47 protein-coding genes and 2 riboswitches (2 of these 49 only partly in view) are annotated in these 57,671 nt (G+C 31.4%); of the genes, 6 read left to right on the top strand and 41 right to left on the bottom strand.

Features of this window, described 5'->3' with window-relative positions; translation table 11 throughout:
• The 11 genes from BUB36_RS02805 to BUB36_RS02760 all read right to left on the bottom strand — a co-directional run.
• Positions 1-1,198: the 5' portion of an aldehyde ferredoxin oxidoreductase family protein gene (locus tag BUB36_RS02805; RefSeq protein WP_073146867.1), read on the bottom strand. 623 nt of this gene lie to the left of the window's left edge; 1,198 of the gene's 1,821 nt are visible here — the first part of the coding sequence; the start codon lies at positions 1,196-1,198; its stop codon lies beyond the left edge, outside the window.
• A gap of 259 nt (positions 1,199-1,457) precedes the next feature.
• Positions 1,458-2,786 (bottom strand): sigma-54 interaction domain-containing protein, encoded by a 1,329-nt coding sequence (locus tag BUB36_RS02800; protein WP_330390389.1) that lies wholly within the window; start codon positions 2,784-2,786, stop codon positions 1,458-1,460.
• Between the two features lie 42 nt (positions 2,787-2,828).
• Positions 2,829-3,404: a GAF domain-containing protein gene (locus tag BUB36_RS20500; protein WP_330390388.1), complete on the bottom strand. Its 576-nt coding sequence runs from the start codon at positions 3,402-3,404 to the stop codon at positions 2,829-2,831.
• A gap of 400 nt (positions 3,405-3,804) precedes the next feature.
• Positions 3,805-4,239 (bottom strand): MOSC domain-containing protein, encoded by a 435-nt coding sequence (locus tag BUB36_RS02795; RefSeq protein WP_073146866.1) that lies wholly within the window; start codon positions 4,237-4,239, stop codon positions 3,805-3,807.
• Positions 4,239-4,721: a cyclic pyranopterin monophosphate synthase MoaC gene (gene moaC, locus BUB36_RS02790; protein ID WP_073146865.1), complete on the bottom strand. Its 483-nt coding sequence runs from the start codon at positions 4,719-4,721 to the stop codon at positions 4,239-4,241. Before moaC ends, BUB36_RS02795 begins: the two co-directional genes overlap by 1 nt.
• 1 nt (position 4,722) lies before the next feature.
• Positions 4,723-5,685, bottom strand: a complete 963-nt coding sequence (gene moaA, locus BUB36_RS02785) for a GTP 3',8-cyclase MoaA (protein WP_073146864.1) — start codon at positions 5,683-5,685, stop codon at positions 4,723-4,725.
• A 51-nt stretch (positions 5,686-5,736) separates the two neighbouring features.
• Positions 5,737-7,665: a molybdopterin biosynthesis protein gene (locus BUB36_RS02780; protein WP_073146863.1), complete on the bottom strand. Its 1,929-nt coding sequence runs from the start codon at positions 7,663-7,665 to the stop codon at positions 5,737-5,739.
• 101 nt (positions 7,666-7,766) lie between these two features.
• Positions 7,767-8,996 (bottom strand): molybdopterin molybdotransferase MoeA, encoded by a 1,230-nt coding sequence (locus BUB36_RS02775; protein WP_073146862.1) that lies wholly within the window; start codon positions 8,994-8,996, stop codon positions 7,767-7,769.
• Positions 8,997-9,043: 47 nt separating this feature from the next.
• Positions 9,044-9,748 carry an ATP-binding cassette domain-containing protein gene (locus tag BUB36_RS02770; protein ID WP_073146861.1) on the bottom strand — a complete coding sequence of 235 codons (705 nt, stop codon included), beginning with the start codon at positions 9,746-9,748 and terminating at the stop codon, positions 9,044-9,046.
• Between the two features lie 2 nt (positions 9,749-9,750).
• Positions 9,751-10,440 carry an ABC transporter permease gene (locus tag BUB36_RS02765; RefSeq protein WP_073146860.1) on the bottom strand — a complete coding sequence of 230 codons (690 nt, stop codon included), beginning with the start codon at positions 10,438-10,440 and terminating at the stop codon, positions 9,751-9,753.
• Between the two features lie 19 nt (positions 10,441-10,459).
• Positions 10,460-11,320, bottom strand: coding sequence for a substrate-binding domain-containing protein (locus BUB36_RS02760; protein ID WP_073146888.1), 861 nt, complete (start codon positions 11,318-11,320; stop codon positions 10,460-10,462).
• A gap of 221 nt (positions 11,321-11,541) precedes the next feature.
• Positions 11,542-11,660: riboswitch (molybdenum cofactor riboswitch) on the bottom strand.
• Positions 11,661-11,912: 252 nt separating this feature from the next.
• Here BUB36_RS02760 and mog point away from each other — a divergent pair.
• The gene (gene mog / locus BUB36_RS02755) at positions 11,913-12,404 is read left to right on the top strand and encodes a molybdopterin adenylyltransferase (RefSeq protein ID WP_073146859.1); all 492 of its coding nucleotides are present in this window, start codon (positions 11,913-11,915) and stop codon (positions 12,402-12,404) included.
• Positions 12,405-12,577: 173 nt separating this feature from the next.
• Here mog and hydF read toward each other — a convergent pair whose 3' ends face one another.
• The 11 genes from hydF to uvrC all read right to left on the bottom strand — a co-directional run bounded on the left by hydF (position 12,578) and on the right by uvrC (position 26,249).
• On the bottom strand, positions 12,578-13,804 hold the full coding sequence (hydF, locus tag BUB36_RS02750) for a [FeFe] hydrogenase H-cluster maturation GTPase HydF (RefSeq protein ID WP_073146858.1): 1,227 nt from the start codon (positions 13,802-13,804) through the stop codon (positions 12,578-12,580).
• The gene (hydE, locus tag BUB36_RS02745) at positions 13,805-15,115 is read right to left on the bottom strand and encodes a [FeFe] hydrogenase H-cluster radical SAM maturase HydE (protein ID WP_242655704.1); all 1,311 of its coding nucleotides are present in this window, start codon (positions 15,113-15,115) and stop codon (positions 13,805-13,807) included.
• Between the two features lie 131 nt (positions 15,116-15,246).
• On the bottom strand, positions 15,247-16,620 hold the full coding sequence (gene hydG, locus BUB36_RS02740; RefSeq protein ID WP_073146857.1) for a [FeFe] hydrogenase H-cluster radical SAM maturase HydG: 1,374 nt from the start codon (positions 16,618-16,620) through the stop codon (positions 15,247-15,249).
• A 167-nt stretch (positions 16,621-16,787) separates the two neighbouring features.
• Positions 16,788-17,033, bottom strand: a complete 246-nt coding sequence (locus tag BUB36_RS02735) for a TM1266 family iron-only hydrogenase system putative regulator (protein WP_073146856.1) — start codon at positions 17,031-17,033, stop codon at positions 16,788-16,790.
• A gap of 464 nt (positions 17,034-17,497) precedes the next feature.
• Positions 17,498-19,303 (bottom strand): NADH-dependent [FeFe] hydrogenase, group A6, encoded by a 1,806-nt coding sequence (locus BUB36_RS02730; RefSeq protein WP_073146855.1) that lies wholly within the window; start codon positions 19,301-19,303, stop codon positions 17,498-17,500.
• Positions 19,304-19,338: 35 nt separating this feature from the next.
• Positions 19,339-21,129, bottom strand: a complete 1,791-nt coding sequence (gene nuoF / locus BUB36_RS02725; RefSeq protein WP_073146854.1) for an NADH-quinone oxidoreductase subunit NuoF — start codon at positions 21,127-21,129, stop codon at positions 19,339-19,341.
• A 177-nt stretch (positions 21,130-21,306) separates the two neighbouring features.
• Positions 21,307-21,675, bottom strand: a complete 369-nt coding sequence (locus BUB36_RS02720; RefSeq protein WP_073146853.1) for a (2Fe-2S) ferredoxin domain-containing protein — start codon at positions 21,673-21,675, stop codon at positions 21,307-21,309.
• A 127-nt stretch (positions 21,676-21,802) separates the two neighbouring features.
• Positions 21,803-22,276 carry an NADH-quinone oxidoreductase subunit NuoE family protein gene (locus BUB36_RS02715; protein ID WP_073146852.1) on the bottom strand — a complete coding sequence of 158 codons (474 nt, stop codon included), beginning with the start codon at positions 22,274-22,276 and terminating at the stop codon, positions 21,803-21,805.
• Between the two features lie 269 nt (positions 22,277-22,545).
• A complete protein-coding gene (locus tag BUB36_RS02710; RefSeq protein ID WP_073146851.1) occupies positions 22,546-23,145 on the bottom strand; it encodes a molybdenum cofactor guanylyltransferase in 600 nt (199 codons plus the stop codon).
• A gap of 2 nt (positions 23,146-23,147) precedes the next feature.
• On the bottom strand, positions 23,148-24,068 hold the full coding sequence (gene hprK / locus BUB36_RS02705; protein ID WP_334292989.1) for an HPr(Ser) kinase/phosphatase: 921 nt from the start codon (positions 24,066-24,068) through the stop codon (positions 23,148-23,150).
• 315 nt (positions 24,069-24,383) lie between these two features.
• A complete protein-coding gene (uvrC, locus tag BUB36_RS02700) occupies positions 24,384-26,249 on the bottom strand; it encodes an excinuclease ABC subunit UvrC (protein WP_073146849.1) in 1,866 nt (621 codons plus the stop codon).
• 123 nt (positions 26,250-26,372) lie between these two features.
• Here uvrC and BUB36_RS02695 point away from each other — a divergent pair, with 123 nt between their 5' ends.
• Both BUB36_RS02695 and BUB36_RS02690 read left to right on the top strand, forming a co-directional pair.
• Positions 26,373-27,050: a hypothetical protein gene (locus BUB36_RS02695; RefSeq protein WP_073146848.1), complete on the top strand. Its 678-nt coding sequence runs from the start codon at positions 26,373-26,375 to the stop codon at positions 27,048-27,050.
• 507 nt (positions 27,051-27,557) lie between these two features.
• The gene (locus tag BUB36_RS02690; RefSeq protein ID WP_073146847.1) at positions 27,558-28,109 is read left to right on the top strand and encodes a stalk domain-containing protein; all 552 of its coding nucleotides are present in this window, start codon (positions 27,558-27,560) and stop codon (positions 28,107-28,109) included.
• 110 nt (positions 28,110-28,219) lie between these two features.
• Here the strand turns inward: BUB36_RS02690 and BUB36_RS02685 are convergent, their stop codons facing one another.
• From BUB36_RS02685 to uvrB, 10 genes are all read right to left on the bottom strand, one after another.
• Positions 28,220-29,677 (bottom strand): ABC transporter substrate-binding protein, encoded by a 1,458-nt coding sequence (locus BUB36_RS02685; RefSeq protein ID WP_073146846.1) that lies wholly within the window; start codon positions 29,675-29,677, stop codon positions 28,220-28,222.
• 130 nt (positions 29,678-29,807) lie between these two features.
• Positions 29,808-30,740: a sirohydrochlorin cobaltochelatase gene (locus BUB36_RS02680; RefSeq protein ID WP_242655703.1), complete on the bottom strand. Its 933-nt coding sequence runs from the start codon at positions 30,738-30,740 to the stop codon at positions 29,808-29,810.
• A 24-nt stretch (positions 30,741-30,764) separates the two neighbouring features.
• The gene (locus BUB36_RS02675; RefSeq protein ID WP_073146845.1) at positions 30,765-31,520 is read right to left on the bottom strand and encodes an ABC transporter ATP-binding protein; all 756 of its coding nucleotides are present in this window, start codon (positions 31,518-31,520) and stop codon (positions 30,765-30,767) included.
• Positions 31,521-31,543: 23 nt separating this feature from the next.
• Entirely contained in the window at positions 31,544-32,611 is a 1,068-nt protein-coding gene (locus BUB36_RS02670) for a FecCD family ABC transporter permease (RefSeq protein WP_073146844.1), read from the bottom strand.
• A gap of 169 nt (positions 32,612-32,780) precedes the next feature.
• A riboswitch (cobalamin riboswitch) is annotated at positions 32,781-33,026 on the bottom strand.
• A 66-nt stretch (positions 33,027-33,092) separates the two neighbouring features.
• The gene (gene ptsP, locus BUB36_RS02665) at positions 33,093-34,799 is read right to left on the bottom strand and encodes a phosphoenolpyruvate--protein phosphotransferase (protein ID WP_073146843.1); all 1,707 of its coding nucleotides are present in this window, start codon (positions 34,797-34,799) and stop codon (positions 33,093-33,095) included.
• Between the two features lie 11 nt (positions 34,800-34,810).
• Positions 34,811-35,074 carry an HPr family phosphocarrier protein gene (locus BUB36_RS02660; protein ID WP_073146842.1) on the bottom strand — a complete coding sequence of 88 codons (264 nt, stop codon included), beginning with the start codon at positions 35,072-35,074 and terminating at the stop codon, positions 34,811-34,813.
• A 142-nt stretch (positions 35,075-35,216) separates the two neighbouring features.
• Positions 35,217-36,059: a PTS sugar transporter subunit IIA gene (locus tag BUB36_RS02655; protein WP_073146841.1), complete on the bottom strand. Its 843-nt coding sequence runs from the start codon at positions 36,057-36,059 to the stop codon at positions 35,217-35,219.
• Positions 36,060-36,365: 306 nt separating this feature from the next.
• The gene (locus BUB36_RS02650) at positions 36,366-37,193 is read right to left on the bottom strand and encodes a PRD domain-containing protein (RefSeq protein WP_073146840.1); all 828 of its coding nucleotides are present in this window, start codon (positions 37,191-37,193) and stop codon (positions 36,366-36,368) included.
• A 323-nt stretch (positions 37,194-37,516) separates the two neighbouring features.
• Positions 37,517-40,333 (bottom strand): excinuclease ABC subunit UvrA, encoded by a 2,817-nt coding sequence (gene uvrA, locus BUB36_RS02645; RefSeq protein WP_073146839.1) that lies wholly within the window; start codon positions 40,331-40,333, stop codon positions 37,517-37,519.
• 73 nt (positions 40,334-40,406) lie between these two features.
• Positions 40,407-42,389, bottom strand: a complete 1,983-nt coding sequence (uvrB, locus tag BUB36_RS02640) for an excinuclease ABC subunit UvrB (protein ID WP_073146838.1) — start codon at positions 42,387-42,389, stop codon at positions 40,407-40,409.
• A 500-nt stretch (positions 42,390-42,889) separates the two neighbouring features.
• On the opposite strand from uvrB, the gene BUB36_RS02635 reads away from it, so the two are divergent.
• Positions 42,890-44,242: an aminotransferase class V-fold PLP-dependent enzyme gene (locus tag BUB36_RS02635; RefSeq protein ID WP_073146837.1), complete on the top strand. Its 1,353-nt coding sequence runs from the start codon at positions 42,890-42,892 to the stop codon at positions 44,240-44,242.
• Positions 44,243-44,577: 335 nt separating this feature from the next.
• Positions 44,578-45,054 carry a DsrE/DsrF/DrsH-like family protein gene (locus tag BUB36_RS02630; protein ID WP_073146836.1) on the top strand — a complete coding sequence of 159 codons (477 nt, stop codon included), beginning with the start codon at positions 44,578-44,580 and terminating at the stop codon, positions 45,052-45,054.
• Between the two features lie 126 nt (positions 45,055-45,180).
• Here the strand turns inward: BUB36_RS02630 and BUB36_RS02625 are convergent, their stop codons facing one another.
• The 7 genes from BUB36_RS02625 to BUB36_RS02595 all read right to left on the bottom strand — a co-directional run bounded on the left by BUB36_RS02625 (position 45,181) and on the right by BUB36_RS02595 (position 54,644).
• Positions 45,181-46,287, bottom strand: coding sequence for an AI-2E family transporter (locus tag BUB36_RS02625; protein ID WP_073146835.1), 1,107 nt, complete (start codon positions 46,285-46,287; stop codon positions 45,181-45,183).
• A 141-nt stretch (positions 46,288-46,428) separates the two neighbouring features.
• Positions 46,429-47,667: a hypothetical protein gene (locus BUB36_RS02620; protein WP_073146834.1), complete on the bottom strand. Its 1,239-nt coding sequence runs from the start codon at positions 47,665-47,667 to the stop codon at positions 46,429-46,431.
• A 59-nt stretch (positions 47,668-47,726) separates the two neighbouring features.
• A complete protein-coding gene (locus BUB36_RS02615; protein WP_073146833.1) occupies positions 47,727-48,941 on the bottom strand; it encodes a S41 family peptidase in 1,215 nt (404 codons plus the stop codon).
• Positions 48,942-49,116: 175 nt separating this feature from the next.
• Positions 49,117-50,250: a murein hydrolase activator EnvC family protein gene (locus BUB36_RS02610; protein ID WP_073146832.1), complete on the bottom strand. Its 1,134-nt coding sequence runs from the start codon at positions 50,248-50,250 to the stop codon at positions 49,117-49,119.
• Between the two features lie 176 nt (positions 50,251-50,426).
• Positions 50,427-51,326 (bottom strand): permease-like cell division protein FtsX, encoded by a 900-nt coding sequence (ftsX, locus tag BUB36_RS02605; protein WP_073146831.1) that lies wholly within the window; start codon positions 51,324-51,326, stop codon positions 50,427-50,429.
• Positions 51,316-52,002, bottom strand: a complete 687-nt coding sequence (ftsE, locus tag BUB36_RS02600; RefSeq protein ID WP_073146830.1) for a cell division ATP-binding protein FtsE — start codon at positions 52,000-52,002, stop codon at positions 51,316-51,318. The genes ftsX and ftsE overlap by 11 nt, the downstream gene beginning before the upstream one ends.
• A 224-nt stretch (positions 52,003-52,226) precedes the next feature.
• Positions 52,227-54,644: a Lon protease family protein gene (locus tag BUB36_RS02595; protein WP_073146829.1), complete on the bottom strand. Its 2,418-nt coding sequence runs from the start codon at positions 54,642-54,644 to the stop codon at positions 52,227-52,229.
• Between the two features lie 485 nt (positions 54,645-55,129).
• On the opposite strand from BUB36_RS02595, the gene BUB36_RS02590 reads away from it, so the two are divergent.
• A complete protein-coding gene (locus BUB36_RS02590) occupies positions 55,130-55,960 on the top strand; it encodes a methyl-accepting chemotaxis protein (RefSeq protein ID WP_084111615.1) in 831 nt (276 codons plus the stop codon).
• A gap of 265 nt (positions 55,961-56,225) precedes the next feature.
• Here the strand turns inward: BUB36_RS02590 and phoU are convergent, their stop codons facing one another.
• Positions 56,226-56,879 carry a phosphate signaling complex protein PhoU gene (phoU, locus tag BUB36_RS02585; RefSeq protein WP_073146828.1) on the bottom strand — a complete coding sequence of 218 codons (654 nt, stop codon included), beginning with the start codon at positions 56,877-56,879 and terminating at the stop codon, positions 56,226-56,228.
• Positions 56,880-56,921: 42 nt separating this feature from the next.
• Positions 56,922-57,671, bottom strand: partial view of a phosphate ABC transporter ATP-binding protein PstB gene (gene pstB, locus BUB36_RS02580; RefSeq protein WP_073146827.1) — the 3' portion only. It continues 6 nt past the right edge of the window; 750 of the gene's 756 nt are visible here — the last part of the coding sequence; the start codon falls outside the window, past its right edge; it ends in the stop codon at positions 56,922-56,924.

Here is a 57,671-nt window from a genome sequence, read left to right as displayed (position 1 = left end):
CTTCAGCAAATTTATCTCCTAAACCTTCACGCAAGCCCATTTTTTTAGTCCATTCTACTACAGCTTTTGCATTACCAAATTCTAGCGGAGTTCCATCAATATCTTTATCTTTGATATATCCCTTTTGGTAAAGCTCCATAGCTGTAGCTAAAGTAGCACCAGCAGAAATCGTATCAAGTCCAAGTTCATTGCACCAATAGTTTGCCTTAATTATTTCTCCAAGGTCATTTACTCCACAGTCTGAGCCGTATGCCCAAATAGTTTCATATTCAGGTCCGCCACCCTCAATGTCATCTACCCTACAATACCTACCACATGCTATTGGACATCTATAACAAGCTTCTTTTTTAATCAAATATTTTTCAGCTAATGTTTCACCACTAATATCTTCTGCATTTCCAAAATGACCTTTTTGGAAATTGTTTGTTGGATGTACACCATTTTCATTAATAATATTGACAAGCACAGCAGTTCCATAAGCTGGAAGACCTTGCCCAGTTACCCCATCTTCTCTTATTTTCTTGATAGATCTTGAAAATACTTCTTTTAGTTTCTCAGGATCGCTTACTTCAACTTTTCTATTGCTTCCTTGAACAGTTATTGCCTTAAGATTCTTTGATCCCATTACTGCACCAACCCCTGAACGACCAGCAGCTCTATCTTTATCATTCATGATAGCTGCTATTTTTGAAAGCTTTTCACCAGCTGGACCAATGGTAAGAACCTTAACCTTTTCTCCATACTCTTTTTCAAGTATGTCAGTTGTCTCAGAAACTAATTTACCCCAAAGATTTGATGCATCTTTAATCTCTACCTTATCATCTTCTATATTTATGTAAACAGGGGAATCAGCCTTTTCTTCTACAATAATTGCATCATATCCAGCAAATTTTAATTCAGCACCCCAGTATCCTCCTGAGTTTGATGATGCTACCGTTCCAGTAAGTGGAGATTTTGTTACAACCATATATCTTCCGCCTGTTGGTGTTGCAGTACCTGTTAAAGCACCCGTAACTATTAAAAGCTTGTTTTCAGGACTAAGTGCATCAATTTTAGGATCAATTTCATCATATAGCATCTTAGTTCCTAATCCTCTACCTCCAATAAATTTCTTTGCTTTTTCTAGGTTTAATGGTTCCACCTTTGCAGTTTTTTCTTTAAGATTAATTCTTAATATTTTTCCAACATAACCGTACATATTACTCCTCCTTAGTTATTTGAGAAACTTGCATAATTAACATTAATAATTTTAAAATACAATATGTAAATTGCTTTCTTGAGTCTCTCTACTACATTTCGCACCCCTAAATTCTTTAAATGTATTATGCAATTTCCTCATTTATTTTTATTTATTGATTTAGGTTTTCTATATGCAAACCTTATGCCAATATAAAATATCTAGTTTTTCTATAACAAAGGAGTAAAGCAAAAAATAAAACGTTCCATTATGGAACGTTTTATATAACTTTTGATTGTTCCGTTTCGTTACACTGTTCAAATTCGGAACAATCAATTCCATATTTATTTACTTTCCTATACAACGTATTTCTTCCAATACCTAGCTTTCTTGCTGCTAACGTAATATTTCCTTTACACTTTCTCAAAACCTTTATTATATGTTCCTTCTCAACATGCTCCAGTTTGTAACAAACATTGTTATTATTATCTAATATTTGTTTTATCTCTAGTCTAGTTTCATTTCTATTCATATCAATGGGAATATATTCAGTATTTATTACTAGTTCAATAAAATTTTCCAATTCCCTTACATTTCCTGGCCATTCATATTTCATAAGCCTATTCATATGTGCATCAGAAATACTAACTTTTTTCTTGTTTAATCTTTTTGAAATTCTGTCCATAAAATATTCTATTAATAATGGTATATCATCTTTACGTTTCCTTAAAGGCGGAAGTCTTAATGGTAACACATTAAGTCTATAAAATAAATCCTTTCTGAAATTCCCCTTTTTAACTTCTTCTGTTAAATCTTTATTGGTAGCGGCTATTATTCTAACATTTATATATATTTCGTCAGTACTTCCTATCCTATTTACCGTAGATTCCTCAATTACTCTCAGTAATCTCGTCTGCATATCTATCGGCATTTCTCCTATCTCATCTAAGAATAAAGTTCCTCCATCAGCTATCTCAAATTTTCCAGGCTGACCTCCTCTTTTAGCTCCTGTAAATGCTCCTTCTTCATAACCAAACAATTCTGACTCGATAAGATTTTTAGGTATAGCACCACAGTTTAATGCAATGAAGGGTTCTTCACATCTGTTGCTATGATTATGTATAGACTGAGCAAATATTTCCTTACCTGTTCCACTCTCTCCCATAATTAATATTGTCGATTTACTATCGGCTATCTTTTTTGCAAACTCCATGGTTTGCAAAAATTCCTTATTCCTTCCGATTATCTTGTCAAAGGTATATATTGCTTGCCTACCCATGATTTTATTTGCTAATTTTCTTACCTTTTTTATCTCTTTAAAAACAAGTATAACATTTCTCAGATTTTGTTTATTGTCGTATAATGGATAAGCGCTAAGATTAAATTGAAGTTTATTTCTTCGTGAATTAACAAAAACATCTTCATCTAAAAAGGTGTTTTGTGAATATATGGCATCTTTGACTATTTCCCATCCCTCAAAAAGATTCCAAATTTTCATTTTTTTCATCTCTTCTTTGCTAAAACCAAACATTTTAGTAACGTATTTATTGATGGACTTAATACTTCCATCTAGATTTACAGTTAAAATTCCTGCTGGTATAGAGTCAATAATAGTTTCAGTATAGATTTTCGATATTTTTAAGTCTTCATTTCATTTATTTATATAAAACATCTTTTCTATGGCATTTACTGCTGCTACAACCATTCCTAACGTATGGGAATGTACATTTTCACTATATCCAGTTAAGTCTAAAGATCCAATAATTTTACCATTAGAATCTTTTATAGGGGCTCCAGAACAAGTCCATCTGTGATAAGCCTTTATAAAATGCTCATCTCCAGAGATTTGTACAGGTTTTCCTTCCGCTAAAGCAGTCCCCATGGCATTAGTACCAATATTTGCTTCGTCCATATATGCACCAGGTATCATTTTAAGGGAAAATGCTTCAGACAAAATATTTTCATCGCCAATTACACTTAAAATACATCCCTCCTCATCTGTTAATATTGAAAAAAAGTTTGAACCTTTAACAAAATTGTAAATTTGATTCATAAATGGCTCTGCAGTAATAATCAGCTCCCTTTTTTCCTCTAATTTTTTTTGTAATTTATCTCCAGAAATAATCTTTTTACTATATATTCTATTATATTCAACTTTCATATTTTTGCATCTTTCATGGGATCGTATTATATAATCTTTTGCTTTGTATTTATCAAATTTCTTCATACTAATTTCCCCCTTAATATAGATACAATTAGATTTTATCATATCTTTCATGAAAAATCAGAATTTTCTAGAAAAATATTATAATAGAAATTTGAGCTGTAATAATACTTGAGGAAATTGCATAATACATTTAAAGAATTTTTCAATACAAAATGTAGTAGAGAGAGTCAAGAAAGCTATCTACATATTGTATTTCAAAATTATTAGTGTTAATTATGCAAGTTTCTCACTTAATTAAATTTCTCTTACCCAAACAATTTTCTAAAACAAAAACCATAGCTTCTAAAATACCCCTAGAAACTATGGTAATGTCTAATAATATTCACTTTCGTGGATATTGTATAATATTTTAGTATTGTTTGAACTTAATTCTATTTTACATCTATTCAATCAAATATCATTATTTTATTATCTTAATATCATCTCCAACTCTTACCTTTCCACCCTTGATAACCTTTGTAAAAATACCTTCCTTTGGCATGATGCATTGTCCCACTTGCCTGAAAATAGCACAACCTGAGTGACATTCCTTACCTATTTGTGTAACTTCTTGAAGTGTTTCACCTATTTGAAGTTTTGTTCCTACAGGCAAATCAAAAAGTTTTATACCTTCTGTAGTAATATTCTCAGCAAATTTCCCGCTACATAGTCCTTCTATCCCTATTTCCTTCATCTTATTAATACTTTCTACACCAAGAAGACTTACCTGTCTATGCCACTTACCTGCATGAGCATCTCCTTCTAATCCAAAATCCTCAATGAAGTTTCCTTCTGAAATGTTTTCCTTAGGAACTCCTTTTTTCTCACTAATACTTATTGCAATTACCTTTGCCATTATTTTTCCCCCTTTCTTATATAATCGCCAGATTTGCCACCAGTTTTCTTAACAAGTCTAATATTTTCAATAAACATATCTTTATCTACAGCTTTACACATATCATAAATAGTCAAAGCAGTAATTGTTACTGCACTCAAAGCCTCCATCTCAACTCCTGTTTTACCTATTGTTTTAACCTCTGCTTCTATGTGTACAGCATCATTTTCTTCATCAATCTGAAATTTAATATCAGCTCCTGTAATAAATATATTATGGCACATAGGAATTATTTCACTGGTTTTTTTAGAACCCATTATGCCAGCCACCTGAGCAACCGACAATACATCTCCCTTTTTCATCTTCCCCTTAGTTATCATTTTTAAGGTCTTACTACTCATTTTTATTGTACCCTTGGCAATGGCAACCCTTTTAGTATTATCTTTATCACCTACTTCAACCATTTTGGCCTTACCACTTTCATTAAAATGTGTAAATTCCATATTATCCTCCTATTTGATACATGTTTCTAATAACAGGTTCATATTCAAATTCATTAATCGTATGTTCTTTAGGCTTCGATTCTATAGCCAGTCTTAAAATATCCAAAAGTTTAACATTTTCCTTCATTAAGTTCCTTATATTAATCTCATAATTTGAATGAAGACAGGGTTTTATTTTTCCATCAGAAGTAATCCTAATTCTATTGCAGTTTGAACAAAAATGATTACTTATAGGATTAATTAATCCTATCTTTCCTTTACCATTAGGTAGTTTATAGTATTTTGCTGGACTGCCCTTGTCTTCCTTACATAATGCCATTAGTTCAGGAAATCTTTCTAATACTGTTGTATTGGGAATAAAATGACTTTTAGCCCAAGTACTAGCCTCTCCTAATGGCATTAATTCAATAAATCGTACGTCGATTTCATAATCTTTCGTTAGATTTACAAAATCTTTAATCTCATCATCATTGAATCCGCCTATTAACACAGTATTTAGTTTTATAGGAGTTAACTTAGCTTTTTTTGCTGCCTGTATACCCTCTAAAACTTCATTTATATCTCCACCCCTAGTTATCTTCTTGTATTTCTCTTTATCAAGGCTATCTATGCTTATATTGACTCTATTTAAGCCAGCATCCTTGAGGTCCTTTGCATACTTTTTAAGTAACAAACCATTTGTAGTTATTGCTAAGTCCTTAATTCCATCTATTTTAGAAATTTTCCTTATAAGTTCTATAATTCCTTTTCTTATTAAAGGCTCTCCTCCAGTAATTCTCACTTTGTCAATTCCTATTTTAGCACCTTCACGTACGATGTCTTCTATCTCTTCTATTCTTAAAATGTCTTCATGGGATTTTTTACAGAGTCCTTCCTCTGGCATACAGTACTTGCATCTCAAATTGCATAAGTCTGTTACAGAAATCCTAAGATAGTTTATTTTCCTTCCAATATTATCTATCACTCAGACACCTCCTTTTGAGGTCAATAGTTTGAGGTCATTCCTTTTAAGTGGCTAATTGTTAATTCTAACTATTTTTCCTGATTTTTGTATTTTATAGCCTCCAAGCTCCATTAGCTTTTCAGCAAAATCATCTGACTTTAAAATATCTATAAACTTTTTTACTTTTTCGTCCTCTAAAAACTCAGAAGGAATAGCAAAGTCATATTCTTCTTCTCCTATAGGTATAAAATCGAGTCCCATAGCTTGAGCAGAAGATAGTATACCTAATCCAACGTCTGCAGTTTCCGATAATACTGCTGAAGCAACGGTCATATGGGTTGTCATCTCCCTATCATATCCCCGTATATCACTACTATCAATGTTCAATTCTTTCAGCTTATAATCTAAGAGGATTCTTGTACCAGAACCCTTCTGTCTATTTACAAAAACTACATCTTCCCTTGTTAAGTCTTTAATTGTAGTAATATTTTTAGGATTATTCTTTTTGACCATCAGTCCTTGTACTCTTTTTACTCCTTTTATTAGGGAAACCTCTTTATTTTTTAAGTATTTTTTAATATACTCTATATTATATGTTCCAGTTCCTTCATCCAATAGATGTATAGGGGCAATATGAGCTTCACCTCTTCTAATCGCCATAATTCCTCCTAAACTACCTACATGTGCTGAGGATAGATTTATATCAGTATATCTCTCATGTATCATATTTGCAATAATATCCATTATTAAATCATGACTTCCTATAGAAACTATAGTATTATTTATACTTTCTATATCCTTTATAAGTTCAATCTCAATAACCTCTCCAGCTTCAATTCCTTCAACGTTTTTAGGAATTTTAGCTATACCATCGGCCTTTACAAGTGACATTGTAACACCAGCTCCCCTGTTAAGAGGGGTAGCTATTAGTTTTCCTGCCACCTTTCCTAATTTCATCCTAACATATTCTAAGTGCTTCAACGAAGACATTATTCTTTTTGATAAAACTCCTTCAACCCTAATTGGTACTGTTTCTTTTATAGCTTGGTATTCATACATTAGGGGCTTAACAAAGGCCTCAAATACTATATATGCTGAAACGGGATACCCTGGAATTCCAATGATTGGCTTCCCTTTTATATTACCAAGTATTGCAGGCTTTCCTGGTTTTATAGCAACTCCATGGACAATTAATTTTCCGATTTCGTTAATAATCTTAGAAGTATAATCTTCACTTCCAGCCGATGAGCCAGCATTAACTATTACTATATCATTTTCATCAATCGCCTGTAATATCTTGTCTCGAATTAAATTATAGTCATCTGAAACAGGTTTATATCTTAAGGGTATTCCTCCATAGTTTTTTACCATAGCTTCAAACATTCTTGAATTTGAATCAATAATCTTTCCAGGAGCTATCTCATCCTCTGGTTCAATTATCTCAGTACCAGTTGGTATTATTCCAACCTTAGGTCTTCTTACAACTTCTATTTCTAAGATACCTCCACTAAGCATAGCACCTATATCAACAGGAGTTACTTTGTGATAAGAAGGTATAATCATTTCACTTGCCACGATGTCTTCACCTGTAGGTCTTACATGCTGCCAAGGAGAAGCTGCCTTTATTATTTCTACAGTTTCATCATCTATTGGTATAACATCCTCAATCATAATCACTGCATCATAGGGGTCTTTTATAACGTCTCCCGTATCAATATACATAAAATCTTCATTTATCTTAAGTCTCTTAGGACTTCTTTCATCTGCTCCATATGTTTTTTTAGAAATTACAGCTATTCCATCCATTGCCGATGCATTGAAAAATGGTGATGAAATTTTGGCAAATACAGGCTTAGCAGTAATTCTATCTAATGAATCATATACACTAACTATTTCCGTTCTTTTAAATTTCAGCGATTCTTTTATCTCGTTAAAAAATAATTTTTTAGCTTCATTTAGCTCAACATTGGAAAGGTAGATATTCCTTTCAAATTTTTCCATTTGAAACACCCCCATAATCACCAATATGTCTAACAACGTATTGGCAATTCTAAGTAAAAAGTTCTAAGATTTGTATTATACTTTTAGTATATAGAAAAGAATCATATTGGTATTACCCTCACTTTTTCTCCCTTTACTACTCCTTCTTTGTCAGCTTCTATTTTTATATATCCCTTTGCCTTAGACATAAGTGTTATCATTCCTGATTTTCCATAAACGGGTTTTGCTAACCATTCACTCCCGTCTTTTTCAAGGGTAACCATTTGATAGGTTTCTCTTCCTTGTGCTGAATGTATATGAGAAGTAAAAAATGCTTCTAAAAAAGGTTCTATTTCTGCGTCTATATTTTGAATATATTTAATGAAGTATTCTACAAAGATTTTAAATACTATCATTGCTGACACAGGTTGGCCTGGAAGACCAAAAACTGCTTTATTTTTTACCTTTGCAAGGATAGTTGGCTTACCTGGTTTTATAGCTATTCCATGCACAAATACTCCTGGCTCACCAATTGTATTTATTACTTTTCCTGTAATATCCTTTGTTCCAACTGAACTGCCACCAGATATAATTACAATATCGTTATCATTTATACACTCCTCAAGGGTATTTTTTAATATTTGAAATTCATCCTTTATAACAATCTTTTTAGTTACAATACAACCTGCCTCTTTAGCCATTGCAGATAATGTATAAGTATTAATGTCTCTAATTTGTCCTAATTTAGGATTTTGACTAGAATCTACAATTTCATCACCAGTGGATATAATTGCAATAGTTGGTAATTTAAAAACCGACACCTTATCCACACCAACGGAAGATAATACTCCTATATCCTGTGGTCTAAGCCTTAATCCTTTAGTTAGTACCTTTTGATTCTTCTTGATATCATCTCCAATATCAATCATATTTTCCTTTGTTGAGACTGGCTTATTGATAGCAATATTTTCTTCATCGAGCTTTTCTGTATATTCCACCATTACAACAGAATCGGCTCCATCAGGTATCATTCCACCAGTTGGAACATATGCCGTCTTATCATGATGTATAACTATTTCGGCTTCCTTCCCCATATGAACCTCTCCAATCACCTGTAAAAAAGCAGGAAGACTCTCACTTGCTCCATATGTATCCTTTGAAATAACTGCATATCCATCAACAGTTGATCTTCTAAAATGAGGAACATTTACACTCGAAAATATATCCGTAGCTAAAATTCTACCTACAGCCTTGGATATATCAATCATCTCAACCTCTAATTCATATCCTTTAAAATACTCTTTTAATTTACTTTTAGCTTTTTCTACACTATGAACATTAAACATTTTCATAAATTATGACACCTCTTATTAGTTTTAGCTATAAAAACTACATTGCATTATATATAAACAGACAAGAATCTCTTCATTTCATTACATTTAGGATTTGATATTACTTGATTAGTTTTGCCGTATTCCACTATTTCTCCTTCTCTTATAAAAATTATTTCATCACATAATCGTTTAGCTTGACCAATATTATGGGTAATGATTATGATTGTAGTATTTTTTTCCCTATTTCTCTTTATGATTTTCTTCTCAATCAATTCTAAGGAATTAGGGTCAATATTAGCTGTAGGTTCATCTAATAGTAAAAGTTCTGGCTCAAATATTAATGCTCTAGCCAAAGCAACTTTTTGAGCTTCACCTCCTGATAAATTAGTAGCAGGCTGATGTCTCAAATCAAAGATATTAAACTCCTTTACTATTTCAATGACTTTCTTTTTTAATGTTTCTTTTTTATATTTTCTAAGCTTTAGTGGATAAGCAATATTATTAAATACTGATGTTCTTAAAAGATAAGGTTTTTGATTTAAATATGTTAGATTCTTAATTATTTCTCCATTAAGATGTTTTTTATTGTAAAGAATGGTACCCTTTTTTGCTTCTTCTAAACCTGCAATTATTCTAAGCATTGTACTCTTTCCTGCCCCATTGGGACCAATTATCCCATATATTTTACCTTTTTCCAATGACAAACTTTTTATATTTAATACTTGTCTTTGGTTATAAGTCTTTATCAAACTCTGTATTTCAATATTCATATTTAATCTCCTGTTACATATTTATATAGTATAGAATTAGTGATGAAAGATATAATTAATAGAACCAGTCCCATTGCAATTGAAGTCGAATAATTTCCCATACTGTGATTCATAGCTATGAATGAGGTCATAACCCTTGTATGTCCCTTTATATTTCCTCCTACTATCATTACTGCACCAACTTCTGATATTGCCCTGCCAAAACCAGTAACGACTGCAATTAAAATATTTATTCTCATTTCCTTGATTAGTAGTATCAAGGTATCCCATCGATTACCTCCAAGGGTTTTGCAGATTTGTTTTATCTGATGTCCCTGTTCTTTAGAATTATTGAAAATAATTCCAGTAATTATAGGTGTAACCAATAAAGTTTGTGCAATAATCATAGCAGCAGGTGTAAATAATAGTCTTAGATGTCCCAGAGGTCCTCTCCTAGATATAATAATTGCAACTACTAAACCTACTACTACTGGTGGTAGACTCATAAATGTGTATAAAAGCCTTGCGACAATCCTTTTAAACCTAAATTTTTTTAGACCTATAAGAAAACCCAAAGGAATACCAATAAATGAAGAAATAAGTGTAGAAGTTAGAGATATAAAAATTGATAAAAATATTATTGAATATACTTCTTTATCAAAGAATATGAGAAGTTTAAATGCCTTAATAATTCCGTCAAAAATATATCCCATACTCTACACCTCCTTTTAGCTATTTAGCATTTGGCGTAAATAGTGGTTGTCCGAATTTTTCTTTGCCAAATTCACCAATAAGCCTTTGAGTTTTTTCTGATAAAATCCAGTCTACAAAAGCTTTAGCACCTGATTTGTTAATTTTATCATTTTTATCTGGATTTACAGGAATTACTCCATATTGATTAAATAATTTTGAATCTCCCTCAACAACAACCTCTAATTCGATTTTGTCCTTCATTGAAAGATATGTTGCTCTATCGGACATGGTATATCCAAGAAGCTCATTAGTCATTTGAATAACGTCACCCATACCTTTTCCTGCTGAAATATACCAATCACCATTAGGCTCTATACCTGCTTCTTCCCAAAATTTCTTTTCTTTCTTATGGGTTCCTGAGTCATCTCCCCTAGAAACAAATTTACTATGTCCTTGACTTAAAATTTTAAATGCTTGCATTACATTACTTTTAGCTTTTTCTTTTAGTTTAGCAGGGTCATCTTTAGGTCCAATGATAACAAAGTCGTTATACATAACATCAAATCTCTCTGTACCATGTCCTTCCTTAACAAACTTCTCTTCACTACTCTTAGCATGAACCAGTAAAACATCTGCCTCTCCATCTCTTCCCATTTGAAGAGCCTTTCCTGTTCCTACTGCCACAACCTTAACATCTATACCAGTTTCTTCTTTAAATTTAGGAAGAATATAATCCAAAAGACCACTATTTTCTGTACTTGTTGTAGTTGCTAATATTATACTGCCTTTATTACCAATGACATTTGTCTGATTAGTAGTAGCTTTGCTACATCCTGTAAAGCTTGTAATGGTTAAAGTTAGAATTAAAAGCATAATAAATATTTTGTTTCTTGTTCTCATAATCCCCCCAGTTTTGTAGTTTTTTTTCCAAGTTTTAAGTTCCAAGTTTTAGGGTCTTCCTAATTGGTCTAAAAAAGAAATACTTAAACACAACATTTTTCTGGTAATAGTTTGCATTTGCTTAAACTGCTTGAATTCACTTTATTTTATACATGCAATTTTTTGCAAAAAATGTTTGAGTTCTTTAGCAAAAATAAAAACACTCCTAAGAAAGGAATGCTTTAAACCATTACCTTTTTCCTTTCCAAACACGGGAGGCATAAAGATTTCTCTTTATACCCATTGGTCTATACTTCATAGTTTAGTCCTTAGAAACATAGACTCGGAAAAACAGTGCCGAAATATTCTAAATTTACTTTACATTATTATAACATATAATGTACAGGCTTTACAATATTGATTATTTTTCTCAAATTACAAAATGTTACATACTCTTCTAGGACATTTAATTGAAATATCGTTGATTATCATTAATCTATTGTATATCCTTAGAATTAGTGTTAAGATTTTGATATAAATATATAGAAATGATGTTTTGAAAATTATTTATTCAATATCTAATATAGCAAAATTTAAAGGGAAGGTGACCAAAATGTTTAAAGTTGGAATAATCACTGCTAGTGATAAGGGTTCAAGGGGAGAACGTGAAGATAAAAGTGGTGAACTAATAAAAGAAATTATGACCGCTAATGGTTATGAAGTAATAGAATGGAAGATACTTCCCGATGAAAGGGAGAAAATCTCTAAAGAGCTTATAAATATGTGCGATAACCAAAAGCTTGACTTAATCCTTACAACTGGTGGGACTGGATTTTCTCCAAGGGATTGGACTCCTGAAGCTACTTTAGATGTAATTGATAGGCAGGTTCCTGGAATTCCAGAGGCTATGAGATATTATAGTCTGCAAATCACACCAAAAGCAATGCTTAGTAGAAGTGTAACAGGAATAAGGGGAGAAACATTGATCATAAATCTACCTGGAAGTCCCAAAGCAGTAAAAGAGAATCTTGAATACGTCTTGCCTGCTCTTAAACATGGGCTTGAAATACTTAAAGGAATAGCTGGTGAATGTGCTAAAGGGTAAAGACATCTGGCGATGCGTTTTAGTTGCAAGTTACATGTTCCAAGTTTTAGGGTCTTATTAATTAGTCCAAAAAAAAGAATGTTTTTATTCAATATTTTACAAAAATATTCGAGTTCCTTGACTAAGATAATGACTTATGTGACAAATATATTTGTCACATAAGTCATTATAATTTAATATAACAATGCTTTTATCTCTGGAAATGGCTCTAAAGCCCTTTCCAAAACTCCAGTTACATATCCTATTAATACGCCGTAGTTAACTATGGACATACCATTATCTTTAGCTTGCTGAATTCTAAATTCCATTTCCTTTGGATTTAGCATACACCCACCACAGTGAATAATCAAATTATATTTTTTCATTTCTTCTGGCTGTGGATATGCTGTTCCAGAGGTCCACTCAAATTCTAAATTTCCACCTACCATATTTTCAAGCCACCTAGGTATCTTGTCCTTTCCTATGTCGCCTTCTTGTCTATGGTGGGTACAACCTTCACATATAAGCACCTTATCTCCTGGTGTAAGCTCCTTAATTCTACTTACACCTTCTACTAAGGTTCTTAAATCTCCCTTATACCTTGCAAATAATATTGAAAAAGATGTCAAAGTAATATCCTTGGGCGTATCTTCATCAACTTTTGCAAAAGCTTGGGAGTCCGTTACCACTAGTCTAGGCTTTTTTCCTAAGCTTTTAAGAGTTTTCTTAAGTTCCGTTTCTCTAGTTACTACTGCAATTCCTCCATGGTCAATAATATCTCTCAATGTTTGCTGCTGGGGAAGTATGAGTCTTCCCTTTGGGGCTGCCTTATCTATAGGAGTAACAAGCACAACTATGTCATGTGGTTTAATTAAATCACCAATTATAACCTTTTCATGTTTCTTTAAGTTTGCTTCCTTTATTATTGTTTCTTTAAGTTTATCAATACCTTCCTTTGTTTCTGCACTCACCTTTACAAAAGGAATATTAAACTCCTTACTCCATTCATTTAAAACTTTATCTTTTACATTTTTAATGTCAATCTTATTAACTACACCTACTAGAGGAATTTTCTTTTCCTTTATTCTTGATATTATTTCATTATCATAATCTGTTATGCCTGTTTCACCATTTACTAAAACTATAGCAAGCTCAGTCTTATTTAGCACCTGATATGTCTTCTTAATTCTTAATTCTCCTAATTCCCCTTCATCATCAAGTCCCGCAGTATCAATTATAACTACTGGTCCTATAGGTAATATCTCCATTGCTTTATAAACAGGGTCAGTTGTTGTTCCTGCTATGTTTGAAACTAATGCAATATCTTGGTTAGTTATTGCATTAATAAGGCTTGATTTTCCAGCATTTCTTTTACCAAATATCGCTATATGAAGTCTGTTACTCCTTGGAGTATCCTGCATCTACATTTCCTCCCTTCCAACTTTAAGGTATGGAGGCATTTTTCTTTTTGCCTCCTCTACAGCTTTAAATGCTGATTTTAAGTCTACCATGTTTTTGTCACTATATATTTGATAGCTATATCTATATTTTGGAGGTGTATTTATAAGCATTATTGTGTTTGCTCCAGCCTTTAACGCCTTTGTTTGACCATCTGGATCTAAGGATGCCAAGGCGGTAGTTGCTGGTATAAATACTCTTTTACATACAATTCTTGTAACAGCCACTGCCTTTAGGGTCATATCTATACTTCCCTGTGGATAGCTTTCTAAGGGGGTTCCTTTAGCTGGTACAAAGGGTCCAATACCGATCATATTTATTCCCATATCCTTAAAAAACATGATGTCTCTTGCAATATCTTCTATTGTTTGTCCAGGAAGCCCAATAATATTGCCAGATCCATTTAGATATCCTAGTTCACGGAGCCATGTGGAACATTTTACTCTATGGTCAAAATCGTCGTCTGGATGGATAAACTCAAATAACTTTCTATTGGTTGTTTCAATTTTTAAAAGAAAATTATTGGCTCCTAATTCTCTGTATAGTTCATATTCTTCCCTAGGTCTTTCCCCTATACTAAGGGTGATATTCATTTTAGTTTCCTTCTTTATTCTTTGTATAATAGATGATATTTTTTCTGGAGTCCACCATAAATCCTCACCTGACTGCAAAATTACGGTTTTAAGTCCAATATCATAAAGATAGTAAACAATCTCCATTATCTCATTCTCACTCATCCTGTATCTACTAAGATTATCTAAACTTTTTCTAATTCCGCAATATAAACAGTCCTTGCGGCAATAATTTGAAAACTCGATTGCACCCCTTATATCTACAACATCACCTACAACTTCCTTTCTCATTCTATCCGCTGTATGGAAAAGAGCCTCTTTTTCAGCTTTTCTCTCAGTTTTTAATAGCATCACAATATCTTCAAGGGCTAATTCTTCTCCTTCTTCTATCTTTTTAAGAACAGTCATAAACTCTGGAGATACAACTGAATCCATTAATTTTTCTACTAAACCCAATAGCTTCCTTGGCTTATCGGGATATATTCCTTCTATAATAATATTATTATCTCTTAATAGCTTCTCCGATTTCTCTTTATCTTCCCTATTTACTTTTATGGCAGTAGCACATACAGTACCATATTCTGAAGGAGCAGGTACAAGTGATGTGCTTATACCTTTATCCTTCAATAATTTATCTCCTCTGAGCATATGACTGGTAGAACCTGCCATGATGAGGTAATATTTTATTTCAACATTCATCATGTTTAACCTCCAGTATCTTTTGTGTCATTCTTTGTGGTCTAAGTTGAGATTAATACTGAGGACTAAGGTTAATTCTCTTATGTTCTTTTATATATGACCTTAACTTCTTAATCTTAATCTCAATCTCAATCTTAAAAGTACAAATCCCTTTCTCCTTTTTCTAAGCGTTCAAGTCTCTTAATTGTTTCTTCCTTTATTTTCTTGTCAACTATTTTATTTAATTCTTTTTCTAAAAGCTTTTCTCCCTCTTCTTTAGTTTTTCCTGAAGCATAGTCTAACAAATATTCTTTAAAGGTTAAGATTGCATTAGGATGGCAAAATTCATGGATGTGGGCGTCCTTAGCTAATTCCATAAATGCTTCACCTGTCCTCTTAGCACGATAACATGCAGTACAAAAGCTTGGAAGATGACCTTGTCTAACTACTATCTGAAGCATATGATCTACACTTCTCTCATCACTGGTTTCAAATTGAGTTGCTTCTCTATTATCTTCTTCATATCCACCAGGATTAGTTTTGGAACCTGCCGATATTTGAGATACTCCAAGTTCAAGTAATTCATCTCTAAATTTAGCACTTTCTCTAGTAGATAGAATAATACCCGTATAAGGTACAGCTAATCTATAAACTGCAACTATTTTCCTTAAATCTTTTTCTGACACAGGATATGGTACTTCTTTCAATGCTGAATTATGGGCAGGTCTTAATCGAGGTATTGAAATAGTATGGGGTCCCACATTATATTTATTATCCAAATAATCGGAATGTATAAGTGTTGCTAATACATCAAATTTATAATCGTAAAGACCTAAAAGTACACCTATTCCTAAATCATCTATCCCAGCTTCAAAGGCTCTATTTAATGCAGTTAATCTCCAATCATAATTTGACTTTGAACCCATTGGATGCATTTTTTTATATGTTTCTCTGTGGTAAGTCTCTTGAAATATTTGATAAGTTCCTATTCCTACATCCTTTAATTTTTTAAAGTCTTCAACAATCATTGGAGCAGCATTTACGTTTATTCTTCTAATATCTGTATTATCATATATTGCCTTAACCGAGTTTACTATATGATTTATATCCGTTTTTCTTTCATCTTCTCCACATACTAAAAGAATTCTTTTATGTCCCTGATTTTCAATTGCCTTAGCTTCATTAATCACTTCTTTAATACTTAAGGTTTTTCTATGAAGCCCCTTGTTTTCAGCTCTAAATCCACAATATAAACAATTATTGGTACATTCATTACTTGTATAAAGAGGTGCAAAAACTACAATTCTATTACCATAAATCTTTTCTTTTATTTCTTTCGCTGCATGAAACATACTGTTCAATAATCCATCTTCTTCAACCTGTAGAAGGATTGCAGCTTCCTCAAATGTTAAACCCAAACAATCCTTTGATTTTTCAATAATATTTTCTATTTTATCCTTTGAAACATTCTTAGACTTTTCTAATAATTCATTAATGAAATTTTCGTTAATTATTTGACGAGTATCCATCTACACATACCTCCTATTATCTTTGTGGTCACTCTTATTAGTCAAGATTAAGATTTAGACTGAGATTAAGTTCAGAAAAATATTACAAAAATATAAAAGAATTGACCCTAGATTCTTAATCTTAGTCTTGATCTTAATCTCGACCTCATAAATTCACTAAAAAGTCATTACTTCTTCGTCAATGCACTCTTAACAGTTACACCATCTAGTTTTCCTAGTTTTCCAGTCATAGCTCCGATTTTATCTGTTGTGCCGTCAATTATTATTGATATAACCTTTACATTTTTTTCTTTATAGGGAACTCCCATTCTACCCACAATTAATTCAGAATAATTTGAAAGAATCGAGTTCACTTTTTGTACACTATCAACATTCTCCACTATAATGGCTACTACGCCAATCCTCTTTTCCATGCTATTCACCACCTTTATACTGAAAGTTAAGAAGTATATATGTAAGGATACTCTTTTAAAAGAAAATAATTTGTAGCAATATTTTAATGGTAATATTTTTTGTTTTTCCTTTTATCATTTTGTTTTACTCTGTTTCAGTCATGCAATTTATTGCAAAAATGCTTAATCCTCTATACAACTAAAAAAACTTTCCAAAGGATAAGAAAATGCTAGCCTTTGGAAAGTTTTTTATAACAAGATATACTTACCTCCCAATTTTCTTACCTATTGCTCAGAATATCCTTACAATCAGTTTTCAAATTGATTATGAAATTTTATTTTATACTTCCTTCTAATGAATAGAATCCATTAGTCAGAATCTTGAAGGTGATAAGAATCATTCTTTTATATTTATACCCCAATTAAATAATCTGTAACTATTTTATTTAAAGCGTAGACATTTTTGCCTACGCTTTATTTTTTCTTTATTTTTCACATCCACATGCTGCTGCTTCTTCTAAAGAGCAGTTACAACAATTGTCTTCAGTTGGATATATATCTCTCTTATGATAATGAGTGTGTAGAAGTTCATGGGCTTTATGACTATTTGGCTTTCCTAAAAACTCATCATAGATTTTCTTAATCATTGGATTCTTATGGGATTTTCTTTCTTCCATTATTTCGTCTTCTTCATATAAAGCCTTAGCTCTTTCTACCCTTACATCTACATCCATCAATGTCTTAGCGTCAACCTGTGGCTGACCTCCACCAGTTACGCAGCCACCGCTACATCCCATAATTTCGATGAAATGATAGTCTTTTTCGCCTGCTTTTACCATGTCTAATACCTTAGCGGCATTGGCAGTTCCATGGGCAACAGCTATTCTTATCTTATTTCCAGCTATTTCTAGTTCAGCTTCCTTAATGCCTTCTTCAACACCTCTAACTGCATTGTACTCTATATTTTCTAAGTCTTCTCCAGTTAACACGTCTGCAACCGTTCTAAGTGCCGCTTCCATAACTCCGCCAGTAGCACCGAAGATAACACCTGCACCAGTATATTTACCAAATATTTCATCAAATTTTTCATCTGGTAATTCTAAGAACTTAATTCTAGCTTGCTTTATCATCTTACCTAATTCTCTAGTTGTAAGAACAGCATCTACATCTCTTAATCCATTAACATTCATTTCTTCTCTTGCTGACTCTGTTTTTTTAGAAGTACATGGCATTATTGAAACTACAAATATTTTTTTAGGATCAATATTATTCATTTCTGCATAATATGATTTTAATACCGCACCCATCATTTGATGTGGTGATTTACAAGTTGATAGGTTATCTAAAAACTCTGGATAGTAAAATTCACAATATCTAATCCAACCTGGTGAACATGAAGTTATCATAGGAAGCTTTCCACCATTTTGAATTCTATCTAATAATTCATGACCTTCTTCCATGATTGTAAGATCGGCAGCAAAGTTTGTATCAAAAACTTTATCAAAACCAAGCCTTCTAAGTGCTGCTACCATTTTACCAGTTACTCTAGTTCCTATCGGTAATCCAAATACTTCTCCTAGGGCTGCTCTAACTGCTGGTGCAGTTTGAACTATAACATGGGTATCTGGATCCTCTATGGCATCCCATACTCTTTCCATATCTGTCTTTTCTCTTAATGCTGCAACTGGACATGCCACTATACATTGTCCACAGTATATACATGGTGCATCAGCCATACTCTTACCAAAGGCTGGTGCAACTTCAGTATTAAATCCTCTATTTGTAAAGTCTAGTATTCCAATTTCCTGAACCTTTTTACATACATTAACACATCTTCCACAAAGAATACATTTGCTAGAATCTCTCACTATTGAATGAGATAAATCATCTACAGTCCCAACTCTCTTTTCTCCTTGGAATGATACTTCCTCTATACCTAATTCTTCAGACAATCTTTGAAGCTCACAATTTCCATTTCTAAAGCATGTTAAACATTCTCTGTTATGGTTTGCTAATATTAATTCTACAGTAGTTTTAACAGTTTCTCTAACATTTTTAGTATTTGTCCTTACAACCATTCCATCTCTAACAGGAAGAACACATGACGCCTGTAAAGATTTTGCTCCCTCTACTTCTACTAAACATACTCTACATGCACCTACTTCATTAATATCCTTTAAAAAACAAAGTGTAGGAATATCTATTCCAGCTTCCTTAGCAGCTTCTAGTACTGTATAATTACTTGGTACTTGGATCTGCATACCATTTATGGTTAAAGTCACTTTTTCCATTTTTCACCTCTCCTTATCCAATAGATTTACCGATACTATTTCTTTATAATAGCGTTGAACGGACATTTTTCCATACAAGCTCCACACTTAATACATTTATCCTGATCTATTGCATGGACTTTCTTAACTTCTCCACTTATACATCCCACTGGGCATGCTTTAGCACATAATGTACATCCCTTACATGCATCTGTAATTATATATTGTAGTAATGATTTACATGCTCCTGCTGGACATCTCTTTTCATATATATGAGCTTCATATTCGTCCCTAAAATACTGTAATGTTGAAAGTACAGGGTTTGGCGCTGTTTGTCCAAGTCCACATAATGAAGCTGACTTGATTGTGTGAGCAAGGTTTTCTAATTTTTCGATATCTCCTGGCTCCCCTCTACCATCTGTAATCTTCTCAAGAATTTCTAACATTCTCTTTGTACCTTCCCTACATGGAGTACATTTGCCACAGGATTCATCTACTGTAAAATCTAAGAAAAATCTGGCAATATCTACCATACAATTGTCTTCGTCCATTACAATCATACCGCCTGAACCCATCATTGATCCAAGGGCTATAAGGTTATCATAATCAATAGGTGTATCTAAATGATCAGCAGTTATACATCCACCAGATGGTCCACCTGTTTGTACCGCCTTGAACTTCTTACCGTTTGGTATTCCACCACCTATTTCATATATTACTTCTCTTAGTGTTGTTCCCATTGGAATTTCCACTAATCCTGTATTATTTATCTTTCCACCAAGGGCAAATACCTTTGTTCCCTTTGATTTTTCAGTTCCGATTGATGCAAACCACTCTGCTCCATTCAATATGATTTGTGGTATATTGGCATAGGTCTCAACATTGTTAAGTAATGTTGGCTTGCCCCAAAGCCCCTTTACTGCTGGGAATGGTGGTCTTGGTCTTGGCATACCACGTTTTCCTTCAATTGATTGTAAAAGAGCGGTCTCTTCTCCACACACAAAAGCACCTGCTCCTAGTCTTACTTCTAGGTCAAAGTTAAAGCCTGTTCCAAATATGTCTTTTCCGAGTAATCCATATTCCTTTGCTTGATTAATAGCTATTTCAAGTCTTTTTACTGCTATAGGATATTCAGCTCTAACATATATATATCCTTGATCTGCTCCTATTGCATATCCCGCTATTGCCATGGCTTCTATTACTGCATGGGGGTCACCTTCAAGCACACTTCTATCCATAAATGCACCTGGATCACCTTCGTCAGCATTACATGCTACATATTTTTGGTCATCCTTTGAACCGTATGCAAATTTCCACTTAAGTCCTGTAGGGAATCCTCCACCCCCACGACCTCTTAATCCTGATGCTTCAACTTCTTTTATTACATCTTCTGGAGTCATTTCTGTTAATACTTTACCTAATGCTCTATATCCATCCATTGCAATATATTCATCTATATTTTCAGGATTTATAACTCCACAGTTTCTTAGGGCTACCCTTCTTTGCTTCTTGTAAAATTCTACTTCATTTAAAGATTTTATTGTATCTTCTTCAACTGCTTCTTTATATAATAAGTCCTTAACTATTCTTCCCTTTAATAAATGCTCCTCTGTAATTCTTTCTACATCTTCTAATTTTATATGACTATAAAATGCTCCTTCTGGGTATACTATAACTATGGGTCCTGCTTCACAAAGTCCAAAACACCCTGTTTTTACTATTTTCACTTCCTTTGTAAGGTCATGTTTTTCTAATTCTTTTTTAAATTTTTCTTCTATGTCATTAGATCCTGATGATGTACATCCTGTTCCTCCACAGATCAGTACGTGTGATCTATATAATTCCATTTTTTTACCTCCCTTTAGTCTTATTCATCCATTCATAGGGTTAAAATGCTAAGATTGAATGTCAGCTATAAACCTTAAGCAAAACTCCTGCCTTTTCTTTACCCTAACCTGACTTAATAATTCAACTCATTAGATATCCTTAACCTAGCTTTAAAAAATCTATATTTAAAAATATAATTACTTTTCATACGCTCCAATTGTATATTCTGCTACTACCTTCCCGTTCACTATATGATCTGCTACTACTTTTCTTGCTTTTTCAGGATTCATAGCCACATATGTTACCTTTTCCTCGCCTTCTTTATATACTTCTACTATCGGCTCTAGTTTACATACTCCTATACATCCTGTTTGTGCTACTTCTACATCTCCAAGATTTCTCTTCTTAACTTCTTCTAATAACGCTGTTAATACTGGTCTTGCTCCTGCTGATATTCCACATGTTGCCATACCAACCACTATTCTTGTACCTTTTCTTTCTTTTCTAATATCTACCTTTTTTAGGGCTTCTTCCCTTATCTTAGCTAGTTCTGCTAATGATTTCATATTTTAACCTCCCTAAACAGTTTTTAAAAAATATTAATATCTGGATTATGATATGTTCTCTAGAACAGTTAAATTTCTATTTGCCTAGGCAAATGTTTTCCAGCATATTAGTTTGTTAAATATCAAATTAGTACTTTTTCAATATGTCGGGAACATCAGATTCTACTAATTTTCCGTATACATCTTCATTAATTGTTAATACTGGAGCAAGACCACATGCTCCGATACATCTTGTAGCTTCCAATGTAAACTTACCATCAGGAGATGTCCCACCTATCTCTACATTTATCTCTTTACTTATCCTATCAATTATAGCCTGCGCACCCTTTACATAGCAAGCAGTTCCTAGACATACACCTATTATATATTCTCCCTTTGGTTCAAGTGAAAATTGTGAATAAAATGTTACCACACCATAAATCTCTGCCACTGGTATGTTTAATCCCTTTGAAATAACTTTTTGTACTTCTAGTGGTACAGCTCCAAATATGTTTTGAGCTTCATTAAGTACTGGCATTAAAGCACCTTTTCTTCCTTTGTTGGCCTCGATTACTTCGTTAAGTTTATCGAAGTTTTCCTTTGTTAAAATATTCTTAGCCATGTCACGTCTCCTTTCTTAGTTAAATATTAAATAATATCTCCCTCCATCGTATACATTTTACTATATATTGGTATAAAAAATCAATTATAGTTATAAAATATATTTATATTATTGTATACATAAGTGAAATGTATATAGGGAGTTTGTAATTTTGTTTATGTTTTGTCAATTTATGTCGTAATTTTTGCTCCGTCGTTATGATTATAACATTTAATTTTTGTTATTACAATATATTTGATATTAATGGAATTATAGAATATTATGGCATACTAAAACTTAAAAGTAAGGTACTCATCTAATTCTTCTTTAGTATTAATATTGTAAAACATCTCCCAATTAGGACTGAAACGTCTTGCTGTCTTCTCATTAATATAAGTAACCTCTAATTTTTTCATAAGGGAATGTATACTTCTTTGCCCCCTATTTAAATGTTCCTCTATATATTTTACAATACCCCTTGAGTAGAAGGCGTTAAAGGGTTCAATCCACTGCCCAAACTGTGTTATTAACGCATATCCTACCTTTTGTTTTTTTATAATATTTGTCATATATTTTATATAACCATTGTTTATATATGGCATATCACATGCGATAACGTAGCTATATATACTTGTAGACTTCTTTAATCCTACATATAGTCCTCCTAAAGGTCCTACATTCTTTATTTCATCTTCCATTACTATTATGTTTTTATTATTATAGGTCCTATTTTTATTAGTAACTATGATAATCTCATCAAAGAATTTATATAGATTATCAATGATTATATCTATAAGATAATTTTCTCCAACTCTAATAAGCTGTTTATCAAAACCCAATCTTGAGCTTTTACCGCCAGCCATAATAATCGCAGTTCCTATTTTTTTCATAATTATTTTGAAGAATTTTGCTTAATCAATCTAATATTTAACTCTTCAGCCGCATTGTAGCCCATTTCTTTTTGACGATGATTCCTAGCTGCGGCTTCTATTATTACAGCAAGATTTCTTCCTGGCCTAACAGGAATAGTCAGCTTTGAAACATTTACTCCTAAAATTTCAATATATTCTTCATCTATTCCTAATCTATCATAGACATTAGATTCATTTGTATCAAGCTGTACTACTAAGTTAATAGTTTTTTTATCTCTTACTGCTCCCATACCGTAAAGCTTTGCAACATCTAAAATACCTATTCCTCTTATCTCTAGAAAATGCTTTATTATTTCAGGAGCAGTACCAATCAAGGTATATTCGTCAACCTTTTTAATTTCAACAGCGTCATCAGCTATAAGTCTATGGCCCCTTTTAACCAGTTCTAAAGCAGTTTCTGATTTTCCAACACCACTTTCTCCAAAAATTAATATGCCAATTCCATTAACTTCTATTAAAACACCATGTAATGTTGTGGTTGGAGCTAATTCATGTTCAAGATATGATATTGCTCTACTTGCAAATCTTGAAGTTGGTAAATTTGTTCCAAAAATGGGTATGTTGTTTTTTTCAGCTTCTTCAAGTAGTTCAGCGTGAACATTTAAACCTCTTGTTATAACTAAGCAAGGTATATTTCTTTTCATCAATTCCTTAGCCCTTGCTCTTTTGAACTTGTCACACAGCCCAGAAAAATAGCTCCATTCAGCTTTTCCAATAATTTGTACTCTATCAAACCCATAATTTTCAAAATATCCAGCTAAGGGTAATCCTACTCTATTGACTTCACTAGTAGATATTTCTCTTCCATCATCCTTCCAATTACTGATAACTTCAAGCTTTAGATCCTTCATTAATTTCTTAATAGCTATCTTTTTCAACACATACACCACCTATATAGTTTTATAATATGTTTTTTTGTTAGCTAAGGCTTAGAACCTACAATAAGTATACATTAATATACTTTTCCTTTTAGAAAACATAAATTAACCCATTGGGCTAGTAAATAAGATTTTCTGTTTTAAAATACCTTAGGGGGTTTTAATATTTCATTTGAGTGATTTTTATAAACCTGTTTTTTCCTTTAAAATCATATAAGAAAAACAGGTTTATTACATGAACGAAAAGGAAATATTAAAACTCCCTCGCTAGGAACTAGCTTTACGAGGTAAATTAATACTACAATCTCAGTTCTAATCCTAATTTTTTACTTTCCTAAAAAAATCATATACACTTCTTGCTAATTTTTCATTCATGCCTTCAACATCCTGTAATTCATCTATGGAAGCCTTTCTTATGTTTTCTATAGAGCGGAAATGCTTTAACAGCTCCTGCTTTCTTTTTTTCCCTATTCCAGGTATTTCATCCAGTACAGATTGAATTAATGACTTGTCTCTTATTGTTTTATGGTAAGTTATGGCAAATCTATGAACTTCATCTTGAATTCTAGCGATTAATTTAAATGCATGACTACGTTTATCAAGAGATAGCTCTATGTTTTCATATATTATGCCCTTTGTTCTATGCTTATCGTCCTTTACCATTCCTGCTACAGGAATATTGACATTTAAAGCAGAAAGTACTTCCTTGACAGCTTTAACCTGACCTTTACCTCCATCTACTAGTATTAAATCGGGAAAAAAAGAAAATTTTCCTTCAATATAGGATAATCCTTGGTCGTTAAGCATCTGCTTTTCTTCAACACCTCTTTTAAACCTTCTATATAATACTTCTTGCATACTCCCATAATCATTAGGTCCTTCAATTGTCTTTATTTTAAATCTTCTATAGCCACTATTTAATGGCTTTCCATTTTCGAAAACTACCATTGAGCCTACTGAAAACACACCATAAATATTTGAAATGTCATAGGCCTCAATACGTCTCGGAGTATTGCTCAAGCTAAGCAATTCCTTAAGTTGATTTAAGGCTGTCTCACTATACTTCTTTTCATTGTTAATCTTTTCTTCAAACTTTGTTAAGTATTCTAATGCATTTCGATGAACTAGTTCAATGAGTTTTCTTTTTTCTCCCCTTATTGGTTGCTTTATTGTAACTTTACTTCCTCTTTTTTGTGATAACCAGCTTTCAATTAGTTCTACATCATCAATTATTTCATCCATCATTATTTCCTTAGGGACAAAGGCTGTCCTAGAATAAAATTGTTTTACAAATGTGCTTAATATTTCTGATCTTTCTATATCTTGGGTTTCCTCTAAGATATGTTGCTCTCTACCAATCAATTTGCCATTTCGTATAAAGAAAACCATAACACATGACCTATCTAAACTTCTAGCCATAGAAATATAATCTTGATTTACATCTGAGGTTGAGAATATTTTTTGCCTTTCAAGTAAATTATTTAAAGCATTTATTCTATCCCTATATTTAGCTGCTGTTTCAAAGTCTAATTCCTCAGATGCCTTTAACATTCTCTCTTTAAGCTCATCCATTAATATTTCATGTTTGCCTCCAAGGAGAAGTAGTATTTGTTTTACTATTTCCATATACTCTTCATGGGTTATTCCTCCATTACATGGTCCTAGACACTTCTTTATATGGAAGTTCAAGCAGGGTCTTTCCTTATTAGTTTCTAAGTTTCTATTGCATTTCCTTAAGGGAAATAACTCTTCTATGGTCTCTAAGGTCTTATTTACTGCATCTACACTTATATAAGGTCCAAAATATCTTGCATTGTCTTTAATTATTTTTCTTGTTTTTATTACTCTTGGATATTTATCCTTTATTGTAACCTTAATATATGGGTAATTTTTATCATCCTTAAGTGCAATATTGTACCTAGGCTTATGCTTTTTTATTAAATTTGCTTCTAAAATCAATGCTTCAACTTCTGTATCAGTAATTATATACTCAAAATCCTTAATACATTTTACCATAGCCAACACCTTAGGCGGGTGACTTTTTGAGGAATGGAAATATTGACTTACTCTATTCTTAAGAGATTTAGACTTTCCAATATAAATAATATCTCCCATTTCATCCTTCATAATATATACACCAGGTTTTTCCGGCAGTTTCTTTAATTGTTCCTTTATATTAAACATATACTTATGCACCTCTAAATTATTTTTGATACTTTATATTTTATCAAAATTGATTAATATTTTAAAATCTAATATAATTATACAATATAGATAAATGAGGAAATAAATTGGGAGTTGATTAAATTGAATAACACTAAAAGAAGTATTAATTTTGTAATTGCCTTTATGACTGTTATATCCTTACTTAGCTTTGTTGTTCCAAGCCTTAATCTTGACGCATTGGGTCAAAACATTGAAATAGTATTTCCTAATATACTATTTTTACTATTTGTAGTTGTTTTTTCCCTTATTCAATTCTTATATCGAGCTATTTTAACTTCTAAACATTACATCAAGGATAAAGTTTTCTTTTCTATAAATATGAAGAAATCAAAGTTATATAGTAGAGTTATCTCATATATTGCCATAATTTTATTATTTATGTGGCCTGTAATAGCTTCAAAAAATTTATCATCAAATATAACTATAGGGAGTATGATAAATCTCTTAGTATGGATAGTGATAATAGAAATAATACCTTTTATTAGCTACAAGTATACTAAAATTTACTTCATGACCGATGGAATACTAATTCGAGGAATGGATTTTAGGATTGATATTCCTTTAAATCCTGAAATATTTAATCATTCTGGTTTTTATCCTTACTATGATATACAACAATATTCCATTCATAATAACTATTTGAGATTATCATTATATAATAATAGCGGTGTAATTGAAGGCTATATACCTAATGAAAGAATTAAGCCTATAGCTGCATTTTTAGAATCTAAAAAAATTAAATTTAAAAAAATAAATTAAATGTAAGAATTGAAAATATCAGCATTATAGCTATTTAACCTTTAAGTATATCTCAAGTATTTTAACATTTAATTTCAAATACTTTTAATTTCCTATAAAATATGGTAAAATTATATTAATAAAATAATTTTGTTTTTTATATTAATAAAGATAATTACATTAAGGAGTGTGGTTTTTGCGTATGTCTAGTGACAAGCCTGCCGTCGTCTCGCCTAGAGTTAAAGGTTTTTTAGCTTGTATTATTGTTCTAATCACTATCTATTTCTTACAATCTATGTTTTCTTCAATCTTCAAAGTAGGTTTTAGATTCATTAATCAGCTAGGGTAATTAAGACTACGATAAAATTTATATATAATAAAACTTAATAGGACATTGAGTCTTTAAAGTTTAGTTTAAACTTTTTCTAGGAAACAAAAAAGATGACAATATATTGTCATCTTTTTTGTATACTTTTTGCTGATCTTGCTTATACTCCTTAAAAACACAATTAGGGGGTATAAATTAATATGATTAAAAAAAATAAGCAGTATATTTTAATCATTGTTTTCCTTTTCTTTTTATCAACTTTAGCTGTATTTTCTGCTGAAAATTTCAAGGAAATCAAGGTGTTTTATAGGAATATAAAAATATTAGTGAACAATGAAGAATTAAAATTAGAAGAAGAACCCTTCATATATGATAACAGGGTCTATATGCCTATAAAATCCATTTGTGAAGCTTTAAATTCAATGGTTACATGGGATAATGAGCATAATAACCTTTCACTTTTTTCCTATAAAGATTTTGAAGAAGCTAATCCCTTAGAGGGTGAAAGGTTTGTATATGGAGAAATACTATATATTAATAAAGAAAAAATGACTGTCAACATATATCAGCATATTGATGATAATACTGTTTATGAGGATAAAGACCTAAAGGTGGCTGAAAATGTCATAATTATACTTAAAAGAAATAATAAAAAGATAAATCTAGATTTTGAAGATTTAAAAATAGGTGATATAGCTGGCATGGTTGTTAACAAAGAAAATAAAATTAGAGGAATAATTGTTGATAGCTAAAGGCCGCATCTGCGGCTTTTTTGTTTCTATACCATATCCTATGGATATATATCAAAACTCTATACTATTCTTTCTACTAAACCAACCTGCCAAGCCAATAAATTAAATTTTTATTTTATATCTTTTATTTTATTTAATATATCTACTGCTTCATTACACGTAATCTCTTCATTAGGTTTAAAGTAGCCATCCTTACATTCTAATATATTGTTATCAACAAGTACCTGAATTATTTTTTGGTTTTGGGCTTTATCTAAATCCAGAATCTTTGTATTTTTATTATTAGCTTTAAAATCTCCGATTAAATACAATATCTTTGCAAATTCATCTCTAGTCACAGTTTTATTAGGATAAAAATATTCTTTATTGTCTTCTTTAAATCCTTCCATATATCCTGACATAACAGCTGTCTCAATATAGTCATAATACTTATCAGTCCATTTCACATCTTCAAAGAAGCCATAGGTATGGCCTTTATGAGGTTTTTTATAGTATTTAGATGTAGGTACATATATCCCCTTATGAGTAAATTTAACTATTAACTCAGCCATCTCTCTTCTAGTTATCTTATCATCTGATTTATATACTTCTATATTATCAAAAATCTCAGGATACATCATCCTTGCAATTTCTCTTACCCCTTTATAATATCTAAAGGTTGGGCTAGAGATTATTTTTTGATTAATTACATAAACCCTATCATTTTGTACAGCTTTGATTGCATCAAATCCTGGCCTTATGATTATAGAATGGTAATTCCCTCCTGCATTCATAACACCTCTTTGAGAAATAAAAACATCTATTTTATCAGCATTTTCAAGTATCTTTTCTATACCATATGGGGCAATAGAGCTTCCTTCTTGAATTGGTTTTACATCATCTGCTATATTTATTCCTCCAGCATATTCAATGGCCTTTGCAGGCATTGAATCAAGGGTTACTGTTCTATAATCATTCTCTGATGACTCAAAATATACAGTCATCTTTTGTTCAATATCCTTAGTTTTTTCCGTTATATTATTGATATTTTGATAGAATTCCGTAAGCAGCTCTTCTGCCCTCTCATCTTTTCCCGTTAGCTTTCCCAGCTTTAATATATAATCATCAAATTTTTCAAAACTATCTGGATACAGAGAAACAACTGTAATTCCTGTTTTTTTAATTGTTTCAACAAAATCTGGATTTTTTCTATTTATAAAGGGTCTTATTAATACTAAATCTGGTTGAGCTGCAATAACCTTTTCTGGATCAGACTTATAGTCATATACGTCTTTTTTAAGAGCAGCTACAGGATAGATATCTGATTTACCAACTCCAATAATCTCATCATCTAGCCCAAGCGAAAAGAGGTTTTCTGTATGGGCTGAATATAATGAAATAATTCTTTTACAAGGCTCTTTAAGCTTTATTTCTTCACCCATATCATCTATAAAGCTTATTTCATATTCTGTATTTACAGCTTCTTGGCTATCTTTAGAAGAAACCATTTGGTTATTACTGGTGCATGCACCTAGAGAAACAACTAAGATTAAGGTACATATAAGTATTGCTATTTTCTTATGAAACATTCCATTTTTCCTCCTTTATTCTAAAATATTATAAGGCTTAGTATATATTACTAAGCCTACTAAGCCTTATAAATTTATTCTATAACGATTCCCTTACTGCATGGTGCCTTATACTAAGCACCGTACTTGATTAATGTGTTTCTCCTTCAATAGCCGTTTTTAAATGTTCGATATATAAATCCTGAATCTTAGAGAATTCACCTAAACCACGAAGTATTGTATCAACTTCATACCCTTTCCCTTTAAGTATCATCTTCCATGAATCTTCTTCATCACCAGCCATATCATTTTGAGCATGATCCCCTGCAACAAGCATTAAAGGCATTAGCGTTACTTTTTCAATATTATTTTTCTCAAGCTTCTTTATTACTGTATCTAGCTCTGGAAATCCTTCTACAGTTCCAACAAATACATTTTTTTCATCTTCATCTTCAAATACATAATCTAAGCATGCATAGGCTGCATTAGCATCATGGTGAGTGCCATGTCCCATAAATACTACTGCTTCATTATCAGCTCTTTCTGGCATTTCTTCAGATAAAGCCGCAACTACCTTTCTATAATCATCAATACTAGTTAATAAAGGTCTTCCAAGTACCAACTTGTCAAACTCCTCTTCAAAGACACGGGCTTCATTTACTAAATCATCATATTCTGCACCATTTATAACATGTAATGGCTGAACATATACCTTTGAAAATCCTTCATTCCTTAATTTAGTAAAGGCTTCTGTAGGATTATCTACTATAATATTATCTCTTTTCTTTAACTTGTCTATAATAATTTGTGATGTGAAGGCTCTCCTTACATCATACTCTGGAAATGCTTTAGCAATTTTTTCTTCACATGCCTCTATTGTCACCTTTCTTGTATCAGCATAACTTGTACCAAAGCTAACAACTAATATAGCCTTTTTATTTGGGTCTTTTTCCACTTTTTTATCACCTGCTTCTTTATTTTCTTCAGCATTAGCCTTTGCTGACGAATCAGCTTTAGTTGTACATGCTGTAAAGCTTCCAATTACTAATATAGCTACCAACAACACCATCAATATTTTTCTCATTTTTATTCCCCCTCAAACATTCTTTTATACCTTGACAAAAAAGCCTTTATCATTAATCTTCTCAACTTCAACGTCAAAAACATCATAGACAAAGCTTTCAGTAATGATTTCTTTAGGATTTCCAAAGCCTTGAACCTTACCCTGCTTTAATGCACATACTTCATCACTAAATTTATAGGCAACATTTATGTCATGCATGACTGAAACTACTGTTAGCCCTTCTTCCTTAACAAGTTTTTTAATTAATCTTATTGCATTTATTTTATAGGATATATCCATAGCAGAAAATGCTTCATCCAAAAAAAGTACCCTAGGATTTTGTGCTAAAGCCCTAGCTAAAATAATTCTTTGTAGTTCTCCACCACTTACTTCTGTAATTAATGAGTTTGCAAACTTAAAAGTATCTGTTTTTTTCATCACATCTATAACTATTCCTAAATCCTTTTCACTTAGTGAATTTAATCTATTCTTATATGGGTTTCTACCCATCATCACTATTTCCATACATGTAAATGGAAAATCAATTGCACTTCTTTGACTAATAATAGAAAAATTCTTAGCCTTTTCTTCAATACTGTATTCAAATAAGTCTTTATCTAAATACCTTATATTCCCTGAATAATTTGTATTCATACCATTTATTAGATTAATCAATGTCGTCTTACCAGATCCATTAGGTCCAATAATAGACATGAAAATACCTTTTTTAATCTTTAAATTGATATCATTGAGTATTTTTTTTGATCCATAACTGAAATCTAAATTTTCTATTATAAACATAAAGGCCACCTTTAATTTGATTACTACTGTATATATTTGTTTTTCTTTATAAAGATATATATAAAAAATGGACCTCCTAATAAGGTAGTTAAAACTCCAACTGGAATCTCCGCTGCAAATAATACCCTAGAAATATTATCGGCTAATACTAGTATAACTCCTCCCAATAATCCTGACAGAGGAATCAAAACTCTATTATTTGAAGTAACAGAGAATCTCAATAAATGCGGAATAATTAGTCCTATAAAACCTATGATACCACTTACTGATACACATACTGCTGTTATTATTGCACCTATTATTAGAAATATCTTTCTCATCTTATTTGTATTTACTCCTAGGCTTCTTGCGTCCTTTTCTCCTAGACATAGTAAATTCAAATCATCTGAATAATATGTGCATATAATAACTGAAATTAATATAATCGGAGCAGAAATCAAAACATGGGTCCATGTTCTTGATGCTAGGCTACCCATAAGCCAAAAAATAATAGCTGAAACCTCTTCTCCAGCAGCATTCTTTAAAAAGCTTATACCAGCAGATAAAATAGAGCTTACTATAATTCCTGCTATAATAAGATTGCTGGATTTTATTATTCCTTCTCTATTTGCTATCTTTAAAACTAAAATCAAAGTAATAAATGCACTTAAAAAAGCAAAGGGAGTTATGGGAATTTGTATATTTGATAAAAAAAGATTAATATATATAATCAATGAAGCTCCAAAGGCAGCTCCTGTGGATACCCCAATAGTATATGGATCAGCTAGCGGATTCATTAGTAGTGATTGAAATACCGTCCCTGCAACTGCAAGACCTGTACCCACTATTACTCCAATGAGTATCCTTGGCAATCTTATATCCCAAACAATAGCAACTTTATAGGGCTTAATATGGCTATATAAGTTTGGATTCACAGTTATTTTCCCAACTATTATGCTTATTATATCCTTTATAGATATTTCTGCCTTTCCTAAGCCTATAGACACAACAATTATGGCTATTGTTATTAAAAAAAGAAGTATTCCAATATTTAGATGTTTTTTCCTTCTAATCTTTACTTGATCAACTATTAATATAGTAGCTTGATCCATATATCCTCCCTATAATTAAAACTATTGAAGTTCTTTTCTTTGATTTAAATTCTATATTACAAATTTTTTAAATATTTTTTGAATTTTCAACCAAAAAAATCTAGCCGTGGGCTAGATTTTTAACAATGTATCGATCCATAATATACATTAACAACTTCCCACCGAAGCATTAAATATAAATATATAGGCAGGTTTCCTGACTCATACATCATCCCGATAAATTGCCTTCCCATCTAACATTCAATATCATCAATATTTATCTATCTATAGATATTTATAAAATATTGGTAATATTGAGTGCTCAATAGTGGCATAATAATTTACCAGTAGTATTTACAGTAGCGGGGGCTGTGCTGGATTTTCACCGAGCTTCCCTATTATCCCTATAAAGGGCACCTATGTACTTTGTAAAAATATTCAATTTTTATCTTTTTATCTTTTATTATTGTAACATAATATAGATACTTAAACAATAGAATTTTTAAAAAAGGATTTTTTCTATATATGCCTTTATTTCTTCAGCACTACTCATATTCACTACTTTACTTGCAAGGTCTTTCATATCCTCATACTTTAATTTCCTTATTAGTTTTCTTGCTGGCAAAATAGAAATCGGACTCATACTAAATTCATCTAGCCCTAATCCTAAAAGAATAGGTATCATCCTTTTATCTCCAGCCATTTCTCCACACATTCCAACCCAGATTCCTTCTTTATGTCCATTATCAATTGTCATCTTTATGAGTCTTAATACAGCAGGATTAAATGGATTGTACAAATGATGAATTTTTTCATTCATCCTATCTACCGCAGTTGTATATTGAATTAAATCATTAGTTCCTATACTAAAGAAATCTACATGCTTTGCTAATATATCACTTATTAATGCAGCTGAAGGTACCTCAATCATCATCCCAACTTCTATATTTTGACAATAGGCTATTTTATCTTTTTCTAAATCGCATTTGACTTCATCAAGTATTCGTTTAGCCGCTAAAAGCTCCTCTAAGCTTGAGATCATAGGAAACATTATTTTTAAATTTCCGTAAACACTAGCCCTTAGAAGTGCCCTTAGCTGTGTCTTAAATATATCCTTCTTATCTAAACAAAGTCTAATGGCTCTATACCCTAAGAAGGGGTTCATTTCCTCATCAAACTTTAGGTATGAAAGTTCTTTATCTCCGCCTATATCCAATGTTCTTATTACTATTGGCTTTGGATTCATGGACTCTAGTACTTCTTTGTATGCATTAAACTGTTCTTCCTCTGTTGGGAGAGATGGTCTATCCATATATATAAATTCTGTTCTATACAGTCCAACTCCCTCGGCATCATTGTTTAGAAGTCCTTCTATATCATTTGGAGTTCCTATGTTTCCTGCAAGCTCTACTATTCTACCATCTTTGGTTATACTTTTTTGTCCCTTTAAAGCTTCTAATTCTTTTTTTTCTTTTTCATAGATATGTTTTAATTCTTTATAACGCTGGATTTTCTGTTGATTTGGATTAATCATTACTTCTCCTGTTTCCCCATTAAATATAACAAAATCTCCATCTTCTAGTTTTTCAGTTATATTCTTAAGCCCTACAACTGCTGGTATTTCAAGGGTTCTCGACATTATTGCAGTATGGGATGTTCTTCCTCCTATATTTGTTAAAAATCCTAAAACTTTTTTCTTATCCATAGTAGCTGTTTCTGAAGGAGTTAAATCATGGGCCACTAGAATTACTTCTTCGTCTAGCATAGAAAGATCAGTGATTTTGATTCCTAAAATATTTTTTATAACTCTACTTGAAACATCTCTAATATCAGATGCTCGTTCCCTCATATATTCATTGTCCATTGATTTAAAAACTATTATGTACTGTTCAGAAATTTGTTTAAAAGCATATTCAGCATTAACTTTTTCGTCATCAATTTTTTTTAATGTACTTTCAACAACCTCTGGGTCTTCTAGTATCATTAGATGTGCATCGAATATTGCAGACTTTTCCTTACCAAGCTCTTTTAAAGCTTTGTCTCTAATACTAATTAGTTCTTTTTTTGATTTGTTTATGGCTTCGATAAATCTATTTTTTTCTATTTCAATATTTTCGATTTGTTTTTTTTGTATATCTATCTCTTCATTTTTTATCAATAACGCCTTTCCTATTGCAATTCCTGGAGAAACTCCTGTGCCGATGATCATATTAGTTCCTCCTACTCTTCACCAAATTTTGATTCTATTAAATTAACTAAACAATCTATCGCTTCCTTTTCATCGGGGCCATCGGCTACAATGGTTATTTCATCACCTTTTTTTGCCCCTAAACTCAATATGTTCATAATAGATTTGGCATTAAAAATTGAACCATTTAATTCAATATTGATATCAGATTTAAATTGAGATGCTGACTTTACAAAAACTGCTGCTGGTCTCGCATGTAGACCACTTTCATTAATAATTTTAACATTTTTTTTCATGCATAATCCTCTCCTTTTATTTATTTGAGAAACTTGCATAATTAACACTAATAATTTTGAAATACAATATGCAGATAGCTTTCTTGACTCTCTATACTACATTTTCTACTCCAAAATTCTTTAAATGTATTATGCAATTTCCTTATTTAATATTTATTATTTGTCCTTGTCCAGCCTTCACATCTAATCCCATCTTAAAAAATAATTTCTCTTCCTGCAAAAGATTTGTAAAAATTATGGGTGTAATGATAGAAGTTGCCTTAGCCTTAACCTCTATTAAATTAACACTAAGTATTGGTTGACCTACCTTAACAATATCACCTTGTTTAACAAGGGGCTTAAAGCCCCTACCTTTAAGATTTACTGTATCAATACCAAAATGAATCAAAATTTTATGCCCATTTTCTGATATAATCCCAATTGCATGTTTTGTGGGAAAAAGCGTTTCTATCTTGCCATTTACAGGTGATACAACTTCACCATCGGCTGGATCAATTGCAAATCCTTCACCCATTAATTTCTTGGAAAACATATCATCGGGTACATATTCTAAAGATAATAGTTTTCCACTCAATGGTGCAACAAATAAATCCTCACCATTAACTTCTTTAATAAATTCCTTTTCTTCTTTAACTATTTCTTCAGCCTTAGAGGTTTTATCTTCATAAATTATTTTTTTAATTTGTTCTTTAAGTTCATTTGATGTAGTCCCAAATAAAGCTTGTATTTTATTGCCTATTTCCAATACTTCTCCAGCACCTAAGGCTATAATACGCTTTTTATCTACTGCATCTATGTTATTTACACTAATTCTCAGCCGAGTAATACATGCATCTAAATTTATAATGTTCTTTTTTCCACCTAAGGCATCTAAGACATCTGTTGCTAAATCCTGTAACTTTAAAACTTTTGAAGATAACTTGTCATCATTGTCTTTAATAGCAATAGTTTCTTCACTAGAGCTTTGTAATGTTCCTTTGAACATTTGAATCTCTCCTTCTAATTATAGTTGCAGTCTCCAAGTTACAAGCTTTTATGGTCATTCCCATAAGTACCCAAAATAAACTATATGATTTATCACTTAAAGGGCTTTTAAATTTATATAATAATAAAAAGGCATGAGTAAAAAGGATAAAACAATCACATGTTTTATCGAAATCTTTTACTCATGCCTGATCGAATCAGTTACATGTAAATTCATGTAGTTTCCATACAAATTAATTTTAACATAAAACGTTTTCTTTATCAATATTTTATTATCAATTTTTATAATATTTTAGTAAATATTTCTTCATTGCCTTATTTTATATAGATGAAGGGCTATATAACCCATTTCAGCATCTGGTATTTTAGTCTTCAATGTTTTTTCCATAATTCTGACTATATAATATGCTATATTAAATTCTGATTGGAGGTCATTTTGGAGCTTTTGCATAAATTCATTTCCATCATATTTCTTGTTTTTCACTCTATCTATTATGCCTATTAAATGCATAACGAATCTTCTATAGATAAAAGAATTTTTCTCTAATTTCACTTTTAATTTATTTTCTACCAATTTTAAAATCTCACTTATCATTTTTGAATTTTCTAAAGCTTCATTTTTATTTTTATCTTTTCTAACTCCATAAATATGAAGAGTTAAAAAACCAACTTCTGCTTCAGGAATATCTATTTGCAAATCTTCCTCTAATATTGTTACTGATTTTTCAGCTAAATCATATTCATCTGGATACATAAGTTTTATTTCAAATAAAAACGGATTTACGATACTAATTCCTTCTTTTAGTCTTTTTATAGCAAAATTTATATGATCAATTAATGCAACATAGGCATGGGAATCTAATTTTTCTTTTATTTCCTTCTTAAGCATTTCAATAATTTTCTGGGTTGTTTCTATTACTTTAGGATCTACTGTTGTAATAAAACTTTCATATTCATCCTCATCTAGTCCTTTTAAAGATATAAACCTTTCTTCAATATTTGAAAGATTTTTAAGTAAGGTTCCCTTTGCTTTACCAAAACCAATCCCTTTTCCAACCAAAATATAATTTTGATAATTTTTCTGCACCAAAATCACATTGTTATTTAAAACTTTTTTTACTAAATATTGTTCCATAAAATTCCCCCAGATTGACTTAATAAAACTGTATATATTCATTTAATTTAATCTATTGTGCTAGTTTATATCACTAGAGTTTTAATATTTCTTTTTCGCTCATGTAATAAACCTGTTTTTTTATATTGTTTTGAAGGTGAAAACAGGTTTATAAAAATCACTCAAATGAAATATTAAAACTCTCTAAGGTATTTTATAAACAAAAAATTTAATTAACTAGCACAAGAAGTTAAGTTAAATATTTTTATATATGGTTATTATGCAGTTTACATATTTATTTGTCAAGAAAAAAAGAAATCCCACTAAAAGGATTTCTCTTAAATTTATAGTACTCTACTTAAAAATTGCCCTGTATAGGAAGTCTCTATAGCGGCTACCTCTTCTGGAGTTCCAGTTGCTACAACCCTTCCTCCTCTGTCTCCTCCTTCAGGCCCTAAATCAATAATATAATCACAGGATTTTATAACATCTAGATTGTGCTCTATAACTACTACAGTATTGCCGCTATCTACAAGACGTCTTAGCAGTTGTATTAATCTATCTACATCAGCCATATGAAGTCCAGTTGTAGGTTCGTCTAATATATATAATGTTTTTCCTGTACTTCTTTTGCTTAATTCAGTGGCTAATTTAATCCTTTGGGCTTCTCCTCCAGAAAGCTGAGTCGAAGGCTGTCCTAGTCTAATATAACCGAGTCCTACATCATAAAGAGTTTCTAATTTTCTTTTTATCTTTGGAATATTCTCAAAAAATTCTAAACCCTCTTCTACAGTCATATTAAGTACATCAGATATGGTTTTACCTTTATATTTAACTTCTAAAGTTTCTCTATTATATCGCTTTCCTTTACACACATCACATTGAACATAAACATCGGGCAAGAAATGCATTTCTATCTTAATTATTCCGTCACCTTTACAGGCTTCACATCTCCCCCCTTTTACATTGAAGCTAAATCTTCCTTTTTTATATCCACGTACTTTAGCTTCTGGAACTTCTGCAAATAAATCTCTAATATAATCAAAAACACCTGTATAGGTTGCAGGATTTGACCTAGGCGTTCTTCCTATTGGAGACTGGTCAATATCTATGACCTTATCAATATGTTCAATTCCTTTTATATCCTTATGTCTTCCTGGCTTCTTTTTTGCTTTATGAAGCTCCATTGCAACTTTTTTATAAAGTATTTCATTAACCAATGTACTCTTGCCTGAACCTGAAACACCTGTAACACAAGTAAATACTCCTAATGGAATTTCTACATCTATTTTCTTTAAATTATTTTCCTTTGCCCCAATGACTTTTATCTTCTTTCCATTGGGCTTAATCCTTTTATCTGGAACTTTAATTGTTCTCTTACCACTTAAATATAGTCCAGTTATAGAATTTTCATTTTCTTTAATCTCTTCTACAGTGCCTTCAGCTATTACTTGCCCCCCATGCTCACCAGCACCTGGACCAATATCAATAATATGATCCGCAGCATATATCGTGTCTTCATCATGTTCAACTACAATTAAAGTATTTCCTATATCAGTAAGATTTCTTAAAGTCTTTAATAATCTTTCATTATCTCTTTGATGTAATCCTATACTAGGTTCATCTAATATATAAAGCACACCTACAAGCCCAGACCCTATTTGAGTAGCTAGTCTTATACGTTGAGATTCTCCACCAGAAAGGGTGCCAGCTGAACGAGATAATGTTAGATAATCTAACCCAACATCAGATAAAAATTTAAGCCTCCCCTTTATTTCCTTAAGTATTTGTTCCGCTATAATTTCCCTTTTCGTATCAAGCTTTAGACTCTCAAAAAATTCCATTGCATTTCTAACAGATAAATCTGTAACTTCAGAAATGTTTTTGCCTCCTACTGTAACTGCCAAGGCTTCATCGCTTAATCTTGCTCCCTTGCATTTTTCACAGGCATTAAGACTCATATATTCCTCTATCCTATTTCTTATATAATCAGAATTTGTCTCTTTGTATCTTCTTTCCAAATTTTTTATTATACCTTCAAAGGGAGCCTTATATTTTCTGAAACCATATTTACTTTCATAGTTGAATTCAATGGTCCTTTCCTTTGTCCCATATAGAAGCTCATCGATGAATTCCCTTGGCAAATCTATAATAGGTGTATCTAAATCTACATTATGGTCCTTTACTAATGCTTCAATCATTTGATGATAATAGGTTCCTTCTCCACTATTTGCTATAGGGGCTATTGCACCATCTCTAATTGATAATAGCTTATTAGGAATAACTAGTTCAGGGTCAACCTTTAAAAGATATCCCAAGCCCTTACAAGAAGAACATGCACCAAAAGGACTATTAAAGGAAAACATCCTTGGCTCCAGTTCCCCAATACCAATACCATGCTCTGGACATGAAAATTTAGTATTAAATAACATGTCTTCTCCATCAATTATATCAATAATAACAAGACCATCTGACAGCTTTAAAGCTGTTTCTATGGAATCGCTGAGCCTTTTTTGAATTCCTTCTTTAGCTATCAACCTGTCTATAACAACTTCAATTGTATGCTTTTTATTTTTTTCCAGCTTGATATCTTCAAATATTTCTCTAATCTCTCCGTCTATCCTTACCCTAACAAAACCATCTTTCTTTATTCTCTCCAATTCCCTTTTATGTTCTCCCTTTTTCCCTCTAATTACAGGGGATAGAATTTGTATTTTTGTTCTTTCTTCCAATTCCAATACTTTATCTACTATTTGATCTACAGTTTGTTGAGATATTTCTACACCACATACTGGACAATGGGGAATACCAGTTCTTGCATAAAGCAATCTTAAATAGTCATATATTTCCGTAACAGTTCCAACAGTAGAGCGAGGGTTTTTGCTTGTGGTTTTTTGATCTATAGATATGGCTGGAGACAGCCCTTCAATATATTCTACATTTGGCTTTTCCATCTGCCCTAAAAACTGCCTAGCGTATGCCGATAAACTCTCAACATATCTTCTTTGACCTTCGGCATATATAGTATCAAAAGCAAGGGATGATTTTCCAGAACCACTAAGTCCAGTTACTACCACTAGCTTATCCCTTGGTATCTTCACATCGATATTCTTTAGATTATGCTCCTTGGCTCCCCTGACATATATATAATCTTTAGTCACTATTTCACCTCAAATCAATTCTAAGTTTTTTCTTATAGTTGAACCTTTTAGCTTAAGAGTGAGTTCTAAAAGTCTAATTATCATCAATTTTTTCCTTTAATTCTCCAATCTTATCTCTAAGCTCTGCAGCCCTTTCAAATTGTAGATCTGCAGCAGCCTGCCTCATTTCACATTCAAGCTTATCAATAAGTTTAAGTGCTTCTTCCCTGCTTAACTTGTTATCCTTCTTAGCACCATACTTTTCTTCTTCCTCAGCAACAATTGTTGCTTCAATAATACTTCTTATTTGCTTATTAATGGTCCTTGGAGTAATTCCATGTTCTTTATTATAGTTCTCTTGTATCTCTCTTCTTCTATTGGTCTCATCTATAGCATACTTCATAGACTTGGTAATTTTATCGGCATACATTATAACCTTTCCCTCAGAATTCCTAGCTGCCCTACCTATAGTCTGTATTAATGAAGTTTCTGAACGTAAAAATCCTTCCTTATCGGCATCTAATATAGCAACCAGTGAAACTTCTGGTAGGTCAAGACCTTCTCTTAAAAGGTTTATACCCACAAGAACATCGAACTTACCAAGCCTTAAGTCTCTAATAATTTCCATTCTCTCCATAGTATCTATATCAGAATGCATATATTTTACTTTTATTCCCATTTCTTTTAAATAATCCGTTAAATCCTCTGACATCTTTTTAGTCAAGGTAGTTACTAAAACTCTTTGTTTCTTTTTGGTTCGATGGTTAATTTCACCTATCAAATCATCTATCTGTCCCTTTACTGGTCTAACATCTATATGAGGGTCAACTAAACCAGTAGGTCTTATAATCTGTTCAACTACTTTTTTACTGTGTTTCTTTTCATAGGGACCTGGAGTAGCACTAACATAAACTACTTGATTCATTATGCTTTCAAATTCTTTAAAATTCAGTGGTCTATTATCATAGGCTGAAGGTAATCTAAATCCGTATTCCACAAGGTTTTCCTTCCTTGAACGGTCACCACCATACATAGCCCTTATTTGTGGTATAGTAACATGAGACTCATCGATTACCATTAGAAAATCATCGGGAAAATAATCTAAAAGGGTATATGGTCTGCTTCCTGGTTTCCTTCCAGATATATGTCTTGAATAATTCTCTATCCCTTGACAAAACCCAATTTCCCTTAACATCTCTATATCATATTTAGTACGTTGATAAATTCTCTGAGCTTCAATAAGCTTACCTTGATCCTTAAATTCTTCAACTCTTTTCTTTAATTCCTCTTCAATATTCTTAATTGCCCTTTCAAGCTTATCTTTTTTAGTAACATAGTGGGATGCAGGAAAAATTGCTACATGTTTTCTTAAACCTACAATTTCACCAGTCAAAGCATTTACTTCCGTAATTCTATCTATCTCATCCCCAAACAATTCCACTCTTATGGCATTTTCAGAAGATGAAACAGGAAATATTTCAATAATATCTCCCCTTACCCTAAAGGTTCCCCTTTTAAAGTCTATATCATTTCTCATATACTGTATATTTACAAGTTTTCCCAATATTTCATCTCTACTTTTTATCATTCCAGGTCTAAGGGATAAAACCAAGTTCTTATAATCTATCGGATCACCTAAGCCATATATACAAGATACACTTGCTACTATTATTACGTCTCTTCTTTCAAATAAAGACATGGTAGCTGAGTGCCTTAGTTTATCTATTTCATCATTAATAGAAGCGTCCTTTTCAATAAATGTATCACTGTGAACTACATATGCCTCAGGCTGATAATAGTCATAGTAGCTTACAAAAAATTCTACAGCATTATCTGGAAAAAACTCTTTAAACTCACTACATAGTTGAGCAGCTAAAGTCTTATTATGTGCAATTACTAAGGTTGGCTTCTGTACTTTTTCAATAATATTTGCTACAGTAAAGGTTTTTCCTGAACCAGTAACACCTAATAAAGTTTGATGCTTTACCCCCTTCTTTATATTTTTGCTTAATTCCTCTATAGCTTGGGGTTGATCTCCTGTAGGTCTATATTCGGAAACAATCTTAAATTCACCCATAAAAACACCTCATATATATAGAAATAAATTCTAAGAAACACTTAGTAATATCATCATTGTCAAACATTAGTTCGTATCTTCTTGTAAATTATATACTTCTTTTATCCCTAAGTCAATGGAATTATATTAATTCTATCACAAATATTTTTCTTTGGAATAAAATATTATTATGATTAATTATAGCCTCTGGAATTTTTAAATATAGTTCGTATCAATTCTTATATAATCCATTGTTATAGGGATTTAAGTAAAGACTTTAATTCATACATGTCCAAAACGCTGGGTATTTATACTTGCTTAAAAACTCAAACTTTTTTTGCAAAAAATTACATAGCTAAAATAGAATAAAATATTGTTGCAAATTATTTTCTTTTAAAACTTATTAGAAATACCCTGATACTTGGAACATGGAACTTACAGCTTAAAACGTGTCGAAAACGCCTTTGTTTATGTATAAGTTAAGTTTTACTATGTAAATTTTTATTCGGATGGTGAATACTATGCTTTATAATAATGATTTCCCAATTTTTAGATCTTTTGTTCATGGAGTAGATATCAAAATTCCCTTAGCTGATAATAAATATGTACCCGAAATCAATTTTGATAATGCTGCAACAACACCTCCCCTTAAAACTGTTTTATCTGAAGTTTTGGCTTTTTCTCCAATGTATTCTTCCATACATAGAGGTACTGGATATAAATCTAGATATTCTTCTTATATGTATGAAAAATCCAGAGAAATAATAGGGGAATTTGTAGGTGCAGATTTAAATAAGGACACAATAGTTTTTGTAAAAAATGCCACAGAAGCTATAAATAAGCTTTCATACAGATTAGATAAAAAAAATGGACGGAACGTAATTCTATCGACTAATATGGAACATCACTCCAATGACTTGCCTTGGAGAAAGAGATTTAAGGTGGATTACATCGATATTGATGATAATGGACGTTTATCATTGAGTGACTTGGAATACAAGCTAAAAAAATATTCCCATACAATTAGACTTGTAACCGTTACAGGTATCTCAAATGTCACAGGATATATTAACCCTATCTATACTATTGCTGAATTAGCCCATAAATACAATGCAGAAATATTAGTGGATGGAGCTCAATTAGTTGCTCATGCTCCCATAAATATGCATCCAAAAAATCCAAATAACCATATTGATTATTTGGTATTCTCTGCACATAAAATGTATGCTCCCTTTGGTATTGGAGTTTTAATTGGACCACGTAAATCCTTTGAAGAAGGGGACCCTGACTATGCTGGTGGTGGTACAGTAGAAATAGTCACCCATGATTATGTAAAATGGACTAAACCTCCTCATAAAGAAGAAGCGGGTTCGCCTAATATAATAGGAGTAATCGCTTTATCAGCAGCAATGAAAACTTTAAAAAACCTTGGTTTGCAAAATATTCATGAATATGAAAAGATTTTGACCAAATATGCTATAGAAGGCTTGAAACTAATACCTGATTTAAAAATTTATGGTGACACAAATAACTATACTGATAGAATAGGAATAATAACTTTTAATATAAAGGGAATACATCATGAAATATTGGCAAATATACTATCCTATGAAGCAGGTATAGCCGTTAGAAATGGCTGCTTTTGTGCTCACCCTTATCTTCATAAACTTCTTAATGTAAGTAACGAAGTAATAGAAAAGCGTATTAAGAATTCCAATTTACCACATCCTGGAATGGTAAGAATAAGCTTTGGTATGTATAATTCTAAGGAGGAAATAAACATATTGATAAACGCTCTAAATAATATATCTAATAATAAAAATTATTATTTAAACAAATATGAAAAAAAAAGTGCAAGATTTCATATTGATTAAAATAAAAGCCTTTGACGACGCATTTTAGTTACAAGTTCCATTTTCCAAGTTGCAAGCATTAGAGTCTTTCTAATAAGTTTTAAAAGAAAACAATTTACGCCAATATTTTACTGGTAATAGTTTTAATTTTTTCTAGTACTTTATTTTACTCTGTTTTAGCTATGCAATTTTTTGCAAAAAAATTTGAGTTCCTATACAATTAAAAACTTAAAAATATTCTACATATAAAAATTTAAGTAAAGACTATATTTTTACGTTAATTTTAAGATTTAATAATATCTATTAAACTTTGGGAAAGAATAATTTTAAGACTATAATAAGGAGGTGTCTTAGGATTGTCAAAGAAAATGAATATGATATTGTTTAGTGGAGATTATGATAAAGCTTTAGCCGCTTTGATTCTAGCAAATTCAGCTAGAGAACTAGGCATCGATGTCAGTATGTTTTTTGCATTTTGGGGGCTTTTTCTCTTAAGAAATCCTAATAAAATTACTGATGAAGAAAAAACTAATTATGAAAAGCTATTTGCTAGGATGACTCCTAAGGGACCAGAGGATTTACCTTTATCTAAAATGAATTTTAGTGGGCTTGGAAAAACATTTCTAAAAGAAATGATGAAGGATGATGATGCTCCTCCTTTAGAAGCATTTTTAAAAGGTGCAAGAAAAAAAGGGGTTAAATTCTATGGCTGTAAATTGTCAATGGAGGTTATGGGTTTTAAAAAAGAAGAACTTATTCCCGAAGTAGAAATAATTGATGCAAAGGGTTATATAAAAGATGCAGTGGATTCAGATATACAATTGTTTATCTAACAAAACGACTCAAAGCATTTTGTTAGGTATGAAGTGAAAGGTACAAATTGCGTAGTGCCAGAAATATGTATCAAGTTCATATCACACCTCACATTTCGCACAAAAAAAGCGACATCAGTCGCTTTTTTATAGTTTAATATTCTGTGCTTCTAGCTTTTTATTGATATATTTTTCAAGTAATATTTTTATCACTGCCATTATGGGAACTCCTAAAAACATTCCTACAACTCCAAACATTCCGCCCCCAATTATTATGGCTAAAATAATCCAAAATGGCGATAGTCCAACCTTATCACCCAATATCATAGGTCCTAAAAATAATCCGTCAAATTGCTGCAATGCTATAATAAATACTAAAACCCAAATAGCCTTAATAGGATTATCAAAAAGCGTAATAGCAACTGCGGGAACAGCCCCTATAAATGGTCCAAAATAGGGTATCATATTTGTAAGTCCAATGATCAAACTTAAAAGTAACCCATATGGAGCTTTTATAATCATAAGACCTATAAAGCAAATACCGCCAATTATACATGAATCTATAAACTTGCCAATTATAAATTGAGAGAATAATTTATCAACCTCAACGCCAAACTCCATTATCTTTTTAGCCCTATCTTTATTAAAAAAGGCAATAATTATCTTTTTTAAATTATGGATAAACCTTTCCTTATCCTTTAAAAAGTAAACAGATATAATCATAGATAGGATTATTCTAAAAAATGTAGATGTTAAATTAATTGCCTTAGATACTACAGCAGTTAATATATGATTTAAATAACTAGAAGCTTGCCCCATTATTTCCTTTATACTATTCTCTACATGAGGGGTTATCCCATATTTATCTAAAAGTTTAAGGTTATCAATTTTTTCAGTAACCCATGTATTTGTTATCTCAAAATATTGGTCTAAATCCTTTATAAGATTGGCAACACTATTAAAAACCTTAGGAGATACTATTGTAATAGAAATTGTTGCAATTCCTATTACAAGCATGTAAATAATTAAAATACTCCATATTCTCTTTGCTTTAAGATGAATTTCTATATAATTCATTAAAGGATTAAGTAAATAAGCTATAGCAAATGCCCATATAACAGGACTAAAAATAGACAACAAATTAATGTTCATAAATAAAAACAAGTCTATCTTATTTATAACTTTATATAATAGAAAGGCTATTATAAGTAATGGTATGAAATTTAAATAAGGTATCTTTCTTTTATCTGACATCTAGTCCCTCCTAATCTACATATTTACTTAAATTATAACATATATCCCTTTTATTTCAGCAAGTTTAAAAATAATTTTATATCTATTTTAAATTCCTTTACAGTAAAAAACTGCTAGTTGAATTAGCTAACAGTTTTAAATTTATCTTTTATTTCTTTTAAATGCCTTTTTAAAAATGCTTTTAATTATACTCACATTTTCTCCAGAAGATATAATATAATTGGAATTTTGAGGAATTATTATAGCACCAATTGAGTTGATTCCGTTTACATAATCTGTATATTCTAATATTAAATTTTTACCCCTCTCATCTATTGCTTCAATCCTCAAGTGTGATGGGTATTGGTTTAGCACATACAAAAGATCTTCCTTTTCATTAATGGAATAGTTATTGGCTCTAAGTAGTATATAACCAGATTTTATACCCATTTTGTCTCCAATACTATCCTTTTTTATATCTAAAACAGTGAGTCCTATATGATGTTTCTTATAAAATGGGATTTTACTTTTCTCTTCCTTCTGGCTGTATATTATTAAAGCTTCATGGGCAATTGGCGCAAAAAAAGCTGCAATAAACTTAAAGATATGAATATATGAAGATATTCCAGCAAGGATCAAAAGAACTATACTATAGACTGCTAGTCTTAAGGATGATTTTTTACTTTTTTCCTTGGGTGGCGACGATACAGCAATATCTCCATATCCTAAGGCTGCTATAACAACTGTTATCTGTAGAGTAATATTATCTTTATCTAAATATCTAGATATAAATAAAGGCCACCAATCAGGTAGATTTATATCTGTTGAACCATGAATTTGCCCTAGCATTACTAATAAAACTGCAAAGGGTATAGGCCAAAATCTTTGAAGTGTGAAGCCACCAACAGTACCATATTTATCATGTTCTATAAATATAGGAGTTGGATGCCTATATCCATCTATCCATATTAGTACACTTTCAATAAGATGCAGTACAGCAACTAATGCAATTATACTAGAAACGTTAACCTTTGGATAACCAAATATCAGGCTGGAAAGCGAAATAATTCCGCCAGCATATGAAAAGCAAAGATATCTTACATTTATTAACATCAAAAGTATTGCAAGGGGTAAAATGAATTTGAAGTCTTCTAATTGAATCGCAACTCCTAGCATTGATATTACAATAGTTCCTAAAATTCCACCAATCATACCTACCCCTATGGAATCTATCATTCTTTTTTTCGCTGAGGTTTTTTCCTTGCCTAAAAGTTTTTTTTCCATCTTAGATACTTTATTATATTGTAAATATATTAAAAATAATACTACCCAAAATAGGGGATTGATTATAATAGTTAAAACCGATTGTAGTGATAGCTTTATAAGTTCTAACCACTCCATTAATTTCCCACCTAACCTTAAAGGATATGTAAACCCGGGACTTTTCCCGGGCAATCATACTATATTTTTCCTCTTAGAACCTCAATTGCCTTCTGAAGTTGCAAATCTTCTTCATCTGTCATTTCTACCTTACCCTTCAGTTCTTCAGGTAATTCGACAACTATATTAGGCTCTATTCCCTTACCATGTATATATTCACCATTAGGCGTATAATATTGAGAAATCGTCAATTTGAATCCAGTTCCATCTGTTAACTCTCTAACTGCTTGAACTAAACCTTTACCAAAGGTGGTAGTCCCAATAATAACACCTGCCTTTGTATCCTTTACGGCACCAGTTAAAATCTCTGATGCACTTGCACTGCCTTTATTCACTAAAATAGCAAATGGATAATCTACCTTTTTTGCATCGGATTTCATATACTCTTTATTACCTGCTCTGTCCTTTGTATAAACAATAGTCTGCTTACCTAGTAATTCATCGGCTATCTCAACACATTCCTTTAATGATCCACCTGGATTGTTCCTTAGGTCAATAATTAATCCTTTAATATTTTTTGATTCTAAATCCTTTAAGTGTTTTTTAAAGTCTTCAGAGGTTTTATCATCAAACATGGTTATTCTTAAATAACCAATATCATTGTCTATAACTCTTGATTTTACTGTTTTAAGCCTGATTTCCTCTCTCTCTATTGTAAATGTCAATGGTTCCTTTTTATTTGGTCTTAAAATAGTTATATCGACCTTAGTTCCAGGCTTACCTTTCATAATAGCAACTGCTTCATCAAGTTTATCGCCTGTAACCTCTTTGTCATTTACCTTTATGATTTTATCTCCACTTATAATTCCTGCTCTTTCCCCAGGTGTATCTTCAATAGGCGATACAACAGTTATATATCCATCTTCTCCTGGAGTAACTATAATCCCTATTCCACCATATGTTCCATGGGTATGGGTCATAAAGCTATCAAATTCTGATTTTGTCATGTATTCTGAATACGGATCTCCCAAGGCTTCAAAAAGTCCTTTTAAAATACCGTCTTCAAATACTTTTTCATCTACAGGTTGATAATAATTATCCTCAATATACTTTTTCAAGTAAAGAACCTTATTAAATTTCTCATTTATGGCCACTAATCTTTCATATTCATTCTTAGATATATAAACCCTTTCGTTGAACTGAATTGCCACCATATTACTGATAACAGTTGTAAATAAAGATGTAACTATTATTAATACAATGGCACCTATAAAAGCTGTTCTCTTTTTAATCATGAATTTCACCTCTATGTCATTTTTATAACCAAAACATTTAAAATATCTGGATACTTTATTTTATTAATTTTCATTATCCATTATACCATCTTTGCTTTAATTACACAAAATTTCAAAAAAAAATTCCCACTTAGTTAGTGAGAATCTTTAAAAACACAATATTTTTAACCTGTTATTACGGTTTTTTTACATATTGCTGCGGATCTATATATTCTCCATTTTTACGGACTTCAAAATGTAGATGAGGCCCTGTTGACATTCCTGTACTTCCACATTTCGAAATAATTTGCCCTCTTTCTACCTTTTGTCCTTCTTTAACTAATATGCTAGAGTTATGGGCGTATAGGGTCACTATCCCACCACCATGATCTATCATTATGGTTTTTCCATAACCACCTAACCATCCTGAATGAATAACCTTACCGCTTTGGGCTGCCACTATATTCTTACCATAAGGTATTCCTATATCTATACCCGTATGTAACTTCTTTACTCTTAAGATTGGATGTATCCTATATCCGAAGGGTGAAGTAATCCTACTAAATCCTGGTGCTGGCCAAGCCATTTTTCCACCAACATATTTTTCACTAGATTGTTTTCTCCTTATTTGATCCTCAATTCGTTTAGCTAAGTCAATTAATTTATCCTCTTCCTTTTCTAAGGCTTTATGATTCTGAACAAGCTGCTGTTTTACTCTCTCCATCTGCCCCCTAGAAACCTTTAAACTTTCCTTTTTCTGCTTCGTACTATTCATTAAAGCAATCAATTGAGAATTATGATTTTCAAGAGTAACCTTCTTTTTTTCTATTAAATCCCTTTGAGCCTTTAGATATTTTAAAAGCTCCACATCGTGTTTAAAAATCTTTTTGACCATATCCAATCTAGTTAGTAAATCTTCAAAGCTAGTAGAATCAAGAAGAACCTCAATATATCCTACATCCCGGTTTTTATACATTACCTCAAGTCTAGAATTTAAGATATCATTTTTATTTGCAATATTTTCTTGTGCTTTTGTCAATTCCTTCTTGGTTAATTCTATTTTATTTTTTGTTTCTACTACATTCTTGTTTAATTCTTCTATTTCAGACTCAAGCTTTATTATACTCCCTTCTAGGATTTTTATTTTTTCTGTAATATCCTTTTGTTTTTTTTCATTTTCTTTTTTTTCTTGTCCAACTTTATTTATTTTATCATTTACATTACTTAATTTTTTCTTGTCTTCATTGATATCAAAGGCAAAGGCTTCTAAAGCCATTAAAATCATCAAAACCGAAGATATTAAAAAGATTAAAGTCTTTCTCCTATTCATTATTTATATCCCCCTTTCAAGTGTAAAGGCGTCTGATGACACGCTTGTAGTTGCAGGTTCTATGTTACAAGCTGCAAGTTTTAGGGTAAATCTTTTAGATATAGCTTAAGATTAAGCACTAGGGTTTAAGTCTTAAGCTTAATCTTACCCCTATAATTTCTACTTTAAAGTAGATTTTATACTTTTAAATATTTCTTCATAGAATTAATACTTCCTAATGCTCCTATTCCTGAACCTATTACTATAAACATAAGCAATAAGCTATCTACAATTTTAGGCATAGGTACTAAATATGCTGTTAGCATTATATACAGATTTGAAGCAGCAAAATTATAAAGGTATTTATAGCTGAAATATATTATTAAAAATGCTATCGATGAACCAAATAAGCCAAGAAAGGTTCCTTCAATAAAGAATGGCCATCTTATAAACCAATTTGTTGCTCCAACATATTTCATTATATTTATCTCTTTTCTACGTGCTGCAACAGTAAGCTTTATTGTATTTCCAATTATAAAAACTGAAATAGCTATTAGAATTACTATAATAACCATCCCAACAATCTTTACAAAATCTGTTATCCAAATAAGCTTATCTATTATGTCCTTACGAAATTGAACTAAATCTGTACCACTGATTAGTTTAATTTCCTCTACAACCCTGCTACTATCCTCAATGTTATTTAAAAAAACTATATAGGAATTTGGAAGTGGATTATCATTTTCTAAGCCTTGTAAAAGATATCCATGTTCACCCCAGAGTTCCTTCATAGTTTCAAGAGCATCCTTTTTTGATTGAAATTTTATCTCCTTTATACCTTCAATCTTTCTAATTTCATCACCTATTTCTTCTATTCGAGCATTATCAATATCTTTTTTTAAATAAACCTGAATTGAATTAAATTGCTGTTGTGCCCCCTCTGCTAAACTATTTATATTAAATATCAATATAAATATCATGCCAAGAATAATCAATGTAGCAGCCACAGACCCTATAGAAGCCAAACTCATCATTCTATTACGCCAAAGGTTTTTAAACCCTTCCCTTATCATATATCCTAAAGATCTAATCTTCATAACCGTAGCCACCTCTTTTCTCATCTCTTATTATCTCTCCTTTATCAAGTGCTATAACTCTTTGCTGCATCATATTTACTATTTCCTTAGCATGGGTAGCCATAACAATAGTTGTTCCTCTCCTATTAATTTGTCTTAACAGTCTCATAATCTCCCAAGATGTTTCAGGATCAAGATTCCCAGTAGGTTCATCAGCTATAAGTATTGGAGGGTTATTTATTATAGAACGTGCAATAGATACTCTTTGCTGTTCACCACCAGAAAGCTGCTCTGGATACATCTTTGCCTTACTGCTTAGTCCAACAAGACCAAGCATAGTTGGTACATTTCTTCTTATCTCCTTTGGTGTAGCTTCAGTTATCTCCATAGCAAAGGCTACATTTTCATAGACTGTTTTATTAGGAAGTAGTCTAAAATCTTGGAAAACCACTCCAATTTTTCTTCTAAGATAAGGAACCATTCTTCTATGAATCTTTGTTATATTCTGGTTGTCGATTATAATCCTACCTTGAGTGGGTTCAGTTTCCTTTAAAAGTAATTTTACAAGGGTAGATTTTCCTGCTCCACTTGCACCTACCAAAAAAACAAACTCGCCCTTCTCTATTGTAATATTTATATTTGAAAGTGCCATAGTACCACTTTTATATCTCTTGGAAACATTTTTTAATACTATCATTACATCAGCTCCTAACATTATTTCTAATTCGATAAATATCTTTTATTTCCTTCAAAAACTTTTTGGCAATCCCTAGTATTTTTTGACTATTTTTCTGTATTCTATTATAATTATAAATCAACTTAAGCAGAAAAAAATCTTAAAGACGTTATTGTCTTTAAGATTTAATATTTGATTTAAGATTTTGTAATATTTGTAATGAATTAAGCAACTCCCTCAATTCTCTATTTTTCTTCTTTAGCATTATTTGTTTCTTCTTTTTCCGCAGCCTTTGCATATTTATTAAGAGTTTCAGTGATTTTATAATGAATTGTTCCTCTAGGATATTCTCCTTTTTCATCCTTTTGTCCAGCAGGTATCCCCGTTAATATTTCTATTCCTTCATCAATTGTTTTCACTGCATAAATATGAAACTTTCCTTCTTTAACTGCTTCAATAACCTCATTACTTAACATTAGATTTTTAACATTTTGGTGTGGTATCATAACTCCCTGTTTGCCAGTTAATCCCTTTAATTTGCACACCTTGAAAAAGCCTTCAATTTTTTCGTTTACTCCCCCAATAGGTTGAATCTCTCCTCGTTGATTAACAGAACCTGTTACAGCTATATATTGTTTTATTGGAACCTTGGATATACTAGAGAGAATTGCATAAAGTTCTGTACTAGAAGCACTGTCCCCATCAACCCCAGAATAGAGTTGTTCAAATACTATACTAGCTGATAAAGCCAAGGGTTTTTCTTGAGCATATTTATACCCTAAATATCCGCTTATTATCATGACTCCCTTATCGTGTATTTTACCACTAGTTTTAGCTTCTCTTTCTATATTAATTATCCCAGCCTTTCCCCTATAGGTTGAAACTGTAATCTTGCTAGGTTTTCCAAAGCTATATTCTCCTGTTCCTGTAACAGCTAAGCCATTTATTTCTCCAATTTTTTCTCCTTCAACATCTAATAGGTAATCTCCTTCCTTAAACATTTCAAGAACCTTTTCTTCATATTTATTGTTTCTAAATATTTTCTCTGATATTGCCTTTTCAACATGTTTAAGTCTTACTAAATCACTTTCATCTACTTCAGCCCAGCTATCAGCCTCATATAGAAGCTCAACAATTTGATTAAATCTTGAACTTAGCTTTTTTTGATTTGCTGCTAATCTTGAGCTATATTCTATAACTCTTCCGACTGCTTCATAATCAAAATGTCTTATATCTTCCTTTTCACAATGAGCAGCAATAAATCTAGCCATTTTAAGCATGTTTTCTTTATCTCTAGTCATCTCTATATCAAAATCTGACATTATTTTAAAAAGCTTCTTAAATTGTTCATCATAGTTATACAATAGATAATATGTATATGGATCTCCTATTAATATCACTTTCAAATTAATTGGTATTGGCTGTGGTCTTAATGAAGCTGTTACTACATATCCAAATTGATTACCTAATCCTTCTATATTTATTTCTCCTGTAATTAGTGCCCTTTTAAGTCCATTCCATGCAAAAGGATTTGTAAGTACATCCTTAGCCTGTAAAATTAAGTATCCTCCATTTGCTTCATGTAAAGCTCCTGGTTTTATTTGGGTAAAATCTGTTTTCATGACACCCATTTCGTTTTTATATTCTACGCTTCCTACTAAATTATAATAAGTTGGATTAGATTCAATAATAACAGGGGCACACTTCTTTTCACTATTATCTATAAAAAGATTTACTTTATATCTATCAAAAAATCCTTGACTAGACTTAATTTGAAACATTGCTAATGGATTATCCATTGCTAAACTATTATCTTTTTTAAATCTATCAATATGTTCTATGATGTCCTCCTTTAACATATCAAAATATTCTATTATCTTATCATTATAATTAAATTTTGTCTTTAGCTTTTCTATGTAAAAATCAACAACTTTAGTTGCTGTTTCAATATCTAATTCTTTAATTTTATCCCTGTATTCCTCTTCAATTTCCCTCAGCTTATTTAATACATCAACTGATTCTAGGCTTAATTTATTACTCTTTTCCTTTAATATCTCAAATTCTTCAGGAGAAAGACTACTATAGTCTGCTTCACTCATGGGCTTGCCATCTCTAAGAGGTACACTAATCAATCCCTTTTCTGTAAGTGTAAATCTAAAATCATATTCTGCTGCAACTTTGTTTAAATCATTAATAATCTGTTGAGATATACTTTGATATTGTTGTATAAAGACACTTCTCATATTCTCGTAGTCTTTACTAGTAAAAGCATTCTCTATTTCCTTTTTAAGCTTAGTAATTGTATCTTCCATATCCTTTACTAGTTCCTTACCCTGACCAGTATTAAGATTTAATGCCATGGGGCTGTGGGGATTTTTGAAATTATATACATATACCCAATCATCTGGAACTTTTTTTTTCGATGCCTTTTCCTCTGTTATTAATTTTACATAACTATTTCTACCAGTGCCACTTTGCCCAGATACAAAAATATTATATCCCTTCTTTTTTATGGACAGACCGAAGTCTAATGCCTTTGAAGCTCTTTCTTGCCCAATAATACCTTGAAGTGGAGTTAAATCTGCAGTACTATTAAATTCAAAACATTCTGTATTGCACTCTTTCTTTAACATATTATAAGGCAGCCTAAGTTTTTCTTGCATACCCATACTCCCCTTTCCAATTTACTGTTTTTTATGAATATTTTGTTTATTTATACCCCTATATATTTACATGTATTCACCAGATTTCAATTTTCTAAGTTTTACAATAGGTTAAAGGCGTCTGATAATGTGTTTTAGTTACAAACTCCATATTCCAATTTTTAAAGTCTTATTTTTAGATCTAAAACCCTTAATTTCTGCTTCTAAACTTTTACTAGTGATAATTTACATTTAATTTCCTTATACATGTCAAAATATTCAGGCTTTTTAAAGATTTTTGATATGTATAAATTAACTGTTTTACTGGAATATCTATAATATTTGTTATAAATCTAAAAAAATTTATTGTAGCTATAAAAATTTTATTCCAATTATTTCTATAATAATTTTTGAATTTTTTTAAATACTTAACAAATTACGTCCATCTCCCTTATTTTTTATTATATAATTATCATAATAGAACTAAATGGGAAGGAGTTGAGTTTGTGGAAAACACAAACAAAAAAATTATTGATTCTTTTATGGAAGTTGGAAAATATATGAAGCATATATTAGATGAAGATGTTATAGTATCTATATCTGACACTAAAACCATATTAAAATATATAAAAGGATATGAGCTTGACATACAAGATAAGGAAGGTTCCCCTTTAAACCCTGGGGATGTTATGTATGACTGCATTAAAAACAACAAAAAAATAGTGAGAATTGTTCCAAAAGAAGCCTTTGGAATACCTTTTAAAGGTATAACGGTTCCAATACGAGATCATAATGGTAATTGTATAGGAAGTATTGGCATTGGTAAAAGTTTGAAAAAACAAAATAATCTGAATGATGTTGCTCAAAATCTTGCATTAGCTTTACAGCAAATAACTGCAAGCATAGATGAAATTTCATTAGGTGCCAATAAAATTGCAAAAGCATCCCATGATATATCTAGCAAAAGTCAAAAAACAAAAAAACAAGTAAATCAAACCGATAATATTTTACAATACATAAAAGGTATATCTGAACAAACTAATATGCTTGGTTTGAATGCCGCCATTGAAGCAGCAAGGGCTGGAGAACATGGTCGAGGTTTCTCTGTTGTTGCTGAGGAGATAAGAAAACTTTCTGATGAAACAAAAAAAGCAGTAAGTAATATAAAGGCTATTTTAGACAATATAAAAATATCTGTTGATGATATGTCTTCAACTGTTGACGAAACAACTTCTATTACTAAGATTCAAGCAGGGACAACTCAGCAAATTGTAGCATCAATTGAAGAGCTTAATTCTACAACTCAACTCTTAGCAGATTTGGCAAAAGATTTGTAGAACAAAGCTGCTTTCATCACTTCGTTAGATTGAGGTTAAGATTCCGTTAAGGGTCAATTCTATTATGTATAGGTTGAAAACTTTGGCCAGTACCCTCTAGGTCTAAAAACAATTAATTCGGAGCTATATAAAACAAAAGATAAAAGCTACTATCAATTAGAAAGTAGCTTTTATCTTTTGTTTTTCTTCTAAAGAGATACGATCATAGCTCTCAATCTCAAACTTAATCTTAATCTCGACCTTCAAAAAACTACCCCAGAGTAATCTAGTTTATCTCTACATTTTCTCCATCAACTATATAAATAATTCTTTCACATATATTAGTTATGTGGTCTGCCATTCTTTCTAAGTATCTTCCGACGAATAAAAGCTTTGTACCTTGGTTTATATTTTTAGAATCAGAATGTATCATCATTAGTATTTCAGTATAAATATCTTTGTATAAATTATCAATTAACTCATCTTCTTTTCCCACCCTATAGGCCAATTTTGAATCTTCATTCATAAAGCTAGTTTTTGAGTTTCTAAGCATAGCTAAAATGATATCCCTCATTTTAGGAATATCTATTAAAGGTTTTATAAGGGGTTCATTACCTATTTTTATAGTTTCCTTTGATATATTTACACAAAAATCTCCCACTCTCTCAATATCAGTTATTATTTTAGATATGGAAAAGATGATTCTTAAATCCTTTGCCATAGGTTGCTGAAGTGCAATAAGTTCTATAGTCTTTTCCTCAATGTTATTCTGCATTTCATCAATATTATCATCTAGCTCTATAACTTCTCTTGCCAATTCAACGTCTCTATTTACAAGTGAATCAACAGATTTTATAACTAATTCTTCTACACCTTCCATCATTTTAACAACGTCTTCCTTAAGTAAATTTAATGAAGCCTCAAAACTTTCTCTAACCAATCCCATAACCTCCTTGGATATATTTTAATATATTATGTCATTTTACCCAAACCTACCAGTAATATAATCTTCCGTTCTTTTATCCTGTGGTGTTGTAAATATCTTACTAGTCTCATCAAATTCAACTAATTCACCCATTAGAAAAAATGCTGTATTGTCAGAAATCCTAGCTGCCTGCTGCATAGAATGGGTTACAATGACAATTGTATAATCTTTCTTAAGGGAGTCAATCAAATTTTCTATCCTTGATGTAGCTATAGGGTCTAAAGCAGAAGTAGGTTCGTCCATTAAAATCACTTCTGGTTCCATTGCTATAGCCCTAGCAATACATAATCTTTGCTGTTGACCTCCTGATAAATCCCAAGCAGATTTGTGTAATCTATCATATACTTCATCCCAAAGAGCAGCTCCACGTAAACTTTTTTCAACAATTTCATCTAACTTTTTCTTATTTTTTATTCCATGTCTTTTAGGCCCATACACAATATTTTCATAAATAGATTTTGGGAAAGGATTTGGTTTTTGAAATACCATTCCCACTCTCTTTCTTAGTTCTTCCACTTCGATTTTTTTTGAATAGATATTTTCTCCATCTAAAGTTATTTCTCCTTTAACTTTAGTTTCTTCAATCAAATCATTCATTCTATTTAAAGTTCTTAAAAAAGTAGATTTTCCACATCCTGATGGACCTATTAAAGCAGTTACTTGTCTTTCTTTTATATCTAAATTTATATCCATTAAAGCTTTAAATTCTCCATAGTAAAAGTTTAAATTTCTGACTTTTATTTTAGT

It is taken from the genome of Paramaledivibacter caminithermalis DSM 15212, from assembly GCF_900142245.1.
Taxonomy (GTDB): domain Bacteria; phylum Bacillota; class Clostridia; order Peptostreptococcales; family Caminicellaceae; genus Paramaledivibacter; species Paramaledivibacter caminithermalis.
This window is presented reverse-complemented; position numbering and strand designations above follow the sequence as displayed.

Excerpts from the sequence above, each read along its gene's own strand:
- BUB36_RS02610 (WP_073146832.1), bottom strand. The coding sequence starts at position 50,250 with ATGAATAGGAGAAAGACTTTAATCTTTTTAATATCTTCGGTTTTGATG.
- BUB36_RS02655 (WP_073146841.1), bottom strand. The coding sequence starts at position 36,059 with ATGTTCAAAGGAACATTACAAAGCTCTAGTGAAGAAACTATTGCTATT.
- BUB36_RS02765 (WP_073146860.1), bottom strand. The coding sequence starts at position 10,440 with ATGGGATATATTTTTGACGGAATTATTAAGGCATTTAAACTTCTCATA.
- BUB36_RS02760 (WP_073146888.1), bottom strand. The coding sequence starts at position 11,320 with ATGAGAACAAGAAACAAAATATTTATTATGCTTTTAATTCTAACTTTA.
- BUB36_RS02615 (WP_073146833.1), bottom strand. The coding sequence starts at position 48,941 with ATGATTAAAAAGAGAACAGCTTTTATAGGTGCCATTGTATTAATAATA.
- BUB36_RS02710 (WP_073146851.1), bottom strand. The coding sequence starts at position 23,145 with ATGAAAAAAATAGGAACTGCGATTATTATGGCTGGCGGTAAAAGCTCA.
- hydE (WP_242655704.1), bottom strand. The coding sequence starts at position 15,115 with ATGATGAATGTTGAAATAAAATATTACCTCATCATGGCAGGTTCTACC.
- uvrC (WP_073146849.1), bottom strand. The coding sequence starts at position 26,249 with ATGTTTAATATAAAGGAACAATTAAAGAAACTGCCGGAAAAACCTGGT.
- hydG (WP_073146857.1), bottom strand. The coding sequence starts at position 16,620 with ATGGATACTCGTCAAATAATTAACGAAAATTTCATTAATGAATTATTA.
- BUB36_RS02775 (WP_073146862.1), bottom strand. The coding sequence starts at position 8,996 with ATGAAAATGTTTAATGTTCATAGTGTAGAAAAAGCTAAAAGTAAATTA.
- BUB36_RS02650 (WP_073146840.1), bottom strand. The coding sequence starts at position 37,193 with ATGGAACAATATTTAGTAAAAAAAGTTTTAAATAACAATGTGATTTTG.
- BUB36_RS02690 (WP_073146847.1), top strand. The coding sequence starts at position 27,558 with ATGATTAAAAAAAATAAGCAGTATATTTTAATCATTGTTTTCCTTTTC.
- BUB36_RS02595 (WP_073146829.1), bottom strand. The coding sequence starts at position 54,644 with ATGCAAGAAAAACTTAGGCTGCCTTATAATATGTTAAAGAAAGAGTGC.
- ftsE (WP_073146830.1), bottom strand. The coding sequence starts at position 52,002 with ATGATAGTATTAAAAAATGTTTCCAAGAGATATAAAAGTGGTACTATG.
- BUB36_RS02670 (WP_073146844.1), bottom strand. The coding sequence starts at position 32,611 with ATGGATCAAGCTACTATATTAATAGTTGATCAAGTAAAGATTAGAAGG.
- BUB36_RS02770 (WP_073146861.1), bottom strand. The coding sequence starts at position 9,748 with ATGAATATTGAAATACAGAGTTTGATAAAGACTTATAACCAAAGACAA.
- BUB36_RS02780 (WP_073146863.1), bottom strand. The coding sequence starts at position 7,665 with ATGGAAAAATTTGAAAGGAATATCTACCTTTCCAATGTTGAGCTAAAT.
- hydF (WP_073146858.1), bottom strand. The coding sequence starts at position 13,804 with ATGCAGGATACTCCAAGGAGTAACAGACTTCATATAGCGATATTTGGT.
- mog (WP_073146859.1), top strand. The coding sequence starts at position 11,913 with ATGTTTAAAGTTGGAATAATCACTGCTAGTGATAAGGGTTCAAGGGGA.
- ftsX (WP_073146831.1), bottom strand. The coding sequence starts at position 51,326 with ATGAAGATTAGATCTTTAGGATATATGATAAGGGAAGGGTTTAAAAAC.
- BUB36_RS02680 (WP_242655703.1), bottom strand. The coding sequence starts at position 30,740 with ATGAGAAAAATATTGATGGTGTTGTTGGTAGCTATATTAGTAATTGGA.
- BUB36_RS02795 (WP_073146866.1), bottom strand. The coding sequence starts at position 4,239 with ATGGCAAAGGTAATTGCAATAAGTATTAGTGAGAAAAAAGGAGTTCCT.
- BUB36_RS02735 (WP_073146856.1), bottom strand. The coding sequence starts at position 17,033 with ATGGAAAAGAGGATTGGCGTAGTAGCCATTATAGTGGAGAATGTTGAT.
- BUB36_RS20500 (WP_330390388.1), bottom strand. The coding sequence starts at position 3,404 with ATGAAGAAATTTGATAAATACAAAGCAAAAGATTATATAATACGATCC.
- BUB36_RS02715 (WP_073146852.1), bottom strand. The coding sequence starts at position 22,276 with ATGGCTAAGAATATTTTAACAAAGGAAAACTTCGATAAACTTAACGAA.
- BUB36_RS02660 (WP_073146842.1), bottom strand. The coding sequence starts at position 35,074 with ATGAAAAAAAATGTTAAAATTATTAATGAAAGTGGTCTACATGCGAGA.
- BUB36_RS02685 (WP_073146846.1), bottom strand. The coding sequence starts at position 29,677 with ATGTTTCATAAGAAAATAGCAATACTTATATGTACCTTAATCTTAGTT.
- BUB36_RS02625 (WP_073146835.1), bottom strand. The coding sequence starts at position 46,287 with ATGTCAGATAAAAGAAAGATACCTTATTTAAATTTCATACCATTACTT.
- BUB36_RS02730 (WP_073146855.1), bottom strand. The coding sequence starts at position 19,303 with ATGGAAAAAGTGACTTTAACCATAAATGGTATGCAGATCCAAGTACCA.
- BUB36_RS02720 (WP_073146853.1), bottom strand. The coding sequence starts at position 21,675 with ATGAAATCATTAGCAGAACTAGCTAAGATAAGGGAAGAAGCCCTAAAA.
- BUB36_RS02620 (WP_073146834.1), bottom strand. The coding sequence starts at position 47,667 with ATGGAGTGGTTAGAACTTATAAAGCTATCACTACAATCGGTTTTAACT.
- BUB36_RS02675 (WP_073146845.1), bottom strand. The coding sequence starts at position 31,520 with ATGTTTATAATAGAAAATTTAGATTTCAGTTATGGATCAAAAAAAATA.
- nuoF (WP_073146854.1), bottom strand. The coding sequence starts at position 21,129 with ATGGAATTATATAGATCACACGTACTGATCTGTGGAGGAACAGGATGT.
- uvrB (WP_073146838.1), bottom strand. The coding sequence starts at position 42,389 with ATGGGTGAATTTAAGATTGTTTCCGAATATAGACCTACAGGAGATCAA.
- ptsP (WP_073146843.1), bottom strand. The coding sequence starts at position 34,799 with ATGATCATCGGCACAGGAGTTTCTCCAGGAATTGCAATAGGAAAGGCG.
- moaC (WP_073146865.1), bottom strand. The coding sequence starts at position 4,721 with ATGGAATTTACACATTTTAATGAAAGTGGTAAGGCCAAAATGGTTGAA.
- BUB36_RS02635 (WP_073146837.1), top strand. The coding sequence starts at position 42,890 with ATGCTTTATAATAATGATTTCCCAATTTTTAGATCTTTTGTTCATGGA.